The organism is Corynebacterium riegelii, from assembly GCF_001263755.1.
In the GTDB taxonomy this organism is placed as follows: domain Bacteria; phylum Actinomycetota; class Actinomycetes; order Mycobacteriales; family Mycobacteriaceae; genus Corynebacterium; species Corynebacterium riegelii.
Map to the genome: position 1 here is coordinate 1857603 of NZ_CP012342.1, position 57671 is coordinate 1915273.

Genomic DNA, 57671 nt, shown 5'->3' on the forward strand with positions numbered 1-57671 from the left:
ACCGCGGAGCAAAAGCCGCAAGGTATACAACCGGGATATGGCGCAGCTTGGTAGCGCGCTTCGTTCGGGACGAAGAGGTCGCAGGTTCAAATCCTGTTATCCCGACCACATCACCTCCAGGGTTCACGCCCTGGAGGTTTTCTCGTTCTGTGGGTTAGGCCGGCGTGCCCGGCTTGCCTGGCGCAAACATCGGATAGCGCCCGACGCTGAACCGTCTAGTCGTCGACTGCACCCGGTGCGTGTCTAGTCCGACATCTCCTGGTTACCGAAGATCGGATGTCTGGCGTGCGCCGCGGAGGGCATCGATCCTTAGATAGCGCGTGAGCTTCACAAACGCTGACCCCTGGCCTGCTTCGTTATGCACTATTTCCACTGGGTTAGAAATGGTTTCCGGGGCTGCCGGATCGGACAGCAGGTAGATGACATAGTTTTTGTCAGCGGTGTAACCATTTCCAAGTCCGTGTTTCATGAGCTTTCCGATTTTCCGTGAACGCTCGTCACCGGACTCCAGCTTTTTCGCATGTTCTTTTGACCACTCCTGCGGAATATAGCGTTCCTCAATGAGGGGGAGTTCACGTGCTATGTGGGCTTTAGGCTCGGAGCTCACATACGTTGAGACTGATGTGGAGTGTGGGTCCTCCTTGGGCAAATAAAAGCCGAGGTAGGTAACTTCACGTCCTATACGTACGGAGTCTTCGAGAATGATCCCGTGCTTTGAGCGGTAGCAGTCATATAAAGGGTAGCGGAAGCTACCCTTGCCAGATTTCACTACTGAACGGTTACGCGTAGACGCAACGATCAAGGTGTCGGGTTCGTTTGGAACGTTAGGACGCTTCTTAAGTACGTCCTCAACTCGTGAAAGTGAAGAGATCCATTCGACAGCTGCTGGATCAATCCACGCTATTAGTCTTTCGATCTTCTTCATTTCAATAGCGGGGTCGATCGTCAGCAGTGAATCCTGGTGCGAGCATCGGTTGCGTAGCTGACGCAGGTCCTCGAGGGCGAGTCCGACTATTTGGGAATCTCGCTGGCCTGGGAATGCACGGTGAAGGTGTGAATTCCAAAGCGCTGATTTCTGAAAATCGCTTGGATAGACAAGGTCAGTCCAAAAACCGAGGTTGAGCTGGGAAATAATATCGTTCTTGTCTGGAGCCTTTTGTGTTTTTCGGTCCGTGAGGCGCGCTGCCACAGAGGCGATATTGTCCATGTTCGGCCGATTCCAGGGAAAGGACATCGGGTGGACCTTCTCAAGCTCCCGCATCATCGCGTTTCGGATAAGGACTTCAACATGATGTACTACTTCGAACAGTGCCGCAGAAATCGCTGCGTTCCACTCGTAAAGATCCCAAGCCTTTTCCTTGAAGCCCCCAGCTTGTTTGAGATATGGCTGGAACCGAGCTTCTGAAATCCACGAGATATTTCTTGGCATGAATTCCCTCCCAATTGCATGTTTCATTACCCCTTAATGCCGCAAGATTATATACTGCCTTGCAGACCGGTGAATGACCTTGTCTTCGCCGGTGAGGGTCTCGTTGAAGCGTATTAGCGCTTACGGGGCCCTCTTCCGGTTCACGAGTAGAAGAGGCTCGGAGTTCTGTGGAGCCCCTTTCGGCTAGTAGCCGGGTGTAGGTAGCTACAAACGGGTTAAGCGACAAAATGTGTGCTTTTCTCGGCGTGTCGATTTAAGTGACAAAATGTGTGCTTTTCGGGGGTTGGAATGGGCCGGGCCCGGGGTGCTGTGCTGGGGTTATGAGCGTCCTGCCCAGCCGTGTCGGATGGCCCAGGAGGGGTTGAAGTCGGTGTCGATGCCGGTGTCGTAGACTTTCGGCCGGCCGTCGGGTGAGTTGGCTTGGTCGCGTTCACGCATGTGTGCCTGGCGGGCGTGTGCGTAGCCTTTGCGGCCGAAGTCTTGCTCGATTGCTAGCGCCAGCGGGTCATCGTGGTGTTGGGTGTGCAGGTAGAGCCACCAGTCCATGATGATTCGTTGATGTTCGTCAAATGCGCCGCGGTGGGCTCGGGCAAGGTGTTTCAGCTGTGCGTTTATGCCGCCTTCCAGGCTGTTTGTGGTGGTCTTCAGCTCGGTTGTGGTGCGGTGTGGTGGGTTGAGCCAGACGAAGAGGTGGCCTTGTTGGTAGAGACGCTCGAACCGGCGGTAGGCTCTGCGGGCTCTGGGGTGGGTGTACCACCATTGCTGGTTGTCGCGGATGCGTTTTGGGATCTCTTCTGGGGCGACTTGGTTGCGGTAGGTGCGGTCTTTGAGCCAGTCACCGTAGAGGTCATGGAAGCGGTTGAGGCGAAGTACCCAGGTAATTGCCTGGTCACGGGTGGTGATGTGGGTTAGCTGGTTGCCGAGGCGAAGGAGTGCTTTGTGCGCGGTGATTGTTGGTTGGCGTGTGGTGTCTTTGATGGTGTCGCGGCGTACGTGGACGAGGCAGCGTTGGATGGAGGCGTTTGGCCAGCATTGTTTGATGGCCTTGTTTGCGCCACCGGAGCCGTCTGTGGTCACGACTAGGGGTTCGGCGATCAGGTCGAAGAGTTTGGCGTAGTCGTAGGCGGTTTCTCGTGTGCACCAGTGCCAGGCAACGACGTGTTCGCTGGTTGCAGCGACAAGCAGGCATTTTTTGTGGAAGTAGGTGCCGTCAATAAACAGCTGGTCGTAGACGCGGTGTGGGTCTGGTTTGCACGGGACGATGATGAACCAGAAGTAGGTGAACCAGCGGATCAATGTGCGCCTGGAGACGTTGTGTGCAGCAGCCACAGCGTCGAGGGGACGCTGGCCGGTGATCCAGTCGATGAAGATGGCAAACCGGTACGCGCTGGTCTTAGCCGTGTTCGGGTTGGTGAAGGTGTGCCCGCAGTGTGTACAGCGCCATCGCTGTTTTCCGCTGGAGGTGGTGCCCATTTTCGTGGCGGTGTGCTCGCATGCCGGGCATAGGGGCCTGTTGTGTTTTCTCTTTCTGTGTTGAGTTGGCATGCAGCTGGTTTAACAGCCTGTGTCCCTAGCACATCCAACGCCTGAAGTGGTGGACCTTCCGGTCTATGGTCGGGAATCCCGATTCAACGAGCACTCTCCCGCCGTAGGCCCAGGCAGGACCGGGAATCCATATCCAAAAAGCACACATTTTGTCGCTTAACCCCTACAAACTTGGTAAGCGGGTGTAACTCGGCGGGCGGGGCAAGCGTTTATATAGGTGGACCCTGGATCGTCCGCGAAACGCAGAATCCACTACGCATTGAAGGAGCCACCCATGAAACTGCGTACCCTTGCCGCCGCGACCGCCTGCACGGTTGCCATGACCGCCCTCGCCGTTCCTGCAAACGCCGCCGAGATTGGAGAGCAGAAGGACGGGCGCTGCGCGGTGAAGTTCAGCAAGGAAGAGCTCAACTACGCTCGCGGCACGTTTGATCAGTCGAAGAAGATCGGCGGCTATGAGCGTGCGCGTGATGTGGTGAAGGTGGTTGAGGGGGTGTTCGCGGAGGCGTCGATACGCACTGAGCATGTGCAAGCTGTCTACGAGCAGGCGAAGCGTGACCTGGAAATCCTGAAACCCACAACTAGGGCAACCCAGGAGGACTTTGATCTCAACAACTTCACGGTGGAGCCTGTAAAAGGTAACGGTTTCCCGAAGATTCCCACCGTCTTCCCGCTAGAGAACACGGATGGGTTGACAAAGGAACAGATGGACAAGCTCAACGCGGCATGGGTAGCAACCCCGTCTGGCCAGCTTGAGAAGCGCGTGAATACTTGGAACGTTTCGGTCAAGCTTGCGGAGAATGCGTGCGAAAGTGGCATCAGCAAGATCATTGCGTTCCCGGAGGATCATGGCAACGCGGGTGGCGGAGTGCCGGGCGTGGATTTGTCCTCCATGAGCAGCCAGAGCGGCGAGAGCAACGTTGACGTCATCGCCGGCGTGGTGATCTCTGTGCTTGTAGCACTGGTTGGCCTGGTGGGAGCGTTGCCGAAGATGGGCATCCAGCTGTTGCGACCGGCTATTTGGTAGCAGTGTCGTGACTATCTGGTAGCACTTCAGTGAGTATCTGGTAGCAGCTCAGGGGGCTCGGGGTGATACTTCCGGTAGCCGCACCACTCGGGTGCGGCGCGTACTGGAAGGAGTCCGCTGATGACGGATTACCGTGCGGTGATGACGCTGCTGATTAGGAAGCGTTCTTACCGCCAGATTGAAGACCAGATCGGGTGCTCGCACCGCGCGATTTCCCGAGCGAACCAAGCGCTGCGAAGCCTTGGCCTGACCACTGCCCAGCAGGTCGCGGCGTTGACCGATGACGAGTTGGCCGAGATATTCGTTGACAAACGCACCAGTGGGCAAGGCGAATTCGTCCCGATTGACTTTGACGCGGTCGTCAAAGCACGCACAGGGCGTACGAAGCAAACACTGCAAGTATTGTGGGCTCGCTACACCACCACCCCAGCCCAGCCGGGTCAGCGTCATTACAGCTACGACCGGTTCCGCCAGCTGGTTGCCTCCCATGTCGATGCTGCCGGGCTTAGCGCGCGGATCACCCATGCACCAGGCCATACGATGCAGGTGGATTGGGCAGGTACCAAGATGTGCCTGTACGACCCTGCGGGCACACAGGGTGCGAAAGTCAGTATTTTCGTCGCTTCGTTGCCGTATTCAGGGATGTTGTTTGCGTGTGCGTGTGTTGACCAGCGTCAACAGTCCTGGCTTGATGCCCATCGTCAAGCGTTTGACTACTTCGGTGGAGTCTGTCAGGTTGTTGTCCCCGATAACGCGTCAACAGCATCAAACGCGATTAGTACTGCCGATAGGAATCGGAAGGTCAACGACACCTACCAGCAGTTCTTGGAGCACTACAACACAGCAGCACTTCCCACACGCGCGCGCCGGCCGAAGGATAAAGCAAATGTGGAAGCTGCGGTAAAGATCGTCACCCACAAAGTCATCCACACCCTTGAAGGCCACCAGTGTGTTGACGTAGACGAGCTCAACGAAAAGATTGTGGACTTAGTCGACGCGATCAACACCTCCGTGCCATTTCGCAGTCAACAGTCAAGCCGCAGGGATCTCTTTGAACAACACGAGCAGCATCTCCTTGCTGATCTGCCGCAAACCCCGTGGCAGCACACCGAGTGGAAGCGTGCGAAAGTAGCCCCAGATTTCCATATCACGGTTGCAACGGTGCGCTACTCCGTTCCGCATCAGCTTGTTGGCCGCACTGTCGATGTGCGCATCACCGGGCAAGTCTTGACCGTCTTTGATCAAGGCACGACCGTGGCAACCCACCAAGTTTCGCATAAGCGTGGGGCCTATGTCACTGACTATGAGCACATTCCATCTGGCATGGACTCCACTCGTGGGCTGTGGACAAGCGACTACTTTTATCGCGAAGCCCAAAAAACCGGCCCGGCAACACGCAAGGTCATCGAAGAACTCATCGCGGCGAAAGCCATCCCAGCCCAGGCGTACCAGTCCTGTAGAAACGTGCTGTCGATGGGCAAACACGGCAACAAACCAATCCTGGAAGAGGCATGCCAGCGCCTAACCGCCAACGACGGCAGCCGACGTGCGGTGTCTTATACCGCGGTTAAAAACATGATGGCCGCCATACGCAAAGAACACGCCACCCGGCCCCGCGGGTTAGACCAGGCCCCGCGCAGCACCACAACCAACCAGCCCACCGCCCCTGCAGTCACCGACCGGGATACCACCGGCGCGTTTCTCGGCGGTGCAGACCAGTTCAGCATGGACAACCTCGCTAAGAAAGGACACTAAAGCCCATGTCATCACCAACCCCACCAACAGATCGCTTCCTTGACGAGTCCGTCCTGCCCGACTTCACCGCGCTGCGGATGACTGCCTTCGGCAGAAGCGTCATCGAGATTGCCAACGATCCCGCATTCGACGCATGGACGTTTTCTCAAAAGGTGCTCTACGCACTCGATAAAGAAGTCGCGGCCAGGCGCGAACGACGCATCAACAAACTACTGAAAGCATCCCGATCGCCAAACCTTGATGCTTGCCTTGAAAACGTGGTCTGCACGCCTGACCGCAACATCAACCCCGAGCAAGTCAGCAGACTCGCTCACGGACAATGGTGCCACCTGGGCCAAAACATTGTCATCCTGGGCAAATCCTCAGTCGGCAAAACCTACCTCGCCCAAGCCTTAATCACAGCAGCATGCCGCAAGGACTACTCCGCACGCTTCTACCGCACCGACATGCTCTCCGCCGAACTAGCAGTCCTCCAACCCGATGACCCCGCACGGCTAAAGTTCATCCAGTACCTCCACGGCGTCGACGTCTTAGTCCTCGATGACTTCCTGACCACACCTGTAGATGCCGCAACCGCGCACCAACTTCTCAACATCCTCGCCGCGCGTGAAAGCAAAGTCTCAACGATTGTGACCTCACAATTCACCCCGCAAGAGTGGTACAAATCCATCCCTGATGCGGTGATCTCCGAGTCAATCCTCAACCGACTTGTCTCCGGTGCGGAGATCATCACACTCGAAGGACCAAACATGCGCCTCACCACCAACGCATAACCACCAACAACGCCTGAGTGGGGACACCGCTACCGGATACTCACTCAGGCGCTACCAGATACTCACCACACCGCTACCATTTCAATCTTCTGAACATCCAGCTTCCGTTCGAGCTAAAGCTGTAGGCCGGTTAGAAGCCGGTTAGAGAACTTCAGCACCTGCGAGGAAGTCAAACGCGTTGCGCTGTTCAACGTGGCCGGTATCCAGGGTGATGCGATCCCCGGTTAACAGCACGCAGCGCGCCCCCGTCGGCAAACCCTCAAATGAGGACAGTTTCCGTGCCAGCACCCGCTCATCCATGGCCGTGAGCGCGACCTGGACGTAGATGCTGGTGTCGCCTTTTCGCGCGAGGAAGTCGATCTTGCCGCCAGCGCCGATGCCGGTAAACACCTCGAATCGGCGACGCAGCAGCTCAAGGTAGACCTGGTTTTCCAGGTCATGTCCGGTATTGGAACCGCGACGACCTGTCAACGCGTCACGCAACCCGGCATCCACCCAGTAGTACTTCGGCGTGGTTTTCAACCATCCGCGTCCGCGCGTGTCGAAGCGGTGGCAGGGGTAGATCAGGTGGGCGTCGATAAGCAAATGCAAATACCTGTCAACCGTGTCCGTGCTGATACTGATCCCGCTGGATTTAAGTGTGTTGGCAATTTTGTTGGCGGACAGGGGTGATCCCGCGTTGTCGAGAACGAAGGCGGCGACGCGGAGGAACACTGCAGTGTCACGAATTTCGCCACGTAGGGCGATGTCGCGGGTAAAGATGGAATCAAAAAGATCGCGGTTAAGCTGGCGCACCAGATCCGGCGAGGGCTCAAGCACGCTGCGAGCAAAGCCGCCAGTGGTCATCCACCGCTGGTAGGAAACCTCAGCGGGTTCCGCTGCAGGGGTTTGTGTGAATTGGCGGAACTCCGCAAGCGAAAGCGGGAACACCTCCAAGGTGACGTAGCGCCCCGCCAGGTACGTCAGGCCTTCGCCAGCAAACATTGACGCGTTGGAGCCGGTGACGCATATTTCGAGCTTCTGCGCCGTGCGTAAAGAGTTGATCACCCGTGCCCACTGGTCCAACTCTTGAACCTCGTCCACGTGCAGGTACGTAATCGCATCCCGCTCGATCGCATCTAGGACGTAGCTATGAAACACGGTGGCGTCCCGGAGGTGGTCAAACGCCATGTCTTCAAAGTTGATGGTCAAGATCTGACTAGCGCTCATGCCCTTGGAAACAAGATGCTCGCGGTAGAGCTCCAACAGTGTTGATTTTCCGCTACGCCGCACGCCAGTGATTACTCGCACCAGGTCAACGCCTTGGACAGCAGTGAGCTCTGCAAGGTATTGAGGACGAGGAAAAGCACGCATGATTTACGAGTATAGTCGTAACATTTCTAAATTCAGCGCAGAGTTACGGTTACACTCGTAACTTTTCCAAGCCCTCACGCAACCAGAAAGGCGGCCCCTTTTTACAGGGACCGCCTTCACAGGTTCAGCGCTTAAAGCTCAAAGCTAGCGAATTACTCCTGGGAGGACCACTCCTTCGGACGCTTGCCCGGCTCAGAGGAACCACCCTTGAGGCCCCACACCGTCATACCCTGATCGAAACCTTCCTCAGTACAAGCCTGAGCAATCAAAGAGCCCAGCAGCGCAAGCGAGGCGATCACGCCGAGTGCGATACCCAACGGCTGCAACTGCTCGCCGTAGGCAGCGAACTGGCGGTTGACACCGTCAGCCTTCGCCTGCAGCTCACGCATCCACTCCGGATCTTGACGACGCTGACCGTGACCACCAACACCCCAATCATGCGTCGGCATCTTCTCCTGGAAGCGAGCGTTGATCTCAGCGGACGCAGCCTGAATCTGCGGACCAAATGCCTCATTGACGCCGTAGCCAATACCTGCCAGCAGACCGATCGGAAGCATCCACAGCAGCGGACTGTTCGTTGCAAAAGCGTTAGCAACACAACGCTCTGCCTTCTCAGACGAACCCTTCTTGTTGTCCGGGTCTGCCGGAGGCGTCGGCTCATCGGCCTTCTTCTTCGTACCGACCTTGATGATCAGCTTCTGCGGAGCCTTCTCTACAACGCTGCCGTCTTCACGGTGGATGCGCTCGCCAGGCTTACCCGGCTGCACAATCTCGTGCTTACCAGCTTCGAGCTCGGAGTCCTCTACAACCTCGTAGTCGTAGGAAATCTCCTCGGTCCAGCTGGTGCCTGCAGGCGGCTTGGTGCCAACACGCAGCACGCGCTCGACCGGCTTCTCCACCATCTCGGCGACAGGCTTGCCGTCGACAACCTTGATGGTGTAGCGGCCGTCCTTACCAGCAACGTCTTCGACTTCCTCGCCTGGCTTCAGGCTCGGGTCGTAAACGATCCTGGTGGTGTAGCGGACGTTGATATCGAGCTCACCTTCCGGCGTCGGCTGATCCGGGTTCTCCGGGTCAGTCGGGTCGGCCGGCTTGGTGCCGATGAGGATGACGTGATCCTGCTTCTCAACGAGCGTCTCTTCAGTGCCGTCGGAGTTGTGCTGAACCAGGCCGGGCTTGCCTTCCTGTTCAACCTTGTGCTCACCCGCCGGGATGGTGGGGTCAAGCTTGACCTTCACCTCGAACGGGATCCGTTCCTTCCACTCCTGACCAGCCGGCGGCTTGGTGCCAACACGGATGATCTTCTCGATTGGCTCCTTCACGACGTTCACCGAAGGCTGACCATTCTCGACGGTCACCTCGACCTTGCCGTTTGCACCTTCCTGGTCCACGATTTCCTGACCAGGCTCAAGCGTCTCGTCGTAGATGATCTTCGTGGTGTACGGAAGCTCGACTTCCTTCGGCTCGACCGGTGGGGTCGGTTCGTCGGTCGGCGGAGTCGGATTCGCAGGCTTCTTGGTACCGACGCGGATGATCGCCTTCTTCGGCTCCTTCGTGCGCTCGGTCTTCACCTCAGGCTCGCCGGATGGCTTGCCGTCGACAAGCTTCTGCGTGGAGGTGACGACCTCCTCGCCGAACTCGCCCTGCTCGATGACCTGCTTGCCTTCTTCAAGGTTCGGGTCTTCGACGATTTCGGTTTCGAACTCGACCAGGCGGGTGGTCTTGGAGACGACGCTGTCGTCCTCAAGGCCCGGGCCGAACTCGACGATTCGCGGAGTTGGCTCGGTGCGATCGGTGACCTCGGTCTTGGTGGCTTCACCGCTGGTACCTGTGAAGGTTGCGGTGTAGGTGGCTTCGCCGTCCTTGCCTTCCTGGACAACCCGAACCTCACCCGGAGCGAGCTCCGAGTTCGGACGCAGTTCCGTCGGGTACGGGATCGGCTCCTTCCACTCCACCTTGTCGGTAGCAGTTGCCTGCTTGGTGCCGACCTTGATCACCTTGGTGACCGGCTCGGTGGTGGTGGTTTCGTCGCCACGCGTTGCCTCGACGACCTTGCTGTTCACGATCTTCTGGGTGATCTTGGTGATCTTCTCACCAGGCTTGCCCTCGGTGACGATCTTGTACTCGCCGGCAGGGATCTCCGGGTCGTACTCAATCACGGTGTCGAACGGAATCGGCAGCTTCTCTTCCAGCTCGTACGTGCCATCGGTCATGGAACCGACACGGACGATCTTCTTCCTCGGCGCCTTGGTCTGCTCGACGGTGATGCTCGGCTCGCCGTCCGGCTTGCCGTCCTTGATCTTCTGGGTCGAGGTGATCAGCTCCTCGCCCTTCTCGCCTTCCTGCTCGACCTTGGTCTGGCCGACCGGCACCGTGTTGTCCACGATGAACTCGGTCTCGAAGTTGACCTCGCGGGTCGTCTTCGACGTCAGCGTCTGGTCAGGAGCGGTCGGACCGTATTCGATGATCTCGTTGACCGGGTGCTTGGTCTGCTTCTCCGTAGGGGTGACCGAAGAGTCGTCGCCCTTGGAGGTGAAGTTGGCCGTGTAGGTCTTCTCGCCCGGCTCGCCCTTCTGGACGATCTTGATCTCGCCCGGCTTCAGATCCTTGTTCGGACGGGTTTCAACCTCGAACGGAACTGGCGCCTTCCACTCGACCTTCTCAGAGGTCTCGGACGGCTTGGTGCCGACCTTGATCACCTGATCGACAGGCTGCTCGGTGATCTTCTCCTCAACGGTGGCCTCGCCATCCGGCTGGGAGTTGGTGACCTTCTGGGTCACCGTGGTGGTCTTCTTACCCGGCTTGCCTTCGGTGACAACCTCGGACTTGCCAGCAGGCATGTTCGGGTCGTACTCGATCTTCACACCAAACGGGACCTCAGACTCGACGGTCTTCTTGGTTTCACCGGTGGTCTTGGTACCGACGCGAATGATCTGCTTCGTCGGCTCCGCGGTGCGCTCAGTCTTCACGACCGGGTCACCCGAAGGTTTGCCGTCGACAAGCTTCTGCGTGGAGGTCACGGTGTCCTCGCCGAGCTTGCCTTCCTGATCCACCTTTTGCTCACCCGCAGCGAGCGTGTCGTCGAATACGACTTCGGTATCAAACGGCACTGGCTTCTTCACAGTGGTCACGAGCTCGCTCGGAGCAATGCCCGGGCCGTACTCGATGATGCGCGGCTTGGCTTCCTTGGTGGTCTCTTCCTCAGCGACCTGTGCCTCAGAGCCCTTGGCGGTGAACTTAGCGGTGTAGGTCTTCTCGCCGTTCTCGCCTTCCTGAACAACCCGGGTTTCACCAGGCTTCAGGTCCGGGTTCTCGCGAACCTCAGTCGGGTACGGGATCGGGAACTTCCAGGTCACGTCCTTGGCGCTCTCGGCCGGCTTGGTGCCGATGACGACGACCTCGTTGACCGGCGCCTTGGTCTGCTTCCAGGTGCCGTCCTTGTGCATCTTCGCTGCACCCGGCTCGCCCTTGGTTTCAACCTTGTACTCGCCGGCAGGGATGGTGTCGTCGTACTTGTACTCGACCTTGAACGGTTCCTCACGCGTCGGAAGGCCGAGGACATTGACGACAGCGTATGCAATATCCGTTGAACCGTCTTCGTAGGTCACGGTGACCGGAATCTTGACTTGCGTGCCCGGCTTTGCATCCGCAGGTGCGGTTGCAGTGATCTGGCCATTGTCGTCAATGCTGACATTCCAACCAGCCGGAACATCGCCCAGCTTGTAGGGGTTTTCCTTCGCGACGTTGACGTCCTCCGACTTTTGAAGATCAATTGGCAACGTTGCAGCTTCACCCGGGTAGACGGTTTCCACGGGGTATACCGGCTCAGCTTCCCAGTTGTTGGACAACTTCACCACGGTGGTGACTGGTACCAGCGGGGTGGAGCCATCCGGGGTCGTCACAGTGACGTTGATGGTCTTCTTGTCGCCCGGCTTGGAGTCTGCAGGCGGGGTGGAAGATACAACACCGGTGTTCGGGTCGACCTTGTACTTCCAGCCGTCAACTTCCTGCTCAAGGATCGGCTGATCATTCTCGTCCTTGCCGAAGGAGAACTTGGAACCCTTAGGTGCATCCTGTACCTGGTGGTTCACAGCCTGGTTCGGGCCAGTGGTTTCCACGGAGTAGGTCGGCGAGAAGTCGCTCTTCAAAACGACGACGGTGCCCTTGACCTCTTGCGGCTTGTCAGCGTTTTCGTAGTACGCGAGAACCGGGACGTTCAGTTTGTAGCCCTCAGGAGCGGTGCGTGGAATCGTCGTGGTGATCTCACCAGTGTTCTCATCAATCTTGACGGTCCACGTGCCGCTGTCATCCGTGTGGGTGTACTCGGTCTTGCCGTCCGGGAAGGTGTAACGGTTCGGGGCCTCGTCGGTCGTGTTACCGCTCAGGCCGCGCTCCGGAACCTCCGGCTTGAGTGAGACCTTTGCCGCCGGCTTATTGGTGACCGTGTCGTAGGTCGGGATCTTGATGTCGACGATCGCCTGGAACTGGGTCTCGATCTCATCCGTGGTCTGGTCCGGGTAGGTTGCCTTGACCTTCGGGGTGATGATCGTACCCGGTGCAACAGAGTCATCTGCCTTCGCAGTGACCTTGCCGGTCGCGTCAACGGTGACGGTCCAGCCAGCAGGAACAGTGGACTCGTCGATCTCGAACTTGGCCGGGTGAACCGGCTTGTGGCCCTTCATGATGGACTTGGTGCCCACTTGAGCGGTGAGGTCATCACCGATGTGGCCCTTAGTCAGGCTCGGGCGCACCAGGTCAGTGACCTGGGTGTTGTTCGGGTCAACAACCACGAGAAGCTCGAGCACATCCGTGGAACCATTCGAGTATTTCACCGTAATTGTCGGGCGTGCGAAAGTGCCCGGCTTCGGGTTCTCCGGAGCAGTGACAGTGACGTTGTAGTCATCGTCCATCTCGACGGTCCAGCCGTCGTAGACGTACTTCTCGTCCAGCTCGACCTTGGCCTCGAAGCCGCCGTCACCCTTCTTCTTGGCCAGCTCCTTGATTAGGTCCGGAACCTGGGTGAAGGTGACCTTCTGCGGCTCGGTAGCAATCGGACCGGTAGCGCTATCAACGCCCGAGATGATCGACGCATCCGTCTTGTCGTACTTCGGGGAGTGGTACTCGGTGTCGTCCAGGGAGAACGCCTTCGAGTCGATGACGTTCGCCTTGTTGTAGCGGGTCAGCGAGTTGGAGCTGTCGAAAGCTCCATCATGCTCGATAAACTCATTGTTGCCCTTAGCTGCAGCCTTGAGCTGGTCCACGCTACGCGGCTTTGCCAGAACGGAGAAGTTCACGTTCTTGTCAGTTGCAAGGTCGGTACCGCGGTACTCAGGCCAGGTGAAGAAGATCTCACTGGTCGTTTGGTCGATACGCAGGTTCTGCGTACCGCCGGACGCTGCCGGATCCGTGGTACCGATGAACTTGCCGTTGCCGTCGTAGGCCTCCACGACCATGCGGGACATGGAATCATCCGTGCCGCCGTTCGCAACTGCAGGAACGTTGATCTTGCCGACCTTGGTTTCATCACCAGGGACGATGACGTGCTTCTCGAAGTCCTCCCACGAAACCGTGATCGGGTTACATTCGATGTTCTCGCTCGGCCACGGGTTCACGATGGCCGTAAAGGATGAGCTGGTTCCCTGGGTGGCCCTCGGCGTTGGAGGATTGTCCTGCTTATAGTTACCCTGCCAGGCGTAACGGACCGGGTTCGCGGCAGTAGCCTCAGCGAACTGCTTGACTTTCGCATCGGTCAGTTCCGCGTTGAGGTTCAGGTTTCGCTGTTGCCTAGAGCCATCAATCTTGAGGAATTCGTCGGCCTTGTATGTGACCTTGCCGCCAAGGGTCTGGCCCGCGTCCATAGCGGGAATTTGACCTGTGTTGAGGTACCCACCCATAAGGCCTGAATTGGTAAAGCCCCAATCAGCGAACGTGCGGTCCTTCGAGTTATCAAAGGAGACGCTCAAGCCCCAGGCTTTCTTGTTGGGGCTGCTATCACTCGGCTCAGAGGTATACCAGCTGAAACCAGCCTGGCTGCCCTCCGGAGTGCTCTCCGAGACAACACACGAACCGGCCTTCACATCAGAGGCCTTCTGGGCGTCCTTCTCCACCACGCCGGACTTGTCGCGGATGCCGCCGCTGAGGGTGGCGGCTGCAGCGGACGGCGCAAGCGGGCCAGGGGCGACGACACTGAACGCGCGAGCGCCAATGCAACCACGGACGATGCCGCGATTCCCGTACGCGCCCGTTTCTGCGAACGCTGAATCGAACGAGACGAATCAGTCACAATTACTCCTTCATAGATCCGCGAAGCACCTGCGCACCGCTACAACAAGGAAAGCGACGTTAGCCGCTACCAGATCAGTCCAGCACGTAAACACTCAATGCGATTAGCTTTACGCATGCCCAATAGGGCAGACGCCTCAACTGTTCCACAGGTTATGGCCAAAAATCAACCGGAACAACAGTGAATAACAAGGTAAAACTTAGGAGTTTTGCCGCCATCCGAGACATTTGCAGTTTCAAGGATTTTTACCCAGCATGATTTGCCTGCGTATGGCGCTGCATATCGCACTACCTGTAAGTACGTATAAAATTCTCTATGACTGAGGCATCAGTCACATCGCGCGAATTACAAAGCGCGTGGACGGCGCACGCCAGCCAAGCCGACTGCCGCTACCATCATGCAAAGCAACGCCGCGGAAACGATCACACGGTAGTCCCCCGCGTTGCCGGCGGTAGTGACGGCGGCAGTGATCCAGTGCATGGGGAATACCTGGGAGACAGACTCCCACGCGCCTTCAAGCGGGGCGCTCGCCGCCTGACGCCACACCCAGCCCACCAGGCCGGTCTGCACCACGGCCAACACGCCTGCCAGCCCAAGCCCGGCGCGCACCCCAAACACACCGGCAAACACCTGCGTCAGGCCTGCCGAGGCAAGCACGCCAAGCGCCAACGCGCCGCCGATCCCGGCCAGCGCCACTGCGCCCAGGTTGGTGCCAACGATCCACGCCAGCGCCACACCCGCCGCGGCGACAAACACGGTGCCCAGTGCCAGGACCCACGTGCGGCCGCGCCCAATAGTCGCGGCGAACCACCCGGCGGCACCTAATGCCACACCACCGAACACGGCCAGCGCTGCCAGAAGCATTGCCGCGATCGGGGAGAACCCAACGCCAACAGCACCAGCGCCAGCATCCGCACCCGCCACGGCTGGCGGCAGGGACGCGCGCACGTCCCTCATCTTCGCGGAGGATTGTTGGGCAAGGGTGTTGATCTTCACCGTGCCGTCGACAAGCTGGGAAATGCCCCCGGCTGCTTCCTGCACCTGGCCTTCAAGCTCAGCAAGCCCCGAAGCCAAGGACGCGGCACCGTTGGTGGCTGTATATATACCGTCGTGGTACGCGTAGCCCGGTACGGCCAGCTGGTTGGCAAGGTCACGGGAGCCGTCACGAAGCTGGTTCATCTTCTCCACCGCATCCGCCGGGATCTCAGCCGTGGCCGCCTGGTGGCGAAGCTCCTGCAAGGACTCGCGCGAGGCCACCACCTCCGGGTCTTTGCTGTCCTTTGTGGCCTCCAAATTACGGTCAATCGCCGCGATCACCTGCCCCCGCACCGCCTCAAAGCCGGCGACCTGGGCCACAATCTCGCCGACGGAATCAGCCAACTGCGTCGCGCCCGCACCAAGCTGGCCAGTGCCCGCCTGCAACTGCACCATGCCGTTGGAGAGCTCCTGGGCGCCGCCGCGAGCCTGCGCAATGGCGTCTACAAGCAACCCCTTGCCCTCATCCAACTCCCCCACACCATCGACCAACTGGCCGGTGCCCGTGGTGAGCAGACTTAACTGGGACGCTGCATCAGACGCTGCCCTGCGCGTATCAGCAAGCGGGTCAGTGGTTTGAGCACTTTGGTCCGAGGGGTCTGCCTGGCTCACCCACGTGGACGCAGGCTGCATTGGCAGCAACACCGCCGCGAGAAAAACCAGCGCAACTATACCCAGACGCCACTTCATGGCACAGTATTTAACTAAAGCCACTGCCTATATATGTGGAGGCGCACCGTCGTGGCAGCAATTGCTACGCTGGTATTCGCGCTTTTTCCAGCCAGCCCCTACAACCTAGAAATATTCACCATGACTCTTCCACTCGTGCTAGCACTCGTGGCGGCTGCGGTGATCCTGTCTCCAATCTTGGTGCGCGTGATGGACCGCGCGGCCGGATACCCAATCGCCGCCCTACTGTTTGCGGCTGCGATTGCGCTGGGATCTCACTTAAGCGACGTCGCTGCGGGCACACCACTGACCTGGGGCTTTACGTGGGCCCGTGACATCTTCGGCCCGGGAACCGGCGTGGAGTTTGCCATGCGGGCAGACGGGTTGGGCATCTTCTTCGCCCTACTCGCCCTAGTCATTGGCGGTGTGGTGATGTGTTACTCAGCCGCCTACCTGCCCAAGAACGAGGGCAACACCAGCTTCTACACCATCATGACGGCCTTTACGCTGTCTGTGCTGTTGCTGGTGCTTGCAGATGATGTGGTGCTGCTGTTCATCGCCTGGGAGCTGGTCTCTATCGCGTCGTTCATGCTGATCGCGCGCTCCGGCTCCTCCGGCGAGGCAGGCTCCTACCGCACGCTGATCCTGACCTTCTTCGGCGGCCTGACCCTGCTTGCAGCACTTGCCATCGCCGCGGTCAACACCGGCACCACCTCCATGCAGGAGCTTTTGCTTGCAGACGTCTGGCGGGACAACCCCTCCCTCACCACCACAGTGGCGGTGCTTGTGGCTGCCTCCGCGTTTACTAAAGCGGCGCAGTTCCCTTTCCACTTCTGGCTTCCAGAAGCCATGGCGGCCGCCACTCCGGTGTCCGCATTCCTGCACGCAGCGGCTGTGGTGAAGGCTGGCGTCTACCTGCTGCTGCGTTTCTCCACCATCTTTGCGGACCAGCCAGCCTGGAACGTGATCTTGACGTCTGTTGGCCTGTTCACCGCACTGATGAGTGCAACGTTTGCAATTACCAAGACGGACCTCAAGCACCTCACGGCGTACTCCACGGTGAGCCACTTGGGCTGGATTGTGGCCGCCATTGGTATTGGTACTCCGCTTGCGCTGGCTGCGGCACTGACCCACACGCTGGCGCACGCGCTGTTCAAGTCATCGCTGTTCATGCTGATTGGTGTGGTGGACCATGAGGCCGGCTCACGTGACATGCGGCGTTTGGGCAAGTTGTACAACAAGATGCCGTTCACGTTTGCCTCCACCGTGGTGGCGGCTGCCTCTATGGCCGCTATCCCGCCACTGTTCGGCTTCATTTCTAAAGAATCCATCCTGGGCGCGTTTGAAGATTCCCCCTACGGCGCGCTCCTGCTCACCATCGGTGGCGTGGCTGCGCTGTTGACCTTTGTCTACTCCGCAAAGATTGTCTTCGGTGCGTTTGTGGACGGCCCGAAGGACATGTCCCACGTCCACGAAGCGCCGGTGCGCCTCTGGCTACCGGCCGCGCTGCCGGGCTTGATGTCTTTGGTCGTGCCGCTGCTGCTCACACAGGTGGACGGCCCGATCTCTGCGGCCGTGACCGCGATTACCGGCGAGGAATACCACTCCCACCTGGCCCTGTGGCACGGCGTAACCGCACCACTTCTGGTGTCCACTGCCGTGCTGGTTGCCGGCGTGCTCTTTGTCATCTTTGCCCGCAAGCGAGTCTTTGCCGCCGTAGAGAACAAGCAGCTGCTGCCCTTTAGCGGCAACGAGGTGCTCCACGGCGTCAATGAGGGCTCCACCTCCGCGGGCCGCGGCCTGGGGGCTGTGGCTGACGGCTTCAACCCGTCGCGCCACCTCTTCCCAGTGCTGTTCCTGGTGGTTGTCTTGGGCCTGAGCACCGCGCTGCTCACCAACGGCGTGGATGGCGTACCACTTGCACCTCGCGCCGAGGGCCTAGACGTGTGGTGGGACCTGATCCCGTTTGGCATCATCGCCCTGTCTGTTATCGGCATGATCACCACCCGCTCCCGCCTGGCCACCACCGTGCTGCTGGGCACCACGGGTGTGGGCATCACGCTGCAGATGCTGATGCTGGGCGCACCGGACGTGGCGCTGACCCAGCTGGTGGTGGAGTCCCTGACCGTTGTGGTGATGATGATTGTGCTGCGCTACCAGCCGCGCACCTTCCCGCCCACCCCACGCAGGCGCCAAGTCACCGCAACGGTGTTCGCGCTGCTCTCCGGCATTGTGGCCTTCTTGGGCGTGTACACGCTTCTGGGCCGCCACGACCGCTCCGAGCTGGGCATGTGGTACATCACCCAGGGCGGTGAGGTGACCGGCGCTGACAACATCGTGGCGGCCATCCTGGTTGAGTTCCGTGGATTTGATACGCTCGGCGAGCTTTCCGTGCTTGGCATGGCCGCCGTGGTTATCGCCGCGGTGACCCAATCTATGCCGCGCCACATGTTTGAGGCCGGCACTCGCCCGCGCCCATTTGGCCAGTCCCAGTTCAACTCCCTGCCAATGCGCAAGGCCGCCGCCATGGTGGCGCCGGTGCTCTTGGTCCTGTCCATTGTTATTTTCTTCCGCGGCCACAATGCCCCGGGCGGTGGTTTCGTTGCCGCGCTAGTGATGGCCACGGCATTTGCTATGAGCTACCTCTCCCGCGGCGCGGACGCGTACGTGGTGGGCCAGCGCACCCCGATCAAGCTTGCGGCTATTGGCATCATCGTTGCCATTTCCTCCGGCCTGCTGGGTCTTATTGAGGGCGGCTTCCTCTACGCCCTGCACGGTGAGATCGCCGGCCAGCACTTGAGCAGCTCGCTGATCTTTGACTTTGGTATTTACCTGGCCGTGCTCGGCATGGTCACCCAGGCGATCAACGCGCTCGGCGGCTACCTGCGGCCGGGTACTGAGGTGCGCAACCTGGACTACACGCGCGATGAGCCGGATAACCCGCTGCCTTCCATTCCGGAGCCGGAGCAGCCGGAGAACGCCGTCGCGTCTCACCCGAAGCCGCTCAACCCGGCAGACAACCCGCTACCCGTCTCAGCGAAGGAGCTTTAAACCATGGTTATGGCACTATCCATCGCAATGCTTGTTGCGGGAGCCGTTTACCTAGTCCTGCAGCGCGGCATGGTGCGCGTGGTCTTCGGCATGTCTTTGCTCGGCCACGCCGGCAACCTAACGCTGCTTGCCACCGGCGTTGGCGCTTGGCGTGGTGAGGCCTTCCCGTCCCGCACCCCCGTCGAGGACATCGCCGACCCACTGCCCCAGGCGTTTGTACTGACCGCCATTGTGATTGCAATGGCCACCACCACAATCCTGTTGATGATGGCATCACTCGGCCGTGATGATGACACGTCCGACAACCCCACCGGCAACGACGCAGCCTACGACAAGATGCGCCTGAGCCCCTCGGCACTGTCTACCGCCGGCCGCCGCGCGCGCCTGAACCCCAAGAAGCTTGAAGAGGTACACAACATGGATGTCTCGGAGGTGAACCGATGACCGCAGGAGCAGTCCTTCCCATCTTCGTTGCACTTCCACTCATCGTTTCAGCCATCACCGCGCTGAGCCCGAGCAAGAAGCTTAACGACGCACTGTCCATCCTCATCCCCGCCATCAACCTCGCCGGCGGCATCTGGCTCTACGCCTACACCTCCACGCATGGCACCATTGGCCACGTCATTGGCAAGTACCAAGGCGGCGTAGGTATCTCCTTCGGCGGCGACCAGTTCTCTGCCGTAATGCTGGTGGCAACCATGATCGTGGCGATCACCGCCAACTGGTTCGCCATCGCCGTGGGTGAAACCCAGGCACGCTACTTCACCTCCCTGACCCTTGTGCTGGTCACGGGTGTCACCGGCGCGCTTCTGACCGCAGATCTGTTCAACTTCTTCGTCATGATTGAGGTCATGCTTCTGCCGTCCTACGGCCTGATCGCCATGACCGGCACCCGCCACCGCCTGCTGTCTGCCCGCACCTTTGTATTGGTGAACCTGGCGGCCTCTACCCTGCTGCTGGTTGGCGTGGGCTACATCTACGGTGTCGCCGGCGCGGTGAACATCGGCGCGCTGCGCGGCGCCGCCGCCGGCAACGGCCCGATCACCGTGGCCACCGGCCTAGTCATCATCGCCGTTGCCGCCAAGGCGGGCGTGTTCCCCGTCCACACCTGGCTGCCGCGCACCTACCCGTCCACCTCCGCCGCCGTGATGGGCCTGTTCTCCGGCCTGCACACCAAGGTTGCGGTCTACATGCTGTTTCGCATCTGGGTTGTCATCTTCGACATGGACGAGCGCTGGAACACGCTGATCATCGTGATCATGGTGATCTCCATGCTGATCGGCGGCTTCGCCGGTCTTGCAGAAGACACCATGCGCCGCGTCCTGGCCTACCAAATGGTCAACGGCATGCCGTTCATCCTGGTCATGCTGGCCTTTACTGCCGGCGGCGGCGAAGCAGCCCGCTACGCCCTAGCCGCGGGCCTGCTCTACACCGTGCACCACATGATCACCGTCGGCGCACTCGTGCTCAACGTCGGCGCGATTGAAGAGACCTACGGCACCGGCACCATCTCCAAACTCGCCGGCATTGCACGCCGGGACCCACTGACGTCCGCCGTCTTCGTCGCCGGTGCGTTCTCCATCGTCGGTTTCCCGCCATTCTCCGGCATCTTTGGCAAGGTCACCATCATGCTGGCCGCAGCCCAGCCCGGGGATTGGCGCTCTTGGGTGGTCATCACCACCATCATCGTCGCCTCCTTCGGTGCGCTTTTGTCCATGATGCGCGTGTGGAAGGAAGTGTTCTGGGGACGCCCAATGCAAAACTACCCGGAGGCGTTGAATGTGAGGTGGCGGTTTATGTTGCCGTCGGCAAGCATGATGCTCCTCTCACTGGCTATGTTCATTGGAGCCGGCCAAATGTGGGATGCCTCCACCACCGCCGTAGACAGCCTGCTGAATGTGGACGCCTACTCCACCGCCGTACTTGGCACCGACCCAGTCGGCGTACCCAACGTGGCCGAACTGCAGGGAGGTAACTAAATGCGCTACATTGCTTACGCCCTCTGGATCATCAAAGAAATCATTGTTGCCGGCATCCAAACCAGCGCCGCAGCATTCAAACCGAAAACCGGGCTCAAACCCGTAGTGATCTACTACCCACTGCGCCTGACCACAGACTGGGAACTGTTCTGGTTCTCCACCTCAATCACCGTCACCCCCGGCACCATGTCGGTGGGACTGCGGCACAGCGCGCACCCCGGCGAGCCCGAAATCCTCATCGTGCAAGCCGCATTCGGTGAAGACCCCCTAGACATCATCGAAGGGCTGGCAGACATGGAAGAACACGTCAACCCAAACGTGAAATCTATCCCGTTTGATGCGCAATCTGTGGAATGGGAGCCCTACATCGACCACGGCGACACCACCCCAGAGCAAGACCTGCCGCCTGCAGAAAGGATGAGCTAGCATGCCTACCAGCACGTTTGAAGCCATCATCATGGCCTGCATCATCATCATCGCCATCTGCCTGCTGGTGGCACTCGGCGCACTGATCCTAAGCAAGGACGAACTGACCCGCGCCGTACTCTCAGACATGGTGTTCTACGCCATGGTGGCCATCTTCCTCGTCTGGACCCTGATTACAGAAACCATGATTGGCTACGACATCGCAGTACTGGCCGCCCTTGCCTGCGGCGTGGTGCCGACGATCTCCATGGCCCGCATCATCTCAAGGGGGCGCCGCTAATGGCTATCTATGAAATCATCGTTGCCGCACTTGTCATCGTGGCCACCGTCTTCATCATCGCCGCAACCCTGTTGCAGCTGCGCGCACCCGACGCCCTGACCCGCGCCAACCTGCTCGGCCCCCTGGTCACCATGGCGTTTCCCACCCTGGTTGTGGCCAAACTGGTCTACTCCTGGTCCACCACCGGCTTCAGCGCCTGGGAACTGGCACTTGCCATCATCGCTATCGCAGGCGTATGGATCATCGGCTCTGTAGGCACCTTTGTCATGGGGCGTGTGCTCTACGGCGTGACCGTCAGCGACAAGCGCGAAGCTGGTGCTGGTGTTCAAACCCCGGTTAACGGCAGTGAGCAGGCCTGAGTACGACTATGTGACCAACCTCGCCCTGCAAGCAGGACGAGGTGATCGCGCTGCCCTTGAGCAGTTCATCGCCGAGACACAAGACGACGTCTGGCGGCTTCTCACCAACCTGGCCGGCCGCGAATACGCCGACGACTTAACCCAGGAAACCTACCTGCGCGTGTTGAAAGCCTTGCCGCGGTTTGCAGGACGCTCCAGCGCACGCACCTGGCTTCTGTCCCTTGCCCGACGCACCTGGGTGGACTCCGTGCGACATGACATGGCACGCCCCCGCTCCGCCGACGGCGACTACTCCGACTACTCGGATGCCGCCGCCCTAGAACCCAGCCCCGACAACGCCACCACCTGGTCCGAAGTCATGGACGCCCGCGCCATGCTCGACGGCCTTGCGCCCGAGCGCAAAGAAGCCATCGTGCTCACCCAAATCCTTGGCTACACCTACGAAGAAGCAGCTAAAATTGCCGGCGTACGCGTCGGCACAATCCGCTCCCGCGTCGCCCGGGCACGCGCCGACCTCATCGCCGCCGGCGGCGCCGGCGCCGCGGATGACACACAGTAATTTCTGAGACGGTCTAAGATAAGAGCACTGTTTTGTTCAACTAAAAACCCGTTGGGAGCGGGCTCACATGCTCAGAACCGCAACAATTATTTCTTTTGCCTTCATTGGCACCCTGGTCGGCGCAGGCTTCGCCTCCGGCCAGGAAGCACTTTTGTACTTCGCTGCATTTGGCACCCAAGGCATCTGGGGCGCCGTCTTGTCATCCGCACTGATGATCATCGCCGGCGTGACCATCCTGCAACTCGGCTCCTATTTCCAGGCTGACGAGCACATGGAAGTCTTCGGCGGCATCTCCTCCAAGGTCATGTCCTGGGTGCTCGACATTGCCACCATTGTCACCCTGTTCTCCATCGGGTTTGTCATGTTCGCCGGTGCCGGCGCTAACCTCAACCAGCAATTTGGCATCCCCGTCTGGATCGGCGCGGTCATCATGCTGGTAGCCACCATCGGCGTGGGCATGCTCGATGTAGACAAAGTCACCGGCGCCATCGGCGCACTTACCCCAATCCTGTTGATCATGGTTATCTTCGGCTGTGGCTGGACCCTGGTCAACGCCAACCCAGACTGGGGCGCACTCAACTCCTACGTGGCGCAAAACGTAGACACCACCCTGCCTAACTGGTGGATCGGTGCGCTGAACTACACCGGCCTCAACGTCATCTGCGTTGCCTCCATGGCAACCGTGATTGGCGGCAACCAGCTGGACACCCGCGCAGCCGGCCTCGGCGGCCTCTTCGGCGGCATGGGCTACCTGATCATGCTGCTTCTTTTGTCCATCTCCCTGCTGGTGAAGATTGAGACCGTCTCCGGCGAAGACATGCCGCTGCTCTCCCTGATCAATGAGGTCCACCCAACGCTTGGCCTCATCATGGCCCTGGTCATCTTCGGCATGATCTTTGCCACCTCCCTGGGCATGTTCTTCGCCCTGGGCAAGCGTCTCTCCCGCGGCCGCGAAAACCGCTTCCGCCTCATCTTCATCTCCGCCTGCCTCATCGGCTTCGTCCTGTCGTTTGTGGGATTTAAGGAACTGGTCAGCGTTGTCTACCCGATCCTGGGCTACTTGGGCGTCCTGCTCATCGCCGTTGTCACCGTCGCGTGGCTGCGCGGCGCACCGAAGTTGCGCAAGGAAGGCGACCGACGCCGCCGCGCACTCGAACTGACGCGCCTGAAGATGGACCCGCGCGAGCGCTTTACCAAGAACGACCAGCGCGAGCTGGAGCACGTCACGTCCATGTCCGTGGTTGATGACGAGGAGCTGTCGGAAGCTCTGGAGGAGGAAGTGGCACAAGAGCTTCTTGACGACGACGACGTCGACTTCAGCCACGAAGACCGCGACTCCGACCCCGTTGTCTACGTCTCCTACACCGATCCGGTCACGCACGAAGAGTACGAGCGTGAGCCCGATGAGCCGTGGAACGACAAATCCATCGACGAACTGATCGCCGCCGACGCTGAGGAGGCTGCCGAGGCAGCAGCCGAAGAGGAGGAAGGCGGCCAGACCCGCCTGTAGGGCATAAACGCTAAATGCAGCTACCTACACCCGGCTACCAGTCCCTTTTATCGAAGGTAGCCGGGTGTAGGTAGCTGCAAACGTTTTACTGGGCGTCGGCGCTACTGGGCGTCGGCGCTACTGGGCGTCGGCGCGCTTCTTCGCCAGCGACTCGCGCACCTTAGCCTCCAGGTCCTTGTCTACGTTGCCCCAGTAGGCGTAGACGCGCTCCTCGACGTCCTTGTTCTTGATTGCCAACATCTTGTTGGTGATGTTGTGGACGAAGCGCTCCTTCTCACCATCATCGAACACGTCGCGGTAGAGCGTACGGGCCTGGCCGAAGTCATCATCCTCAGCATGCTTCACGTACGCCGCGCGCACCAGGTCGGTGCCGTGCGGGTCCGGGTTGACGTAGAGATTCTCCGCCTGGCCGTAATCGGTGAAGTTGGAGGAGGAATCCTCGCCATTGTCCAGGTAGCCAGCGCCCTTGCCGGTGCGGTTCGGCGAGTAGTTCGGCTCATTCTCCTCATTGAAGAAGTACGCCATGGAACCACGCTCCGCATACGTGTTCACATCGTTGATCGGGCGGTTGACCGGCAGATCCTTGTAGTTCGTGCCGATACGGTAGCGCTGCTGGTCAGCGTAGGCGAAGACGCGCGCCTGCAGCATACGGTCTGGCGAAAGACCCACACCCGGAACCAGGTTCGCCGGGTCAAGCGCCAACTGCTCAATCTGGGCGTGGAAGTTCTTCGGGTTGCGGTTCAGCACAAAGTAACCAACCGGGATCAGCGGGTAATCCTTCTGGGACCAGGTCTTGGTCAGGTCGAAGGGGTTGAAGCGGTAGTCCTTCGCCTCCTCGAAAGGCATGATCTGCACCTTGACGTCCCAAATCGGGTAGTCGCCCTGGGCAATCGCGTTGAAGAGGTCCGCGCGCTGGAAGTCCGGATCGGTACCGGCCTTCTCGGTAGCTTCCTCGTCGGTAAAGCACTCCCAGCCCTGGCGGGTCTTGAAGTGGTACTTCACCCACACCGGGGTGCCCTCTTCATTAATCCACTGGAAGGTGTGGGAACCGAAGCCGTCCTGGTGACGCGAGGTCTTCGGGGTGCCGCGATCACCCAACAGGTAGGTCACCTGGTGCGCGGTTTCCGGGGTGCGGGTCCAGAAATCCCACTGCATCTCATCATCACGCAAGCCCGAGTTCGGCTGACGCTTCTGAGAGTGAATAAAATCAGGGAACTTCATGCCGTCACGCAGGAAGAACGTCGGCGTGTTGTTGCCCACGATGTCGTAATTGCCGTCCTCGGTGTAAAAACGCAGCGCGAAGCCGTGGACGTCACGCCAGGTGTCCGGCGATCCGGCCTCACCAGCCACTGTGGAAAAACGAGCCGCCATCGGGGTAACAGTGCCCGGCTGGAACAGCTTCGCCTTCGTGTACTTGGACACGTCTTCCGTAATGTGCAGCTCGCCGAAGGCGCCGTGCCCCTTGGCGTGCGGGATACGCTCCGGGACGTTTTCCCTGTTGAAGTGGGCTAGCTTTTCAATCAGATGGATGTCATTGAGCACATTGGCTCCCTGACGTCCCTGGGTGATCGAAATGTTCTCCGACGCAACCGGCTGCCCACCCAGCTGGGTGGTCTGACCCTTGCCAGCGGGACGCTCGCCCCTTGCGACGATCTCTTCCGCCCTACTCTTCTCCGTCAATGCTTTTCTCCTCTACAGCGTTATCGAATACGTGTACCCATCAACCCTATAGATTTTCCAGAGCTGGTGCCGAAGTACAGAGCACACTTGGGGTCTGTTGGTAGAGGTTCGCATGAAAAAGCCCGCGGCAGGAATGAACTAGCCTTCGAAAATTGGACTGGTTTAATTCTAGGTGGTTAGGGTGCCTGCTTGGATTATCTCCGTGCGGGTGACGTTCTCGTTGTGGCGAGCATTGACCGGCTTGCCCGGTCGGTGGTGGATCTGCGGTGCATTGTTGATGCGGCCGTCGATTAAGGCGCGCAGGTTCGGTTTGTCAAAGAGTCGTTGGTGTTTGGAGCGGGGAGTGATCCGCGCTCTGATCTGATGCTTGGCATTCTTGGCTCGTTGGCGGAGTTCGAGCGGGAGATTATTCGAGAGCGTCAAGCAGAGGGGATCGCCGCGGCGAAAAGCGCGGCGGCTAGGTGTCCACCGATCAACGATCTACCGAGCACTAGCTGATTAGTCTTTTTGTCGCGCTCGCGATCTTCTTGGAGTGCCTGTTCAATGAAACCGAGCGTGATTTCCTCGGATGCATCTTTGATCGCTAGGGGCTCGTAGTCGGCGGCAACATGATCCCAGTGGATCTTTTCAAGTTTCGGCAGTGCGGCCCACAGCGCCATGCGGAGGTATGTTCCGCGGCTTCGCCCAGTGCGCTCCTGGCGCTGTATCTCGCCCATTTTTTAGCGTTGACCAGCTCGGTTGCTCCACCCTAGCGCTGTGCCCGTAGACAGCCACAGAGGATTTCTTGTACTCAAGCAGGCAAAGTCCGGCCACGTGCGTCGTAGAGACCGGAAAGACGAAGCAGTGAAACTGATCCGTGCCTAGGGATCCCAGCACCCGCTACGAAGGTCGCTCGCGCAGCGCCCTAACCAAGCAGATGCAACCCAAGCGTCTAGGGACGGAAGCTGATGCGGTACATGAGCGCCCAGGTGTTAGTGTCCGTGAGCTCGCACCAGTAGTGGTGATCCTCGTCTCCTTCAGCTCGAACGCTGCGCCAGTACTCGCATTCTTGCTTGCTGTTGTAGAGGCTATAAACCTCCCGCCAGGCAATGTACGGGGCTGCCCCGCCTGCATTTCCTTCATTGACCACAGTTCGGGAAGTGGCGGCTGAAGCTGGTTGCATTGACAGACCGGCTAGCGCTGCTCCGGCGATAATGGTCGCGGCAATGACTGTCTTAGTTTTCTTCTTAGTTTTCTTATCCATGTGCAAATAGTGGCACAAGTCTCAATGCTGTGCAATAGTTGACACACAACACAAGTCACTGCAACAGATTGGAAACCGCGTGAACACAGAGAATTTCCACTGGCTCCTGACGAAGACTCTAGAGGGTCCCCTGAAAGAAATGGATTCCCCGCGAATGAAGAATTGGGCCGAGTCTCAGCTTGCCGGGATTGAAGCGGGAAACGAATTTGATCCCATTCAGGCGATCTATTCTTTACTTCTTCCACTGGCGGCAATCGAGCAAGATAGCCGGAAACCAACTTCTGAATAGCGGCCTTTTTCATAAATCAAAAGCGTTAATGGCGACGCTTCGCCGTGCGATGTTGGGGCACGATAATTCGTCGTGTCGGCCCTGTTGGTAGGGGCTCGCATGAAAAGCCCGCGGCCGGAACCGCGGGCTAGACCATTGGCTAGACCAATAGTTAGACCAATAGCTAGACTAGGAGCTCGGCGATCTGGACCGTGTTCAGCGCCGCACCCTTACGCAGGTTGTCGCCGGAGACGACGAAGATCAGGCCGCGGTTGCCGTCCACAACCTGGTCCTGGCGGATGCGGCCCACAAGGGAGACGTCCTTGCCGGTGGCCTCAAGCGGCGTTGGCACCTCAACAACCTCCACGCCCGGCGCGCCCGAAAGCACCTCGGCTGCCTGCTCCGGCGTGATCGCCTCGGCGAACTCGGCGTGCACCACCATCGTGTGGCCGGTGAATACCGGGACGCGCACGCAGGTGCCTGACACCTTCAACTCTGGCAGGCCGAGGATCTTGCGCGATTCGTTGCGGAGTTTTTGTTCTTCGTCGGTTTCGTGGGTGCCGTCTTCAAGCAGGCTGCCCGCAAGCGGTAATGCGTTGTAGGCGATCGGTGCGACGTACGGGCCGAGGTTGGCGGGGCTGAGCAGCGAACCGTCGGAGGCGAGCTCGGTGTTGCGCACGCCGATTTCCGCGACCTGGTCCGCGAGCGCCTGGACGCCAGCGACACCGGAGCCGGAAACCGCCTGGTAGGAAGCCACGCGCAAGGAAATCAAGCCGGCAGTGTCGTGCAGCGCCTTGACCACTGGCATGATCGCCATCGTGGTGCAGTTCGGGTTGGCAATGATGCCCTTCGGCAGCGCCTTGGCGTCCGCCGGGTTGACCTCGGAGACGATCAGGGGCACCTCGTCATCCTTGCGCCATGCAGAGGAGTTGTCCACAACCTTCGCGCCGGCTGCGGCAAAAACCGGGGCCCACTCGCGCGAGGTGGAACCGCCTGCGGAGAACAGCGCGATGTCCACGTCCGCCACGGACTCTTCGGTGACCTTGGTCAGGTCTTCAACCTCAACGGGTGCGCCGCGGAACTGAAGCACCTTGCCCGCGGAACGCGGCGAGGCGAAGAAGCGGACGCGGTCGCATGGGAAGGAACGGTCCTCCAGGATGGAGCGCATTACCTGGCCTACCTGGCCGGTGGCGCCAACTACAGCAACGGTGGTCATAACGTGAAAACTCCTTAAACAGGCCGTTTTAGCGGCCGGTACCTGCGTAGACGATTGCGGCCTCGTCGCCGCCGAGCTCGAACTTGCTGTGGATGGCACGTGCGGCCTCTGCCAGCTCGTCCTGGTCCACCACTGCGGTGATGCGGATTTCAGAGGTGGTGATCATGTCAATGTTGATGCCGGAGTCACGCAGCGCCTCGGTGAAGTCTGCGGTAACGCCCGGGTGGGACTTCATGCCGGCGCCAACCAGGGAGACCTTGCCAATCTGGTCGTTGTAGGTGATGTCGTCCCAGCCTTCGGCTTCCTTCATAGCGCCGAGCATCTCCATGGCACGCGCACCGTCTGCCTTGGGCAGGGTGAAGGTGATGTCCGTTTTGTTGTTCTCAATGGAGGAGATGTTCTGCAGGACCATGTCAATGTTGATCTCTGCATCTGCCAGTGCGCGGAACACCTTGGCGGCTTCCCCTGGCGTGTCCTGGATGCCCAGGATGGTGATCTTTGCCTCCGCGTTGTCGGTGGCAACACCGGTCAATACTGCTTCTTCCACAGGGATATCCTCCAATGCTCCGGCGACGAGGGTGCCGGGGTCGTTGCTGTAAGAGGAACGTACTCGCATTGGTACGTTCCAGGCGCGCGCGTATTCAACGCTGCGCAGGACCAAAATCTTCGAGCCGGACGCGGCCAGTTCCAGCATTTCTTCGAAGCAGAGCTTGTCCAGCTTGCGGGCGTCCGGAACGATGCGTGGGTCTGCGGTGTAGACGCCGTCTACGTCGGAGTAGATCTCGCATTCGTCCGCACCCAGGGCTGCCGCGAGTGCTACTGCGGTGGTGTCGGAGCCGCCGCGGCCCAGGGTGGTCACGTCCTTGGTGTCGCGGTTAACACCCTGGAAGCCGGCGACGATGGCAATGTTGCCCTGGTCAATGGCTTCCTTGACGCGGCCCGGCGTGACCTCAATAATGCGGGCGTTGCCGTGGCGCTCAGTGGTGATCACGCCGGCTTGGGAGCCGGTGAAGGACTGCACGGCCTCACCTTGTGCGGCAACTGCCATGGCCACAAGGGAGTTGGAGATGCGTTCACCGGCGGTGAGCAGCATGTCCATCTCGCGTGCGGGTGGGGTTGGGTTGACCTGCGCTGCCAAGTCTAGAAGTTCATCGGTGGTGTCGCCCATTGCGGAGCAGACGACAACCACGTCGTTGCCCGCGCGTTTGGTAGCCACCACACGTTCCGCCACGGCGCGAATACGCTCGGCGCTTTCTAGCGACGATCCGCCGTATTTCTGAACGATCAGGGCCATCCGTACCTCCCACGGGTCCGCGTGCATTCCGACATACAAGAATAGCGTCTCAAATCCACAGCCGGAACACCCGCATTAATATCTTTCACCGTGCACAATATTTACCTGTCTGCAATCCTCGCGCTGATCTCAGCCGCGACGATGGCCGCAGGTACCGTGTGGCGCCACCGCATCATGCGCGCTGGCACCTCGCCGCTTCGCTCGATGCGCAGGCCAGCGTGGTGGGCCTCGATGGGGGTGGCGTTCCTTGCGTATGGCTTCCAAGCTGCGGCGTTAGCCTTCGGCTCCTTGCTGGTGGTCCAGCCTGTGCTCGCCCTGTCGCTCATGCTCACCCTGCTGTTTTCGGCGCATGAAGAGCACCGTCGCATGCACCCGGAGGAGGCGTGTTGGGGCGCGCTGTTGACCATGAGCGTGGCTGGGGTTGTGCTGCTTGGCCGTCCGCTTCCCGGCGCACGCGAGCCGCTCGCCTGGGAGTGGGCCATCGTGGTCAGCTCAGCGGTTGCGGTGGTTGCGGGGGCTTTTGCTTTTGCTTATCGACGCCCCACCGCAACCCAATCCCTCACCTACGGCATAACCTGTGGCGCTCTCTTTGGCTACCAAGCCCTGTTTTCCAAAGTGGCCGTGGATGACTTTGTCAGCGGCGGCATCATGGGCCTGCTCACCTCCTGGCAGCTGTGGGCGATGCTGCTGGCCGCCACGGCGGGCACGATCGTGCAGCAATACGCCTTCGCCGCAGGCAACCTGGGCACCTCGCTGCCGGCTGCGAAGGTGGTGGAGCCGATCGTGGCGTTTGCACTCGGTATCTTCCTCCTTGGGGAAACGTTTCGGGTTACTTCGGGGGCGGGGTGGGCGGCAACGGGGGCGTCGATAAGCATCATGCTCATAAGCGCGGCGATGCTCACGCGTGCCAGCGTGCGGTAATCCTGGTGACATTTGTCATGTTTGATTGGTGACAAACGCCTCTACCAGCAACAACCTGCCGCGGGCAGAGTTGGAGGCATGGAAAAAGCAATCGAAGTTACAGGGCTGAAGCGCCGCTACGGCGACTTCACCGCAGTTGATGGCATCAGCCTGCACGTTGCCCCCGGCGAGGTCTACGGGCTGCTGGGAACCAACGGCGCGGGCAAAACGTCCACCTTGGAAGTGATGGAGGGCCTGGCCGAACCTAGCGAAGGCACCGTGCGAGTGCTGGGGCACGATCCGGTCAGCGGCCGTGCCAGCGTGCGCCCGTACACCGGGATCATGCTGCAATCAGGCGGCCTGCCCCAAGCACTGACCGTTGAAGAGACAGTAACTATGTGGGCGGGCACGTGCTCCGCGCCGCTGCCCACTGATGAGGTGCTGCGCCGCGTCCAACTTGAGCACCGCAGCGACGTCAAGGTGGGATCGCTCTCCGGTGGCGAGCAGCGGCGCCTCGACCTCGCATGCGCCCTGGTGGGCAATCCGACCTTGGTGTTTCTTGATGAGCCCACAACCGGCCTGGACCCCGAATCCCGCCGGCATGTGTGGGGACTACTCAAAGAGCTCAACAACGCCGGGGTGACCATGGTGCTGACCACCCACTACCTGGAAGAAGCAGAGTTTCTTTGCCACCGCATCGCCATCATGCACCGCGGAAACATCGAGGTAGAAGGCACTCCTGCCCAACTGACGGAGACGGTGCCCTCTGAAATCTCGTTCGGGCTTGGGGGTGGCGTGCCTGCTTTGTCTGGGTTGCCTGATTTGCCGGGCACCGCCACGCACCTTGCCGACGGCCACGTATCCATCACCACCTCCCACCTGCAGCGCGACACGCTTTCAATCTTGCAGTGGGCGGACCAGCACTCGGTTGTATCGCTTTGGGTAGATGAGCCATTGCAGTAGGTAGACGGCAACCATGGGAACTCCGCAGAGCGTAGCGATTACGTAAATAATCCTGACGGTATTTGCAGAGGTTTCATATACTTCAGCTACCCCGGCACAGACCCCTGCTATGCATTTATCTTTTTGAGATCGATGCCATTTATTTTGTGGGAACATTATGCGCAACTGTACTCGAATGATGGTAATGCTACATTTCTCTGTGCTGTAGAGGTGAAGCGTGGTGTACCGTCGCCGTGGGGACAGATCAGCTGGAGCACTAAGAACGCTACGCAGGGCGTGGTTGGAGATGGCAACGGTAATGTGATTAATCAGGGGTGGATGTAAAATTTCACAAATGCAGTTACCTGCTCTGAGAAGCGATGGGGCCTCTCCATTAGAACCATCTCCGGTGGATTATGTTTTTATGCTGCTCACGTTAGCGGCTGTGGTGTTATTAGCTGTCAGCGTGATTGTATTTTTTAGGCAGCCTAACAAACGGTGGTCGGATGTTTGGATAGTGCTCTTTCTAGTGTTAATTCCTCTGATAGGACCGTTAATGTATCTGTCGCACGTACGTTCCCACAGGAAGGGCGACTAAAAAGCCCTAGACAACCGCTAAAAGGCCCAGCTACGTAAAGCTGGGCCTTTTAGCGGTTGCCTTTCTGCCGATATTTACTCAATGAGTCCTTCTCGTTGGGCTGCTTCTTTGATGGCACGGACGGTGGTGTCAGTGTTGCTGATTCGGCCGCCGTAGTGTTCGGCGAGACGCTCAACACATCTCACGTGGAAGACGCTGAGGCCCGCTGCTGAGGGACAACTTGATCATCAAGAATGTGGACGAATTAGCTAGACGGGTCACTGTCGGTCCTCCTGACTTCCTCAGCTGCATGAGCGTGACCAGGTACCGTGCAGGGGGTTGGCTCTCCTAACACATCTAGCGTGTCGAGTATTGTGAAAGCCAATGGGCGGGAGCTAGATTTCCACCACTTCCCAAAAGCTCTGCTATGGAGACACTCATGCTCGTAGCTGCAACTTCATTTTTGGGGTTAATGGATGAATTTTCAACCCATCGATGGTATAGATCAGCCACTCTTTGAGGAAGGACAATATCCTCTCCGAATTTTCCTGTTGCACTCTCGTTAAGCAATTTCCCATTGTCAAGGTCAATCAGTAGCACTTCTTGAGTGAGTGGATCGATGCTGCCCACTGAACTCTCCGGGCCTTTCTGGGTGCACACCCACAATGCGGTCGGACTAGCGTGATTAGACTGCGGGGCCGACGGCAAGCTAATGATGCATCGGACGATCCCTTCGCCGACCATATTCCGCCGTACGCGGGCGAGCTCTGGCTCATCACTGGAAAGGGTGTCTGCAGAGAGCACAACTGCAGCCGTGCCACCTGGAACTAAATGATGGAGAGCCAACTGCAACCACGCAAAATCTGCGGGGTCGGGGATTCCTGGCCCAAATTCCCAGCGTGAGTCCAGTAGGACATACTCAAGCCCATAGTCGATAAAAGAGGAAGGAGGATAGCAGACCGCAAAATCGCACTTCAGTCCCGGATGAAGCTCTCGTCGAAACCACCATCCCCCTAGCCCCAACCCGTCATTAAGGTAATTTCCGAACAGGTCGTCTAATGGCCCCTTTCCCAAATCGATAGTGGTGCCACGGATCAGAGCTTGCTCATGTGCTTGCTGCCACCGCTTAGGATTGTTTTCCTGGCCATAAAGCCGTAAGCGTTCTCCGTGCAGGCCTACGGTTTGCTGGTGCCCGTCAAGCTCTAGTAGCAGTTGTCCTGATCTAGCACATGGATCGTAAGCCGATCCTTGGCATGGACGAAGCAACTCCGCGATGAGGTTGCAGACATAAGCGGGTGGAGGGGGGCCTAAGAAGTCGGGCTGCAAGTATTGGGAAGACTTTTCGAGGAGGAATTGGTAGGCAGCTACAAAGGAGATTGTGGACTGGGGAGTCTCCCCGATCCTAGGATCGGATACAGCAGAGACTAAGTGGGCCACTAAGTCTGGAGAGGCCCAATCATTGTTATTTTTATCTTTTCTGGCAGTTTTAGCGCCTAGGACAGCGAGGTTCAGCGATCTAATCTTGCTGTCCTGCTCAACCGCCCTGTCATGGCTCAGTTTCTTCCATGCCAGCGGATCTGTACGCTCTAGGACGGCTCGGAGCGCGAGCAAAGTGAGGGCGCAATCTATCAGATCTGACCCTTCTCTTTCCTTCTCAAGTTCCTCTAGGGACCGCCACAGCGCGAACAGGATTTCCCGTCCTTCAATTGCCTGACCTTCTTCTCCCACCTGCAGCACCTCCTTTTAGCTAACCTTTTAGCTAACGAGTGGCTAACGAAGGCAGCACAGTGCAACCCTGCTGCCATCGACCAATCTATATCAGCACAGCTGACGTTTCGCTCCCGCATTGGAGCCAACTGCGACCTCAAGACGCTTTTAATTAGGGCAGATTGTTCCAATTTTGCTACCTACGTCCACGCCCGCTGTCTGAAGTTAGGACTTAGTTGACAACCCGTGCCTGGAGCAAAACCCTCTGGTGAGCCAAGCATCCGGTTAACGTTTCTGGCTAGTTGGGGGAGTCTTCTCCACCGCTTCGGAAAAATGGCCTCTTTTTCTTATTGGGGTCGGGTGTCGAGTAGTTCTGCTGGGTCGTAGTTTTCCGGCCACCCGTAGTCATACTCTGGGTCTGGGAAGGGTGGTTCGGAATAATCGGGTTCTTTTGGCAACGGCTCCGGAAGTACCGCCTTGATGAGGAAGTGAAGGCCGTATTCTTCCTCCAGTGTTTTGATTTGCGCGTCGGCTTGGTCCAGGTTGTGGTGGTGGTCAAAATCATCAAGGATTTTGTGGCCTTTGGCGTAAAACTGCGCCACAGTACTGCGACGAGCACACACTTGCTCAAGGTTGCTCTTCCATCGTGGGGCCGCCGCTTGAGTGTTGTAGTCAATCAAGCCATCCGGCATGCAGGTTTCATACGTGCCGTTGGAAAATAACCACAAGATTTCACCGGTATCAGGATCCGGGACGTAGAAGCCGCGCTTATCGGTTTTCAAATTGTGATGCTTCTGGCACAACGGAAACAAGTTACTCGGTGTGGTTTTGCCTCCCTGGTTAAACGCGATGCGGTGATCCAACTGGCATAACCGCGAAGGCATCGTACACCCCGGGAACACACAGTGGGTGTGACGGGCACAGACCACGCGTCGCATTGCTTCGGTTGGGGTGTAACTATCCGTGTGTGCCTGGAGTTCTTGTTCCATGTCGACTTCGGTGATTTTCGCTGATGCTAGGAGGTCATCGAGTGCCACGGTTGCCTCTGGGGTCAAGGCGCCTACCCCTGGGACGTAGGCTGGCCCACCAGCTTCACGACCTTTTGGTACGAACACGTGCAGGGTGGTTTTCGTTGGGGTGATATCCCCGGACAGTAGTTTCACCATCGCATCTGCCATCGATGTTTTGTGTTCACGAGCGGTAGCCAACACATGCTCGCGTACTACCTGTGCAGTTAACGGATTCGTCGCTAACGTCACCAACGTTTTCACAGTCCCGGACTGTGCAGACTGCTCAAACGAGACTGTGTCATCAGCAGCATGTGCTTGGGCGATACGCTGCTTGCGCCGCTTCGGGTTGTAGGCGCACGTTGGGTCAATCCGTTTAATCATTTCCCGGATACGCCGGGTAATCGTTGCGGTTTGTGGGGTGAGTTGCCCAGCTCGTGTTGGGGTGAACGTGAGCGTCAACATTGCATCAAATTGACCGTAGGCTTCCTCGGTGATGTCTGGGCCGAGTTCAGCAAGAACATTGTCAATGGCACGCAGGTGCTGCAGATCCATCACACGGGTCTCGGCTTGGAGTGCCCGTAGTTTCGGCAAATGTTGCAGGCGTGCGTGCGAGAAGATCGCTTGCTCTATTTCACCTTTGCCCCAGCCGGTTGCTTGCTTGATGGCGACTACTTCCAGATCGAAATCATCAATAGCAATGCTTGTCCCAGGTGTGGCGAAGTGACCGAAGACCTCCCAGTAGCCATCGCGGAAGCGTTGGCTGACTGCGCTTAGTGGATCTTCTGGTCGCTGTGTGCGGAAGTATGGTTCGCCCACGGTCTACCCCCAGTGTTGTGTTCCCTATGTTCCCGTTGTTTTATGCCCCTAATTATACCCGCCTAACTGTTCTATGTGCAAGGGCTAAACCAGCATGTATTCCACTATTTCCACACGTACATTCACCAGCCAGACTGGCGGTTGCATTCAGTATAGCGACCGATTCCACACGCCCTTTCCGTCGATAAGAAAATGCCAAACGGGCGTTCGAGCAGCATCGACGAACGACCCCACTGCGAATGTAAAACACACAACTGCGCGCGAAGTGGTGTAAGCTACGCCACATGTCGCAAAAGGCGCTTCTCCTTCTACGCCGCGGCGGGAATCAGGCCAGGTAACACGGCCGGCACCCCGTCGCGGAGTTTCTGTTTGCCGGCCGTGGACCCGCACGAAACGTAATTTAGGAGTACCCACATGAGCAACGAAATTTTTGCGCCTCGCGAAATCATCACCCCGAACGGCCCTCGTAATGAAGGCCAGCCAAGCTGGAACAAGCAGCGCGGCTCCCAGATGCCGGTAGACCGCTACCTGCCGTTTGCCAAAGAGGTTGAGGACATCACCCTGCCGGACCGCACGTGGCCGGACAAGAAGATCACGGTTGCGCCGCAGTGGTGCGCGGTGGACCTGCGCGATGGCAACCAGGCCCTGATTGACCCGATGAGCCCGGAGCGTAAGCGCCGCATGTTCAACCTGCTGGTTGAGATGGGCTTCAAGGAGATTGAGGTCGGCTTCCCGTCCGCATCCCAGACGGACTTTGACTTTGTGCGCGAGATCATTGAGAACAACATGATCCCGGATGACGTGACCATCCAGGTGCTGGTGCAGGCCCGTGAGCACCTGATTCGCCGCACGTTTGAGGCATGCTCTGGCGCGAAGAACGTGATTGTGCACTTCTACAACTCCACGTCCAAGCTGCAGCGTGAGGTGGTGTTCCGCAAGGATCGTGACTCCATTAAGAAGCTGGCCACGGATGCTGGTGAGCTGATTCGTGACATTGCAGATGACTACCCGGACACCAACTGGCGCTGGGAGTACTCGCCGGAGTCCTTCACCGGCACCGAGCTGGATTTTGCGCTGGAGGTGTGCGACGCGGTTGTAGAGACCATGGGCGCCACCCCGGAAAACCCGATCATTATTAACCTGCCGTCCACGGTGGAGATGATCTCCCCGAATGTGTACGCGGATTCTATTGAGTGGATGCATCGCAACTTTGCCAAGCGCGACAGCATCATCCTGTCCCTGCACCCGCACAATGACCGCGGCACCGGCGTCGCGGCGGCGGAGCTGGGCTACATGGCCGGCGCGGATCGTATTGAGGGCTGCCTGTTTGGCAACGGTGAGCGCACCGGCAACGTGGACCTGGTCACCTTGGGCCTGAACATGATGACCCAGGGCGTGGACCCGCAGATTGATTTCTCTGACATTGAGAAGATCCGTCAGACCGTGGAGTACTGCAACCAGCTGCGCGTTCCGGAGCGCCACCCCTACGGCGGTGAGCTGGTGTTCACGGCGTTCTCCGGCTCGCACCAGGACGCTATTAACAAGGGCCTGGACGCCCTGGCCCAGAAGGTGCACCCGGGCGCTTCCAGCACGGACGTCACGTGGGAGGAGCTGCGTGAGACCGTGTGGGAGGTCCCGTACCTGCCGGTGGATCCGAAGGACGTGGGCCGTACCTACGAGGCTGTGATCCGCGTGAACTCCCAGTCCGGCAAGGGCGGCGTGGCCTACATCATGAAGACGGACCACGGCATCAACATGCCGAAGGCGATGCAGCCGGAATTCTCCGCTGTGGTGCAAAACATCACGGATGCAGAAGGTGGCGAGGTTAACTCCAAGAACATGTGGGACATCTTCGCCAGCACGTACCTGGATCTGGATTCCCCGCTGGAGTTGGTGGACTATGAGGTCACCGGCGCGGCTAGCGATGAGGACGATTCCGCTATTCAGGCCAACGTTATATTCAACGGCGAGGCGCGTGAGATCAACGGCACCGGCAACGGTCCTATTGCGGCGTTTGCCAACGCCTTGGAGTCACTGGGCATTGATTTTGAGGTGCAGGATTACTCCCAACGCTCCCGCACGGCGGGCGATGATGCGGACGCAGCCTGCTACATTTACGCAGATATTGACGGTACTAACGCATGGGGTGTGGGTATTGCGGGCTCGACCACGCGCGCGTCTTTGAAGGCGATTGTGTCTGCGGCCAACCGCGGCCTGACCGAAGGCAAGACTGGTGGCGTGTAGTCCATCCTGCGGACACCCCGAAACGTTCATTGTGCGCATTTGTACATACGTGTAAGGTTGCGGTTATGAACAAGCAGTTGTCGGCATACGTGATTCCGGATCACGGCCTGGGTGCGGTGAGAAACGTCCCGGCCGTGGACGTGCTCACGCCTGCCGTCATGCGCCATCTGGGGGACAGCGCTGTGGCGGACTTGGGCGTGGCCTTGGTTCCTAACGGCACTGGCTTTGACATCACGTTCCAAGATGAAGTGCTTGGCACCATGAGTGGGCATGATGCGCAGGAGTTTTGGGAGCTTTCCTCCCTTGCCCACAGCGGCCTGACCCCGCACGCTACTGCACGTGCCACCGCGGGCGACCCGGTGCGGCTGGTTGTTCGCCTTCCACGCCCGGGTTTGATCTTGCCGGTGAATGAACCGCCGGCGCAGCCGTGGGCATTCCTGGCAGATGGCCATTCCATTGAGCTGGACTACCTCCCAGAGGCCGAGCAGGCCAAGGACTTGGAACGCAAGCAGATCCTGGTCACGCTTGGCTTTGATGATGCTGGTGAGGTTTCCGCATACATCGACGGTGTTGAGGTAGCGCAGCTGGATCCGGCGCAGGGTGCTGAGGTTGCGCCGACGCTGCGTTCCATGGAGCGCCGCGGCCTGGTCCCGGTGGCACGTGGCTACCACTCCCCGATCGGTGGGGCGCCAGTGCTCTCGCTGTCTATCGGCGCTGTAAACACCGGCGAGTTCCCGGCTATTAGCCCGATCCCGCCGCTGGAGGACACTCGCAAGGTCCGCCCGCTGCCGATGGCAGAGTCGGCTGCGCAGACGTCTGTGATTCCGGCCGTGTCTGCGGCTGAACACTACAGTGCGGATGATGACGCTGTAAGTGCCGTGACTGACGTCGATGCACCTGCAGTGGCTGCAGCTGGGGCCTCTTCCGCAGGCACCCCGTCCCGCGCACGCAAGCGCACCTTGCACGCCGTTGGCATGATCGCCGCGGCTGGTGCCCTGGCCCTGACCATTGGCGGCTTGAGCGCGTTGACCTCGTCATTTATGCAGGAGCGCGACTCCGCTGTTGCCAACTACGGGCATGCAGAGACCTCCGAAGTCACCTCCGAGGCGGAAAGCAGCACGGCAAGCAGCACAGCAACCTCCAGCGAGAAGCCGTCCACCAGTTCGCAGGAAGTCAAGCCTGTGACTTCCTCGTCGCAAGTTGTTGAGGCACCGGCTCCGGCTCCTGTTGAGGCTCCGGCGCCCGCACCAGCCCCGGTCCAGGCCCCAGTTCAGGCCCCGGCACCAGCTCCGGTCCAGGCACCTGCTCCGGCACCAGCGCCCGCTCCGGCTCCGGCACCAGCACCTGCCCCTGTGGAGGAAGCGCCTGCACCAGCACCTGCGCCTGAGGTTGCTCCGCCAAACGAGCACCCGCATGAGCAGAACTTTGGGCCGTTCAAGGTCCGAAGCAATGTGCCGTTGGATCAGCCGTTGTATAGGGTTGCGCCGTAGCGTCGGCAAGCAAAAGCTCCCTGCTACGCTGCAAGAATGACTTACCCCTACGTCGCGCTGTCCGTGCGGGCGAATGGGATCCATCCCTCCAACGCGCGGCTGCTCACCATTGACGCGGTCACGTTTGATGCCGCCGGGCGCATCGGCGAGGAATTCCACCAGGTGCTCAACCCGGGCACGGATCCGGGCCCGCGCCACACCCACGGCCTTGAGGTGGGCGATTTCGCGCAGGCACCCCGTTTTGCCAGGCAGTTGCGCACGTTGGACAAGCTTATCGACGCGAAAACGTTAGTCCTCTACGACTCCCCCCTTGACTGGGGCATGATCGTCTCTGAGGCGAAACGGGCGATGAACGCTGCGGCGCGCGCGAACCGCTCCCGGCGCGGGCGTGGCAACAAGCACCGCCAACGCGTGGGGCACGTGCCAAAGCCGGAAGCGATTGTGGATGTGCTGGCTACTGTGCGCAGGCAGGGCCACATTCCTGTGGACGCACGGTTGGAGCACGTCGCGGAACTCATCGGCGTGGTGCCGGTGTCTGGCGATGCGCGTGTGCGCACCCTGATCGCCATGTTCCTGGCGCTGAAAGAGGCCGGCGAGGTGGTCTCGCTGAACCCGGCTGACCTTGCCGGCGACCGTTTTGGCCTGCAGCGCTCGCAGGTGCGGGTGGATGCGGCGAAGGCCGGTAACTCCTCGCGCGCCGCCGGGCACACGCAGACGGCGAACGCCAGGAACGCGGAGCGTGTGGTGTACACGCCTGCGGAAGGATTGCAGCGCGGCATGGAGTTTGTGGTCACGGATGATGTGACCGTGAACCCAGATGTGCTGATCGCCGCGGGTGTGGACGCTGGGCTGAAGTATGCCGAGAAGCTGACCCGTCAGACGTCTGTGGTGGTGTCCGAGGCGTTGGCGAAGGGCGTTGAGCTGCGCGGCAAGGCCATGCACGCGTTCCGGAAAGACGTGCCAATTTTGACTGCCAGCGAGTTCGAAGCCGCCGTGCAGACAATGGCGGACAACAGTGTGGGTGCGGGAGAGTAACCTATCCTGCATGACTGACAACAAGCGCTCTACACAAGGACGCTTTGCCCGCCTGCGATCCTCGTTGGCGCTGGGTGCTGCGCGTTTGGCCACCACGGCATCGAAGGCCACCGGCCGCGGCGCTGGCGGCATGATCGGCGGCCTGGTTGCGGGTGCCATTGACCCGAACATTATGGACACGGTTGCCGCTGGCCGCCCAGCGGTGCTGGTGACGGGGACCAACGGCAAGTCCACAACCACCAACATGCTGGCAAGCGCGTTGCGTTCTAAGTACACGGTGGCCACCAATGATGGCGGCGACAATATGGACGCTGGCATTATCTCCGCGCTTCTGGCCGGCAAGGACGCCTCCCACATTGTGCTGGAGGTTGATGAGCTGCACGTGCCGCACGTGGCCAAGCGCCTCAAACCGGAGGCGATCGTGCTGTTGAATTTGACGCGTGACCAGCTGGATCGCGTGGGCGAGATTACCAAGATTGAGCGCGCGCTTCGCGCCGCCGTAGAAGAAAACCCGCAGGCCACGATTGTGGCGAACTGCGATGACGTACTGATTACCTCCATTGCCTTTGATCACCCGAACGTGGTGTGGGTGGCCGCTGGCGCCGGCTGGACCGGTGATTCCGTGACCAACCCACGCTCCGGCGGGCACATCGTGCGCACGGAGGACGACTGGTTTGCGGTCGAGCCGCTTGAAGACGGCCGCGAGTTCCGCCGCCCCACCCCCTCCTACAGCGTGGACGCGGATGGCCTGCACACGCCGGAGCGCACCGTGGGGTTGTCGCTGCAGCTGCCGGGGCGCGCGAACCGCGGCAACGCCGCCCAGGCCGTGGCGTGTGCCGTGGAGGCCTTCGGCGTTTCTGTGGAGGACGCCGTTGCCGCTGCTGAGGGCGTGAACAACGTCGCCGGCCGCTACACCACCGCCCACCTTGGTGAGCACGAGGTGCACTTCCTGCTGGCCAAGAACCCTGCCGGCTGGCAGGAGGCGCTGACCATGCTGGATACGGACGCCGCGGGCATTGTCATCGCGGTGAACTCCCAGCAGGGCGACGGTGAGGACGTCTCCTGGCTTTGGGACATCACCTTTGACAACTTCGACCGCATCCCCGTCAAGGCGTCCGGTGAGCGGGCGACGGATCTGGCGGTGCGCCTGCTCTACGGCGGCGTGGACAATGAGCTGATCCATGACCCGGTTGAGGCGATCCGCGCGTGTCCCCCGGGCCGCGTTGAGGTGCTGGCAAACTACACTGCGCTGCTGAATTTGCGCCGCGCACTTGCAAAAGAGGAGGACTACCGTGCCTAACCTGACAATTGGCCTTGTACTCCCTGACGTGCTGGGCACCTATGGTGACGACGGCAATGCGTTTGTCCTGCGCGAACGCGCCTGCCGCCGCGGCATCAACGCGGAGATCCGCCGCATCATGCTCAGCGATGAGGTGCCTGCGGATTGTGACGTCTATACGCTCGGCGGCGGCGAGGATTCCGCACAAATCATCGCGGCTGCGCGCCTTGCCGCCTCCCCGGGCTTGCAGGCTGCAGCTGCTGGCGGCCGGCCCATCTTCGCGGTGTGCGCCGGCATGCAGATCCTCGGCCACACCTTCCATGCAGGTGGCAGTGAGTGCCAGGGGCTTTCACTTATCGACGTCTCAACGCACCCCTCCCCCACCCGCTCCATCGGCGAACTCGCCTCGGTGCCAACGCGCGCCGGTGTCACCCGCGCACTTACGGAGCCGCTGACCGGGTTTGAAAACCACCTCGGCGCAACCACGCTCGGCGCGGATGCCTCCGCGTTGGGCAAGGTCACCCGCGGTGTGGGTAATGGTGGTGATGCTTCTGGTTCTGACTCTGGTGACACTGTGGAGGGCGTGGTGCAGGGCAGCATCATCGCGACCTACATGCACGGCCCCGCACTGGCTCGTAACCCGCAGCTTGCAGACTTGCTGCTTGCCCAAGCATTGGGCGTGGAGCTTGCTGAGCTGGAGCCGCTGGAAATCCCCGTGATCGATCGCTTGCGGATGGAGCGCCTCGGCGCGAAGTAGCGCTGGCTTGGCTTGGTTTGGGTTGGTCTGGCTAGAGCTTCAGGCGGCCGGTGAGCGCGCGGGAGAGCGTGAGTTCGTCCACGAACTCCAAGTCCCCGCCCAGCGGCATGCCGGAGGCCAGGCGCGACACGGTCAGATCCGGGAAGTCCTTCAGAAGGCGCGCGATGTAGCTGGACGTGGCCTCGCCTTCCGTGTCTGGGTCGGTGGCCAGGATAACTTCGGTGATCTCAGGCGCGTCCGCGCCATCAAGGTCTGGGAGCACCCCGCCGATGCGCTGCAGCAGCGGCGCAATGGCCAGGTCCTTCGGACCAACATTTGCCAAAGGATCCAGCGCGCCGCCCAGCACGTGGTAGCGGCCGGAGTACTCGCCGGTGCGCTCGATGACCTGGATGTCTTTGGCGTCCTCAACCACGCAGACCGTGGATGTATCCCTGCTGGAGTCGGCGCAGATGCGGCACACTTCTTGGCGTGAGACGTTGTTGCAGATGCGGCAGAACATCACGCCGTCGCGAACCGCGGCTAGTGCTGCGCGTAGCCGGTCAATGTCTTCCGGCTCAGTTTTGAGCAGGTGGAAGGCGATACGCTGCGCCGATTTCGGGCCCACACCCGGCAGCCGCGAAAACTCATCAATGAGATCCTGCAGCGGTCCTTCAAACATATGACTCCTCGATCCTGAAAAAACGCCCGGCCGAAGCCAGGCGTTCAACTATGGGAAAAGCGTGAGCTAGATGATGCCGCCGAACGGCACCTCGCCCGGGCCTGCCGGCTGCGCACCGAACGGGCCGCCCTGGCCCTGCGGAGCCTGGCCCTGAACCTGGGTCAGCGGACCAATCTTGTCCTGCGCCAGCTGGCCAGCCTTGTTGTGAGCGTCACGGTAAGCGGCGAGGATGAGGTCCTGCAGGGTCTCAACATCGTCAGCGTCCACAGCCTCCGGCTTGATGGACAGGTCCTTGATCTCTGCACCACCGGTCATGGTGATGGTGACAAGGCCGCCACCTGCGGTGCCTTCAACCTCAGCGGCGAGCAGTTCTTCCTGCGCGCGCTGCAGCGCTGCCTGTACCTCGGCGGCCTGGCGGATCAGTTCCTGCATGTCTGCGGGCATATTCGGCTGGGTCATGGGTTCCACCCTTTCTGTAGTCAATAATTCGGCAACCAGTCTACAGACCGCTTACAAAGGGCGTGCCCCTAGCTCGCTGGCCAGCAGTTCCATCGCGATCGCGGTTGCGTCTCTGCGATCAATCGTGCCTTCCTCATCACGCGCCTGGTCCTGCATGTCACGCTCTTCGTCTTCCTGCGTGTACTCCTCCGAAGAAGCCACAGGGGCAGCATCGGGTGCAGCATCGGGAGCAGGAGGTGGTGGCGTGTTGTCGTCCCAGGGGTCGTAGGGCGGCTCGTCATCGGCTGGGGGTTCTGGCGGTGGCGGGATTTCGTCGCGCTCGCGTTTTGCCCGAGCGGCGGCTTGAGCACTTGCTGCCTGGACGGCGGCGCGCCAATCATCCTTCGCAGGAGCCGGTGGCTTCGGTGATGGCGCAGGGGCAGGGTCGTCGGGTTCGTCAGCCTCTGCTTCCTGCGCGCTTTCCCGGTTCGGGTTCCACACCTGCTTGCGCTCCACAGGTTTGAGGTTGGCTGCGGCCGGATCCGTACCGACGACGCAACGCACCCCCACCTTCGCATCCAACTTCTCCGAAAGCACAGCGGCGATGTCGGCGTTGTTGTTATCAGCGTTGATGCGCTCTGCAAGCGCGCCCGTGTGGTGGCCAAGGACCAACGTGCCGCCATCCATGCCAAGTGGGCGCGCCTCAGTCAGCATGATCTCCGCAACCTTGTTGCGGCCACCAACTGCTTGGCGAAGCTGCGTCCAATCCGCCTCAATCCTGACAAACAGCGCATCGGTGTCTGCCTGGGCGGCAGGTGCTGGGGCCGGTGTGGGTTCAGGCGTTGGCTCTGGCTGTGGCGCCTCCACTGGTGCAGGCTTCTGCGGCGCTGGGGTGGAGGTGCTGCGCACATTGCGGTTCACGGCGGCGGCAGCAGCAGCGGCCGCAGCGGCAGCGCTTCCCCCACCAGACTGCGCCGGACCAGACTGCGCCGGACCAGAAGGACCAGAAGGAGCAGGAGAAGCAACACTGGGCTGCAGCGTCAGCAGGTGCGCCATCATGATCTCAAGCAGCAGGCGCGGGGCGGTCGCGCCGCGGATGTCCACGATGCGGTCGTTGACCTCGGAAGCGAGCTGCGCCAACTGTTGGGAGGAAAACTTCTCCGCTTGGGCGCGCAGGATGTCGGCGCGGTCCACCGGGGCGTCTACAAGCGACTGCCCAAAAGCATCCGGCACGGTGCGGATCACCAGCAGGTCACGGAAGCGGTCCAGCAAATCCAGGGCGAAGCGGCGTGGCTCGTGGCCGGACTCCATCACCGCGTCGATGGTGTGGAAAACGGTGGAGGCGTCGTGGGCAGCAAGGGCGTCCACGGTGGCGTCGATAAGCGAAAGATCCGTGACACCCAACAGCGGCAAGGCAAGCTCATAGGTCAGACCGTTCGGGCCGGCGCCGGCGAGCAGCTGATCCAGGATGGACAGCGTGTCACGCGGCGAACCGCCACCCGCGCGGATAACCAGCGGGTAGACGTTCTCATCCACCACAACACCCTCTTCGGCCACCACGCGCTCAAGCAACTGCCGCATCGCAGCCGGCGCGAGCAGGCGGAACGGGTAATTGTGCGTACGGGAACGGATGGTGGGCAGGATTTTCTCCGGCTCCGTGGTGGCGAAGATGAAGATGAGGTGCTCTGGCGGCTCCTCCACAATCTTCAGCAACGCGTTGTTGCCGGCCGCGGAAACCATGTGCGCCTCATCAATGATGAACACGCGGTAGCGCGACTCAGCCGGCGCAAACAGCGCACGTTCGCGCAGGTCACGCATGTCCTCGACGCCGCCGTGCGACGCCGCGTCCAACTCCATCACATCCAAGTTGCCGGAGCCGCCCGGGGCCAGCGCCACACACGACGGACACTCACCACACGGCGTGGACGTCGGCCCATGCACACAGTTCAGCGAACGCGCAAGGATGCGCGCGGACGACGTCTTGCCGCAACCACGCGGACCAGAGAACAAGTACGCGTGCGCGATACGCCCGTTATCCAACGCGGTGGACAGCGGTCGGGTCACCTGCTCTTGGCCGATGACCTCACCAAACGTCGCGGGACGATATTTCCTGTACAGAGCCACGTTCAGCAGTCTACTGAAGGGCCCCTACACCCTCGAGACACGCAAGAAGCACGCAGGTAGCCACGCCATCCATGGCGGTTTCAACCTCTTCAAGCGGCGGCAACGACGGTGCGAGACGGATGTTGCGGTCCTCCGGATCCTGCCCGTGCGGGAATGCGGAACCAGCCTTGGTCAGCGTGATGCCCGCTTCCTTCGCCAGCTCCCACACGCGCGTTGCGGACCCGCCGAGCACGTCCATAGAGATGAAGTAGCCGCCCTCCGGCTCGGTCCACTGCGCCACGCCGTACTCACCCAGGCGCTCGTGCAGAATGCGGATGACGGCCGCGAACTTCGGCTCCAGCGAACCGGCTAGCGACTTCATCTGGTTGTATACGCCCTGCTCATCCCCAAAGAAGCGCGCGTGCGCGAGCTGGTTGATCTTGTTGGGGCCAATGCCGCGTATCGACGCATGCTTCCCCCACCACTCCAAATTCCCCTCCGACGACGCGAAGAAGGCCACACCCGCACCCGCGAACGTGATCTTGGAGGTGGAAGACATGTACCAGAAGCGGTTCGGGTTGCCCTTCTCCGCCGCAATCTCAATGACGTTCGGGTTCTCCGGGAAGTTACCCGTCAGCGTGTGGATGGCATACGCGTTGTCCCACACAATGCGGAAATCCTTCGCTGCCGTCTCCATGCTGGCCAGGCGATCAATGGTCTCACGCGAGTAGATCGCGCCCGTGGGGTTGCCGTAAATAGGCACCGACCACATGCCCTTGACCTGCGGATCCTTCACCAGCTCTTCCACCACGTCCATGTCCGGACCCTCCGGCGTCATGGGCACGGTGACCAGCTCAAAGCCGAAGTGCTCCGTGATGGCGAAGTGACGGTCATAGCCCGGGGTTGGGCACAGCCACTTCACGTGCTCCTCATCCTTCCAGGGACGCTCCGAATCGTTCGTGCCCCAGATGTACGCGAAGGAGATGAGGTCAAACATGATGTTTAGCGACGAGGAATCTGCCGCCACAATGTTCGCCACGTCCACGCCCAGCACGTTGCCCCACAGCTGGCGGATCTCCTCAATACCCTGCAGCCCGCCATAGTTGCGCAGGTCAACGCCCTTGGCGTCCTTGTAGTTGCCCTCCCCCGGCAAGGACAGCAGCGCGTTGGAAAGATCCAGCTGCTCACTCGACGGCTTACCGCGCGTCAAGTCCAAGCTGAGGTTGCGCGCTTTCAGGTCTTCATAACGCTGGCGCACGTCCTGCGCGAGCGCTTCAAGTTCCTGCTGATTGAAGTTGGCAAAAGCGGTGCTTGTGGTGCCGTCTTGGGTAGTCATGCACTACATCGTACAAAACGCCCCCACGCACAAAAAGGGGATCCCACGCACCTGCCAGAGCTCGCTGACCCTTGCTGCGTTCCCGCCCTGGGGGAGTTCACAAGATAACACCGCGTGGGATCCTAAGGTGACACTGTAGCCGGGAAGCCGTAAAAGACACAACCTGCACGTGCTGCCTGCGGTTTTGGTTCAGGCGGGGGTGTGGACTAACATGGCCAAAGACGCATTCGGAAGTTACTTTTTCGAGTGTCGCTGGAGGATTCGACTAGCGGCCTATGTCACACGCCTGGAACGCGTGCGGGTTTCACGACCCTCGTGGGTTCAAATCCCACATCCTCCGCCAAACACCGGCGCCTCGGTTTGATGGGGCGCCGGTTTTTTCGTTTGCGTTAGTGCCTGGCTGCAGCCATGAGAAGTTGCTTACGGCTTACGTTTACAGCGAGCTTCCTCTTCGATGGCGGCCAAGGGCAAATCTTGCCCGTTTTCCAGCCCCGTGAGTTGTGAACTCATCTTTGGCGCATTCATATCGTTTAGCGGATATTCCAGCGTTTCCCTCAAGAGCCACTGATTGTTCCCGGTATCCACGTTTCTCCCACACAAGGTGCAGGAGACCTCCCCTGCGGGGACGCCAACATTGGCAAGGTGCGCTTGAGTCCCGCCGACCCGGCCAGGCCCCGTTTTGCTTGCGCTAAAGGTGAAATATGCAGCGCGTTTCGAACACTTGTGTGCTATTTCCCCCGTAAGCCAATGGGGTATGTGAGATCGGTCGATATACTGAATGCAACCGCCAGCCTGTGTTGTGAATGTGTATGCGGAAATAGTGTAATAAATGCTGGTTTAGCCCTTGCGCATAGAACAGGTAGACGGGTATAATTAGGGGTACAAAACAACGGGAACATAGGGAACACAACACTGGGGGTAGACCGTGGGCGAACCATACTTCCGCACACAGCGACCAGAAGATCCACTAAGCACGTTTAGTCAAGGCATTCGCGATATTTACTGGAATGCCTTCGGTCACTTCGCCACACCCGGGGCAAGTGTTGATGACGTCGACCTGGAAGTAGTGGCCATGAGGGAAGCAACCGGCTGGACTAAAGGCTCGGTTGAGCAAGCGATCTTTTCCCATGCACGTCTACAGCACTTACCGAAACTACGAGCACTCCAGGCCAAGACGCGTGTGATGGATCTGCAGCATTTACGTGCCATCGATACGGTGCTTGCCGAGCTTGGCCCACAGATTACTGATGAGGCGTATGCCGATTTTGATGAGATGTTGACTACTACGTTTACCCCAACACGGCCTGGGCAGCACACCCCACAAACCACCACGATTACTCGTCGTATCCGGGAGATGATCAAACGCATTGACCCAACCTGCGCCTACCAACCAAAGCGGCGCATGCAACGCAAAACACAGGCACACGCGGCTGATGATGCGGTGATCTTTGAGGTGTCTGCACAGTCCGGCACGGTCAAAACACTGGTTACGTTGGCTACCAACCCGTTGACGGCACAGGTCGTACGCGAGCACGTGTTGGCTACTGCACGGGAGCATAAAACCTCCATGGCCGATGCGATGGTGAAACTACTTTCCGGGGAGATCACCCCAACCAAGACCACGCTGCATGTGTTTGTGCCGAAAGACCGCGCGCCTGGTGGGCCAGCCTATGTACCAGGAGTAGGTGCCTTGACCCCAGAAGCTACCGCGGCGCTCGATGACCTGCTGGCGTCAGCGAAGGTCACCGAAGTGGATATGGAGGCGGAACTTCAAGCACATACGGATAGCTACACCCCAACCGAAGCAATGCGACGCGTCGTGTGTGCTCGTCACACGCATTGTGTGTTCCCGGGATGCACGGTGCCGTCATTGAGGTGTCAGTTGGATCACCGGATCCCGTTTGGCCAGGGTGGCAAAACCACACCGGGAAACCTGTACCCGTTGTGTCAGAAGCACCACAACTTGAAAACCGATAAGCGTGGGTTCTACGTGCCGGATCCGGATACGGGTGAAATCTTGTGGCTTTTTGCCAACGGCACCTATGAAACCTGCACGCCGGATAGCCTGATTGCACACAACACCCAAGCGCAGGCCCCACGGTGGAAGAGCAACCTTGAGCAAGTGTGCCAGCGTCGCAGCCGAGTGGCGCAGTTCTACGCCAAGGGCCACAAAATACTGGATGATTTTGATAACCACCACAACCTTGAACAGGCCGATGCCCAGATCGCAGCCTTGGAGGAAGAATACAGCCTTCACTTCCCGATCAAGGCGGTGTTGCCGGAGCCGTTGCCAAAAGAACCCGATTTTTCCGAACCACCCTTCCCGGATCCAGAAGATGCCTACGGATGGGTGGAAGACTACGACCCAGAAGAACTCGTCGATACCCGACCCGAGTAAGAGAAGCCAGGTGGCCAGGCACCAACACAAAAACAGCCCGTTTTTCCGAAGGAGGCCTCGGCGTGGTTCCTGACTTGGGACAAATGAGGGCCGAAATGAGCGCCGAACTTTCACCAACCACAAGCCCAAGCCCAAATCCACAGGCCACAATGTCGAAGGGATCTTCAACGACCAACCGCGACCCAAGCCAGGCTAGATATCTATTGCAGCATTCTTTTTCTTGAAGGACAATCTCCGATTAAACAGCTTGTTTTCCTAGCGGAAGGAACTCCTGCCGTGTCAGACTTCTCAGCACAGCTTCAAGCGCTCCGATCGATGATCGAGTCCGGAGAGCATATTTCCGAAGACACTGATGGCCTCATCCAACTAGCTACACCAGGTGTCGTCCTTCCCTACTCCAACGGCACTCCGACCGAACATGGTTCGTACTTCGGTGGCAGGCCGTACCTTCCGGAAGGTGCGGCATGGCCCATCGCAAAGAGCGGTCAGCCACTGCTCCACATCATTCAGCTGAATTTTGCGGATATTGTCGGTCATGTGCGTGCGGAGGGGGCGTCGACAAGCGAAGCAACTCTCGACGGATTGATTCCGGAATCAGGAATTTTTCAACTCTTTGTCGGCGCTGATCCCCTCAGCGGCGGATTTACTTCAGATTCGCCTGGCGACGGCATGGAGATTCGCTATATCCCTGAGCCTGCGGAAGGCTTTGGCAACCACAGCTTCCCTGGACCGCATACCGCGGAGCCTGCTGACTTCGATGAAGAGCACGAGGATTTTTGTTCCCCGTTTAGCAAGGATCTTGGGGAGGTTATGAACTCTCCGATTTCCTTGTCTAGTGCAGTGGCAATGATCCCTCCCACTGACCAAGCAGTGTACGAGGCGTTGGAGTCCGAAAAGGACGACGACTTTCTTGATAACGATGAGTACTTTGACGAGCTAGTTGAGTTGCGAGCCGCAGCCAGCAACCAAAGCAACATTATGCTTGGCGGTTTCCCCGCTTTCGCCCAAGACCCTTTTCAGCCTGATGGGTACGTTCACTTCCTGGAAATTGATTCCACATATCTGGAAGAAGAAGAGCTTCCCTTCGAAGCGATGTGGGGTGATTTAGGTGTGGCCCACGTATTTCTGCACCCGGACGCATTGAAGAAAATGCAGGCCGGCGAGGCCGTGGTGTACCGCTCCGAAAACACCGGCACGGCCGATGGGGCTGTTTTCTACTGGGACTGTGGCTAGTTTCCCCCTACCCATCCCCCACAAAATCAACTAGAATCCCAAAGCATGGTTAACGAGAAACTCAAAGAAGCAATGACCCAGCAGGTCACCGAGGAATACCGCGCGGCTTACATCTACCGCTACCTGGCAAACGAGATGGACGCCCTGTCCTTCCCGGGCCTGTGCTCTTGGTTTGCCGCCCAGGCCCAGGAGGAGTGTGACCACGCGCAGAAGTTCGCGCAGCACCTCATTGACCGTGGTGAGCGCGTGAAGCCACACGACATCACGATCGACGCACCCGAGATCAGCACCCCGCTCGACGCCTTCCGCGCAGCACTTGCGCACGAGAAGAAGGTCTCCGAGCAGATCCGCGAAATCACGCGCATTGCTGATGAGGTGGGCGACCTCGGTTCACGCGCTCTGCTGAACTGGTTCCTGGAGGAGCAGATTCAGGAAGAGTCCACGGTGGGCGAGATTGTGGATCAGCTTGAGCTTGTTGGCACCGACGGTTCGGGCCTTCTGCGTATCGACGCTGCGCTGTCCAACCGCAGCACCAACGAGTAGGCCACCGAGTAGGCCACCACATAAACAACTGCAGGTAAACGCCCGTTGAATTTGGGGCGAAACCTGTACAAACACCGCCTCTAGCGGTGGCGATTTAGACGCGTGTCATTGACCATGTTGGCGTGACACGCGTTTCTCGTCGTTCGTTTTTCCGCCGCGCCGCAGCCGTCGGTGCGGTGGGTGCGGGACTTGCAACGCAGGCGTTTGCGCAAAGCATGCAGCCGGCGCCGTCGCGGATGCCGCTGACACAAGAAGAGCTGGCACCCCTGCCGTTTGTTCACGGTGTTGCCTCCGGCGACCCGCTGCCAGATGCCGTGGTTATCTGGACGCGCGTAACCCCTGATGAGTACGCCTGGCCGGGCTCCGGAAGAGGATCGCCAACCCCGCTGCGCTGGGAGGTGGCGCAGGATCAGGAGTTCACGCGGATCGTTCGGGAAGGTCACGTGGTGGCTCAGGTTGGGAGGGATCATGGGGTGCACGTGGACGTCGATAAGCTTGAGCCCTCAAGCGTCTACTACTACCGCTTTGTGGTCACGGCCGGGCCGCACGAGGGGGCGACATCGCCGGTCGGGCGGACCAAAACCGCACCAGAAGGGCCGGTTGAGCTGCAGCGATGGGCCGTGGCATCGTGCGCGAACTATGAGGCCGGGTTCTTCGCCGCCTACCGCGACATGGCCGAACGCGCGTGGGACAACGAGCTGGACCTCACCGTGTTCTTGGGCGACTACATCTACGAATACGCACAAGGCGAATACTCCGGCTGGGGACCTGTGCGCCTGCACGAACCGGCGCACGAAACGCTGACACTTGCGGACTACCGCGCACGCTACGGTCACTACCGTACCGACCGGGACCTGCAGGCCGCGCACGCCGCGATGCCGTGGATTGTGGTGTGGGACGACCACGAAGTGGCCAACAACTTCTGGGCCGAAGGCGCCGATAACCATCAGGTGGATGAGGGGGATTTTCTGGAGCGCCGTGACGCTGCCATCCGCGCCTACTACGAATGGATGCCGGTTCGCACTACTGAGCCGTCGGCGGAAGGCCACATCTACCGCTCCTTTAGGTTCGGGGACCTGGTGGAACTGACCGTTATGGACCTGCGCACCTACCGTGATGTGGAGTTTTGGAAAGGCGGCCGCCGCCAGCCTGGGGACGCCCGCAGCATGCTCGGCGCTGAACAGTACAACTGGCTCATAGACACCCTCCACGAGTCCGATACAACGTGGAACGCGCTGGGCAACTCCGTGATGTTCTCACCCATGCGCCTCGGCGCGGTGATGCAAAGCCCGAAGACACGCCCGGTGGCAGCGGCGTTGTCGTCCAATATCCTCACCGCCACGGCACCTGCCTACGAGCACTTGCCGCTCAATGGCGACCAGTGGGACGGCTTCGACTTTGAACGCCGCCGCGTAATCAACACCCTTGGGCGGCTAGGAAAAAACCCGATTTTTTTGACTGGGGACATCCACTCCGAATGGGCCCACACCATCTCGTATGAAGGCGAGCAGATCGGCTGCGAAGTTGTGTGCGCCTCTATCACCGCGCCGAACGTGGCCGAGTCGCTGAAGGTGCCCGGTAGCAGCACGCTTATCAACGCCGCCACCCGCTATATCCGCGCCGCCAACCCGAGCCTGCACCACGTTGCCATGGCCACGCACGGCTACTGCGCCGTGACGATCACCCCCGACGCCGTCCACACGAACTGGCGGCGTGTGGACGACATCCTCAACTCCCACTCTGCCGTCTCCCCGGGCACGTCGTTAACCTGGCGCAGGGGCTCGGGTTTTACCCCTGTGCCCGACTAGATTCCGGAGCGTCCTTCTTTGCGGAGCCGATGGAGGTGACGGCCTCACCCGGCTCGTGGGAGCACCAGTCATACAGCAGGCCCGCGGTTGCAAGTGCCCCAAGGAGACCCAGTGCGATCGTCCCAAGCTCGCGCAGGTTCGGGTCATTCATGAATGCGCCGAACTGCTCACCAATTGCACCGAACTGGTTGTAGTTGTTGGTGGAGTTATCCCAACCGTTGTTGCCAAGACCGAAGTCAAAGTTCACGTCCGAATTGAACTGGCGTGCCAGCGAGTTCAGCTGGTTGTTCACCTCAGTCATGTACGGCGCAGCCAGGTTGCCAGCAACGGCGCCCAGAATGCCGATTGGCAGCAGGTAGAACAGCGGAGAGGTGATGGCGTTTTCGAAGCACTTATTCACCGCGTCGCTGGAACCCTTGCCGTTGTTCGGATCCGTGTTAGGCACGGTTACCTGCACGTCAACGTTGGTGTTGTTCGGGCCCGGGACAGCCACCGTGTAGTCACCCGGCTTGGTGCCGCCAGGAACGTGAACGATGATGTTGTCGCCGTCCTTGGTGTAGGTCCAGCCTTCGGGGACCTTCACGTCACCGTTACCACCCGGGGTCACAATGACCACGTTGTTGCCGTCATTCTTCGGCAGCTCCGGAACCTCAACGGTGATTTCCTTGCTTTCCTTCGACCCGTCCGGGTTGGTGATGGTCACCGGGATGGTGATCTTGGTGCCCGGCTGCACACCATTCGGGATGTTGATGGTGATCTGGCCGTTACCTGGGGTAACAGCAGGCGGCGTGCTGCCGTCCGGCACCTCGGGGGTCTTGTCCTTGTCAATCTCAACCGTTGCGTCCGGACCCTTCGGCACAACAATCACGATGGTGGTGTTGTTGTTCGGGTTCGGGTTGCTCGGCGTATCCGGCTGCTTCGGATCCTTCACAATGACCTTGCCCGGCACTGTTTCGGTCTTACCGGACTTCGGGTCCTTGACGTTGATGAGAATCGTCTTCTCGTCTCCATCCTTGGCGGTGTCCGGAATGGTCACCGTGATCGTGCCGGTGTTCGGGTCAACCTGCGGATCCCACTCGCCCAGGTCCTGCTCCGGGGTGATGGTGAACGTGGAGCCATCCACAACCTTGCCCGTGTGCTCCAGCTCAACCTTGGCACCCGGCTTGTCAGTAACCTCGCCGTAGCCCGGCTGGTTCAGCACAGTGACCTTCGCGGGCACTTGCTTATCGACGCTCCCGTCCGGGTACTCCACGTCCACCAGAATCGTCTTCTGATCACCCGGGTTCGCGGAGCCCGGGATGGTCACCGTGATGGTGCCGGTATTCGGGTCAACCTTCGGCGCCCAATCGCCCAGGTCCTGGCCCGGGGTGATGGTGAACGTGGAGCCTTCCGGCAGGTCCTTATTGTTCTGCTCCAGAGTGACCTCGGTGTTGACCTTGCCGTAGGTCTCGCCGTAGCCCGGGGTGTGCAGGTTATTCGCGTCATCCTGCACCTTCACCACGGTGGTGATGGTGTCACTCGAGCCATCGGTGTAGGTGACCTTCACGTTGAAGGTGGCCTCATCGCCGTGCTTCGCACCCTTCGGTGCCGTGACCTTCAGCGTGCCGTCCTTTGCCGGCTGCGCTGTCCAACCCTGCGGCGGGTTAACAACGGTGTAGGTCGCGCCAACGGCGTGGCCGCGCACGTTGCCCGGCTGGGTCTTCAGCGCAACATCGACGGATGCACCCGGCTTCACCGTGCTCGGGGAGTTGTAGGCCGGGGCAAACTTCTGCACTGGGACGGAGCCAACAAACAGGGCAGAATCCTGGTTAACTTGGCCGCTTCCATCAACAACGCGGAGCACCTGGGCCGTGTTGTAGGACTCATGCGCCGAATCCTTGGTAGCTTCGCGCGGCTGAGCAAGCAGCTCTACGTCAACCTTGGCGGCCTTCTTGTTGTCATCAGCGCCGGTTGCGCCCTTGGGAAGGGTGACAAAGACCTTGCCCGAGGCATCCACAAGCACCTTGGCGCCCTCGATCTTCTTACCAGCGATGGAGACGTTGCCGGTCAAGCGTGCGTAGTCAGACGCAGCACCGTTGGAAACGGTGATGCCGGTGTGTATTCCTTACCGTCCGCAATAATCGGCTGGGACTTCTTCTCAGATGGCGTGAGCGGCAAACAATCATCCGACTCAATCGGCCACGGCGCGACATTGACCACAGCCTCCGGGCTTACGCGAGACCGCTCGTGCGCCCTGATCGTTGGCGAGGTGATCTTCCAGGCCCACGTCTGCGCCCCCGTCGAGGCAGGGTCCACACCAAGCGTCCCGTGAGCGATCTGCTTCTGCCCCTGGGCCAGGGAGAACTGATCAGGCTTCACCGGAGACAAATCGGTGATGTCCAAGACCGCATTTTCGCCGCTATCGAGCGGGCCGGCATCGTAGCTGCCCTTACTGCGCATTTCTACGGAATAGTTGTGCGCCGCAGACTGCAGGGCCTCATTCTCCACGGTGATATTCGCCTTCGCGGATTCAAAAATGCGCTCACCCTCAGGGTCCAGGGTGATCCACGGAGTGAACTGGGTGTTGCCAGCGTCCAGACCAACGCCAACCGTCACGCCGCTCTGAGACTGCGCAAAGGCACGTCCTGGCGACACCGTAGTGGTGTTGATAGACAGCACCACGGTGCATTGCCCCTGCTCCGGGTTCGATACCCGCCCCGGAGGGCTGACGAACTCCGCCGGTAGTGCGTGCGCCTGCGGCGCTACAACGGCCGACGCCCCAAGGGCCAGTGCCACCACCCCAGCCGCTGTTTTCTTTGCGATTCCTTACGGTTTCATAAACATCCTTGCATGCATCTCACGGGAAGGTCAGAAGTACCTGAGTTTTTACAGATTATTTCACTATCCGGAAATTTCCAGCCGATTGCAAGCTTTTTCGGGAATTAATTTCAGCGCCACACCCACGGCGCCCGCGGCAGCCGCGACGGATCGAAGCTTCCAAGCAGGTCAGAAGGGTCCGCACCGATTGATTCTGCAAGCATGTGGAGCACCCCTTGCACCCCGCTTGCTTGCGCCATCTCGCGCAACGTCACCGCACCGTCCCGCTTAGCCAAGCGTTTATTCTCAGCATTGACCACCAGCGGCACGTGCACATACTCAGGTTCCTCATATCCCAATAAGGAAGCTACATAAGCCTGGGCAGGTGCGGAAAACAGCAAGTCATCACCACGCACGACTTGGTCGACGCCCTGGAAGCCGTCATCCACAACCACCGCAAGGTTGTACGCCCAGTCCCCCGCCTGTGCCTGATCGAAGCGACCACCGCGGCGCAAAATCACGTCATCCACCGGGCCCGTGAACTCCCCGTGGTAGAAGTCGCGTACGGTCCACTCGCGAACGTCTGCACGCAGGCGGATTGCGGGGAGGCGGCCTTCGGAGGAGAGCGTTAGGCGTCGAAAAGCACGAAGCTCCTCCGGAAGATCCCTGCAGGTGCCGGGGTACATGCCGGGCTGGGCATGCGGCGCGGACGCGGCCTCCCGGATGTCGCGGCGCGTGCAATAACACTCATAGGTGGGCAGCGCGGCCAGCGCCTGCGCATAGGCGTCACCCCGATCGTGCTGGTACAGCACCGGCTCATCCCACTCAATCCCAAGCGCGGCGAGGTCCTCTAGCTGGCGCTTCGCGGACTCCGCACTGGAACGCTCCGAATCAATATCCTCCACCCGCATGTAAAAATTGCGGCCAGACTGGCGCGCGAACAACCACGCCAACACCGCCGTGCGCAGGTTGCCAAAATGTAAATCCCCACTCGGGCTTGGCGCATACCTGCCGGCTGGACCTTGGAACATGGCGTTGTACCCCTAGACTTAGCGTTCCTGAATCGGCGTGAATGTCAAACGTAAATCCAATGCGGCAACAATCTTGAGTAGCGTCTCGACGGTTGGATTGCCAACCCCATTTTCAATACGGCTAAGTTCAGCCTGCTGGATACCAGCAGCATCAGCTACAGACTGCTGCGTGGCACCACAATCATGTCGCGCTGACGCCAGAGCAGCACCCACCGCCTTGCGCTCCGCAAGCTCCGCAGTAAAAGCGCGTGCTGCTGAACCACGAATCACTTCAGCTGCCGGTGATGCTGAATCCCGATATGGCCGAACAAAGTCCTCAAATTTTGTAGTTCTCATTTTTTATCCCACTTCCTCCAGATCGCGCATCTTGAGCAATGTTATGTGTTTTATCACATACGAGCAAGTGCGTGTTAGGTTCTTCTCCAGCGTCCAGCGCAGCCCTTGCCGCGCGGATCTCTTTTTGCTCCTGCTTTCGGCTTGGATTGCGCAGCTTGTTATACCCTCCAAGCAGCAAGACAACTTTCCTACCGTAGAACGTGCAATAGACACGGATGAGCACCCGTTTCTTTCGCCACCCTTGAGGGATTTCGTCGCCTAGATCTGGCGGCCCATACTCCTGCAGGATCGTTCCCAAATCGCGTCTTATTCGCAATTCGTAGAGACCTTTTCCTAAGCTTTTGCCCCACTCAGTAGCACAGATCTCAATCCCCAGCGAAGCCAGAACGTGCTCAATCGTTGCGTCCCTCCCACGTGACTCACATGAGCAGATACTTACCCCAAAAGTCCGTCTCAGATCTTACTGAGAACATTCATACTACGAGGTTGCGTGAGCGGGC

General features: G+C 59.7%; 44 protein-coding genes, 2 tRNA genes, 1 other RNA gene and 1 pseudogene. 26 read left to right on the forward strand and 22 right to left on the reverse strand.

Annotated elements, in window-relative coordinates; translation table 11 throughout:
• The first annotated feature begins 31 nt into the window (after positions 1-31).
• Positions 32-108: transfer RNA gene (locus AK829_RS09055), tRNA-Pro, on the forward strand.
• A 154-nt stretch (positions 109-262) separates the two neighbouring features.
• On the opposite strand, the gene AK829_RS09060 is transcribed toward AK829_RS09055, so the two are convergent.
• Both AK829_RS09060 and AK829_RS09065 read right to left on the reverse strand, forming a co-directional pair.
• A complete protein-coding gene (locus AK829_RS09060; RefSeq protein WP_052205554.1) occupies positions 263-1456 on the reverse strand; it encodes a hypothetical protein in 1194 nt (397 codons plus the stop codon).
• 291 nt (positions 1457-1747) lie between these two features.
• A complete protein-coding gene (locus tag AK829_RS09065) occupies positions 1748-2974 on the reverse strand; it encodes an IS1249 family transposase (protein WP_083439811.1) in 1227 nt (408 codons plus the stop codon).
• Positions 2975-3248: 274 nt separating this feature from the next.
• Here AK829_RS09065 and AK829_RS09070 point away from each other — a divergent pair, with 274 nt between their 5' ends.
• From AK829_RS09070 to AK829_RS09080, 3 genes are all read left to right on the forward strand, one after another.
• Positions 3249-4001 carry a hypothetical protein gene (locus AK829_RS09070; RefSeq protein ID WP_052205555.1) on the forward strand — a complete coding sequence of 251 codons (753 nt, stop codon included), beginning with the start codon at positions 3249-3251 and terminating at the stop codon, positions 3999-4001.
• Between the two features lie 120 nt (positions 4002-4121).
• The gene (istA, locus tag AK829_RS09075) at positions 4122-5756 is read left to right on the forward strand and encodes an IS21 family transposase (RefSeq protein WP_052205556.1); all 1635 of its coding nucleotides are present in this window, start codon (positions 4122-4124) and stop codon (positions 5754-5756) included.
• Between the two features lie 5 nt (positions 5757-5761).
• Complete coding sequence (locus AK829_RS09080; protein WP_052205557.1) at positions 5762-6529, forward strand: ATP-binding protein; 768 nt, start codon at positions 5762-5764, stop codon at positions 6527-6529.
• Positions 6530-6670: 141 nt separating this feature from the next.
• Here the strand turns inward: AK829_RS09080 and AK829_RS09085 are convergent, their stop codons facing one another.
• The 3 genes from AK829_RS09085 to AK829_RS09095 all read right to left on the reverse strand — a co-directional run bounded on the left by AK829_RS09085 (position 6671) and on the right by AK829_RS09095 (position 15890).
• The gene (locus AK829_RS09085) at positions 6671-7882 is read right to left on the reverse strand and encodes an ATP-binding protein (RefSeq protein ID WP_083439812.1); all 1212 of its coding nucleotides are present in this window, start codon (positions 7880-7882) and stop codon (positions 6671-6673) included.
• A 152-nt stretch (positions 7883-8034) separates the two neighbouring features.
• The gene (locus AK829_RS09090) at positions 8035-13992 is read right to left on the reverse strand and encodes a G5 domain-containing protein (RefSeq protein WP_083439813.1); all 5958 of its coding nucleotides are present in this window, start codon (positions 13990-13992) and stop codon (positions 8035-8037) included.
• 518 nt (positions 13993-14510) lie between these two features.
• Positions 14511-15890 carry a hypothetical protein gene (locus tag AK829_RS09095; RefSeq protein WP_052205559.1) on the reverse strand — a complete coding sequence of 460 codons (1380 nt, stop codon included), beginning with the start codon at positions 15888-15890 and terminating at the stop codon, positions 14511-14513.
• Positions 15891-16010: 120 nt separating this feature from the next.
• Here AK829_RS09095 and AK829_RS09100 point away from each other — a divergent pair, with 120 nt between their 5' ends.
• The 8 genes from AK829_RS09100 to AK829_RS09135 all read left to right on the forward strand — a co-directional run bounded on the left by AK829_RS09100 (position 16011) and on the right by AK829_RS09135 (position 24033).
• Complete coding sequence (locus AK829_RS09100) at positions 16011-18920, forward strand: DUF4040 family protein (protein WP_052206486.1); 2910 nt, start codon at positions 16011-16013, stop codon at positions 18918-18920.
• 3 nt (positions 18921-18923) lie between these two features.
• Positions 18924-19364 (forward strand): cation:proton antiporter subunit C, encoded by a 441-nt coding sequence (locus AK829_RS09105; RefSeq protein ID WP_052205560.1) that lies wholly within the window; start codon positions 18924-18926, stop codon positions 19362-19364.
• Entirely contained in the window at positions 19361-20899 is a 1539-nt protein-coding gene (locus tag AK829_RS09110) for a monovalent cation/H+ antiporter subunit D family protein (RefSeq protein ID WP_052205561.1), read from the forward strand. The genes AK829_RS09105 and AK829_RS09110 overlap by 4 nt, the downstream gene beginning before the upstream one ends.
• The gene (locus tag AK829_RS09115; protein WP_052205562.1) at positions 20900-21325 is read left to right on the forward strand and encodes a monovalent cation/H+ antiporter subunit E; all 426 of its coding nucleotides are present in this window, start codon (positions 20900-20902) and stop codon (positions 21323-21325) included. It abuts the gene before it with no gap.
• A 1-nt stretch (position 21326) separates the two neighbouring features.
• Positions 21327-21605 (forward strand): cation:proton antiporter, encoded by a 279-nt coding sequence (locus AK829_RS09120; RefSeq protein WP_052205563.1) that lies wholly within the window; start codon positions 21327-21329, stop codon positions 21603-21605.
• Positions 21605-21964: a Na+/H+ antiporter subunit G gene (locus AK829_RS09125; RefSeq protein ID WP_052205564.1), complete on the forward strand. Its 360-nt coding sequence runs from the start codon at positions 21605-21607 to the stop codon at positions 21962-21964. The genes AK829_RS09120 and AK829_RS09125 overlap by 1 nt, the downstream gene beginning before the upstream one ends.
• Entirely contained in the window at positions 21951-22523 is a 573-nt protein-coding gene (locus AK829_RS09130; RefSeq protein WP_052205565.1) for an RNA polymerase sigma factor, read from the forward strand. The genes AK829_RS09125 and AK829_RS09130 overlap by 14 nt, the downstream gene beginning before the upstream one ends.
• Positions 22524-22590: 67 nt before the next feature.
• Positions 22591-24033, forward strand: coding sequence for a YkvI family membrane protein (locus AK829_RS09135; protein ID WP_052205566.1), 1443 nt, complete (start codon positions 22591-22593; stop codon positions 24031-24033).
• 117 nt (positions 24034-24150) lie between these two features.
• Here AK829_RS09135 and AK829_RS09140 read toward each other — a convergent pair whose 3' ends face one another.
• Positions 24151-25686: a catalase gene (locus tag AK829_RS09140; RefSeq protein WP_232305815.1), complete on the reverse strand. Its 1536-nt coding sequence runs from the start codon at positions 25684-25686 to the stop codon at positions 24151-24153.
• Between the two features lie 249 nt (positions 25687-25935).
• Between AK829_RS09140 and AK829_RS12265 the strand changes: the two are divergent.
• Positions 25936-26211, forward strand: a pseudogene (locus AK829_RS12265) (recombinase family protein).
• Here the strand turns inward: AK829_RS12265 and AK829_RS09145 are convergent.
• Both AK829_RS09145 and AK829_RS09150 read right to left on the reverse strand, forming a co-directional pair.
• Positions 26133-26372: a hypothetical protein gene (locus AK829_RS09145; RefSeq protein ID WP_052205568.1), complete on the reverse strand. Its 240-nt coding sequence runs from the start codon at positions 26370-26372 to the stop codon at positions 26133-26135. The pseudogene AK829_RS12265 and the gene AK829_RS09145 overlap by 79 nt on opposite strands.
• Positions 26373-26644: 272 nt before the next feature.
• Positions 26645-26956: a hypothetical protein gene (locus tag AK829_RS09150; RefSeq protein WP_052205569.1), complete on the reverse strand. Its 312-nt coding sequence runs from the start codon at positions 26954-26956 to the stop codon at positions 26645-26647.
• 154 nt (positions 26957-27110) lie between these two features.
• On the opposite strand from AK829_RS09150, the gene AK829_RS12865 reads away from it, so the two are divergent.
• Positions 27111-27245, forward strand: coding sequence for a hypothetical protein (locus AK829_RS12865; protein ID WP_269745045.1), 135 nt, complete (start codon positions 27111-27113; stop codon positions 27243-27245).
• Positions 27246-27408: 163 nt separating this feature from the next.
• Here the strand turns inward: AK829_RS12865 and AK829_RS09160 are convergent, their stop codons facing one another.
• On the reverse strand, positions 27409-28440 hold the full coding sequence (locus tag AK829_RS09160; RefSeq protein ID WP_052205571.1) for an aspartate-semialdehyde dehydrogenase: 1032 nt from the start codon (positions 28438-28440) through the stop codon (positions 27409-27411).
• 28 nt (positions 28441-28468) lie between these two features.
• Complete coding sequence (locus AK829_RS09165) at positions 28469-29734, reverse strand: aspartate kinase (protein WP_052206487.1); 1266 nt, start codon at positions 29732-29734, stop codon at positions 28469-28471.
• A 90-nt stretch (positions 29735-29824) separates the two neighbouring features.
• On the opposite strand from AK829_RS09165, the gene AK829_RS09170 reads away from it, so the two are divergent.
• Positions 29825-30655: a DMT family transporter gene (locus tag AK829_RS09170; RefSeq protein ID WP_052205572.1), complete on the forward strand. Its 831-nt coding sequence runs from the start codon at positions 29825-29827 to the stop codon at positions 30653-30655.
• A gap of 78 nt (positions 30656-30733) precedes the next feature.
• Positions 30734-31597 carry an ABC transporter ATP-binding protein gene (locus tag AK829_RS09175; RefSeq protein WP_052205573.1) on the forward strand — a complete coding sequence of 288 codons (864 nt, stop codon included), beginning with the start codon at positions 30734-30736 and terminating at the stop codon, positions 31595-31597.
• On the opposite strand, the gene AK829_RS12270 is transcribed toward AK829_RS09175, so the two are convergent.
• From AK829_RS12270 to AK829_RS09185, 3 genes are all read right to left on the reverse strand, one after another.
• Complete coding sequence (locus AK829_RS12270) at positions 31532-31753, reverse strand: PspC domain-containing protein (RefSeq protein ID WP_083278895.1); 222 nt, start codon at positions 31751-31753, stop codon at positions 31532-31534. The two genes, AK829_RS09175 and AK829_RS12270, sit on opposite strands and share 66 nt — an antisense overlap.
• A 757-nt stretch (positions 31754-32510) precedes the next feature.
• On the reverse strand, positions 32511-33881 hold the full coding sequence (locus tag AK829_RS09180; RefSeq protein WP_052205574.1) for an N-6 DNA methylase: 1371 nt from the start codon (positions 33879-33881) through the stop codon (positions 32511-32513).
• A gap of 326 nt (positions 33882-34207) precedes the next feature.
• A complete protein-coding gene (locus AK829_RS09185; protein WP_052205575.1) occupies positions 34208-35686 on the reverse strand; it encodes an HNH endonuclease signature motif containing protein in 1479 nt (492 codons plus the stop codon).
• A 414-nt stretch (positions 35687-36100) separates the two neighbouring features.
• On the opposite strand from AK829_RS09185, the gene leuA reads away from it, so the two are divergent.
• The 5 genes from leuA to AK829_RS09210 all read left to right on the forward strand — a co-directional run bounded on the left by leuA (position 36101) and on the right by AK829_RS09210 (position 42491).
• Positions 36101-37930 carry a 2-isopropylmalate synthase gene (gene leuA / locus AK829_RS09190; protein ID WP_052205576.1) on the forward strand — a complete coding sequence of 610 codons (1830 nt, stop codon included), beginning with the start codon at positions 36101-36103 and terminating at the stop codon, positions 37928-37930.
• Between the two features lie 65 nt (positions 37931-37995).
• On the forward strand, positions 37996-39420 hold the full coding sequence (locus AK829_RS09195) for a hypothetical protein (RefSeq protein WP_052205577.1): 1425 nt from the start codon (positions 37996-37998) through the stop codon (positions 39418-39420).
• Positions 39421-39456: 36 nt separating this feature from the next.
• Complete coding sequence (locus AK829_RS09200) at positions 39457-40455, forward strand: DNA polymerase III subunit epsilon (RefSeq protein WP_052205578.1); 999 nt, start codon at positions 39457-39459, stop codon at positions 40453-40455.
• 10 nt (positions 40456-40465) lie between these two features.
• Positions 40466-41755, forward strand: a complete 1290-nt coding sequence (locus tag AK829_RS09205; RefSeq protein WP_052205579.1) for a Mur ligase family protein — start codon at positions 40466-40468, stop codon at positions 41753-41755.
• Entirely contained in the window at positions 41748-42491 is a 744-nt protein-coding gene (locus tag AK829_RS09210) for a type 1 glutamine amidotransferase (protein ID WP_052205580.1), read from the forward strand. Before AK829_RS09205 ends, AK829_RS09210 begins: the two co-directional genes overlap by 8 nt.
• A 31-nt stretch (positions 42492-42522) precedes the next feature.
• On the opposite strand, the gene recR is transcribed toward AK829_RS09210, so the two are convergent.
• The 5 genes from recR to ffs form a co-directional block, all read right to left on the reverse strand.
• A complete protein-coding gene (gene recR, locus AK829_RS09215; protein WP_052205581.1) occupies positions 42523-43149 on the reverse strand; it encodes a recombination mediator RecR in 627 nt (208 codons plus the stop codon).
• A 66-nt stretch (positions 43150-43215) separates the two neighbouring features.
• Positions 43216-43608, reverse strand: coding sequence for a YbaB/EbfC family nucleoid-associated protein (locus AK829_RS09220; protein WP_052205582.1), 393 nt, complete (start codon positions 43606-43608; stop codon positions 43216-43218).
• A 51-nt stretch (positions 43609-43659) separates the two neighbouring features.
• Entirely contained in the window at positions 43660-45711 is a 2052-nt protein-coding gene (locus tag AK829_RS09225; protein WP_052205583.1) for a DNA polymerase III subunit gamma and tau, read from the reverse strand.
• Positions 45712-45721: 10 nt separating this feature from the next.
• Positions 45722-47026: an aminotransferase class I/II-fold pyridoxal phosphate-dependent enzyme gene (locus AK829_RS09230; RefSeq protein WP_052205584.1), complete on the reverse strand. Its 1305-nt coding sequence runs from the start codon at positions 47024-47026 to the stop codon at positions 45722-45724.
• 31 nt (positions 47027-47057) lie between these two features.
• Positions 47058-47153, reverse strand: an RNA gene (gene ffs / locus AK829_RS12275) — signal recognition particle sRNA small type.
• A gap of 127 nt (positions 47154-47280) precedes the next feature.
• On the opposite strand from ffs, the gene AK829_RS09235 reads away from it, so the two are divergent.
• The 5 genes from AK829_RS09235 (at position 47281) to AK829_RS09255 (ending at position 53008) form a co-directional block, all read left to right on the forward strand.
• Positions 47281-47369: transfer RNA gene (locus AK829_RS09235), tRNA-Ser, on the forward strand.
• A 582-nt stretch (positions 47370-47951) separates the two neighbouring features.
• Positions 47952-49424 (forward strand): HNH endonuclease signature motif containing protein, encoded by a 1473-nt coding sequence (locus AK829_RS09240; protein WP_157045339.1) that lies wholly within the window; start codon positions 47952-47954, stop codon positions 49422-49424.
• Between the two features lie 276 nt (positions 49425-49700).
• Positions 49701-50657 (forward strand): DUF1963 domain-containing protein, encoded by a 957-nt coding sequence (locus tag AK829_RS09245; RefSeq protein ID WP_052205586.1) that lies wholly within the window; start codon positions 49701-49703, stop codon positions 50655-50657.
• Positions 50658-50702: 45 nt separating this feature from the next.
• Positions 50703-51200, forward strand: coding sequence for a ferritin (locus tag AK829_RS09250; RefSeq protein WP_052205587.1), 498 nt, complete (start codon positions 50703-50705; stop codon positions 51198-51200).
• A 122-nt stretch (positions 51201-51322) separates the two neighbouring features.
• Complete coding sequence (locus tag AK829_RS09255; RefSeq protein WP_052205588.1) at positions 51323-53008, forward strand: alkaline phosphatase D family protein; 1686 nt, start codon at positions 51323-51325, stop codon at positions 53006-53008.
• Here the strand turns inward: AK829_RS09255 and AK829_RS09260 are convergent.
• The 4 genes from AK829_RS09260 to AK829_RS09275 form a co-directional block, all read right to left on the reverse strand.
• Positions 52989-55058, reverse strand: a complete 2070-nt coding sequence (locus AK829_RS09260; protein WP_052205589.1) for a YPDG domain-containing protein — start codon at positions 55056-55058, stop codon at positions 52989-52991. The genes AK829_RS09255 and AK829_RS09260 overlap by 20 nt on opposite strands.
• Positions 55055-55783 (reverse strand): hypothetical protein, encoded by a 729-nt coding sequence (locus tag AK829_RS09265; RefSeq protein WP_157045340.1) that lies wholly within the window; start codon positions 55781-55783, stop codon positions 55055-55057. Before AK829_RS09265 ends, AK829_RS09260 begins: the two co-directional genes overlap by 4 nt.
• Before the next feature lie 152 nt (positions 55784-55935).
• Positions 55936-56835: a tRNA glutamyl-Q(34) synthetase GluQRS gene (gene gluQRS, locus AK829_RS09270; RefSeq protein ID WP_052205591.1), complete on the reverse strand. Its 900-nt coding sequence runs from the start codon at positions 56833-56835 to the stop codon at positions 55936-55938.
• 18 nt (positions 56836-56853) lie between these two features.
• Complete coding sequence (locus tag AK829_RS09275; RefSeq protein ID WP_083278976.1) at positions 56854-57171, reverse strand: helix-turn-helix domain-containing protein; 318 nt, start codon at positions 57169-57171, stop codon at positions 56854-56856.
• Positions 57172-57671: the final 500 nt, after the last annotated feature.

What these genes read in the sequence shown, in the direction of transcription:
- AK829_RS09165 (WP_052206487.1), bottom strand. Translation starts at nt 29,734, where the DNA reads ATGGCCCTGATCGTTCAGAAATACGGCGGATCGTCGCTAGAAAGCGCC.
- AK829_RS09060 (WP_052205554.1), bottom strand. Translation starts at nt 1,456, where the DNA reads ATGAAACATGCAATTGGGAGGGAATTCATGCCAAGAAATATCTCGTGG.
- AK829_RS09175 (WP_052205573.1), top strand. Translation starts at nt 30,734, where the DNA reads ATGGAAAAAGCAATCGAAGTTACAGGGCTGAAGCGCCGCTACGGCGAC.
- AK829_RS09065 (WP_083439811.1), bottom strand. Translation starts at nt 2,974, where the DNA reads ATGCCAACTCAACACAGAAAGAGAAAACACAACAGGCCCCTATGCCCG.
- AK829_RS09150 (WP_052205569.1), bottom strand. Translation starts at nt 26,956, where the DNA reads ATGGATAAGAAAACTAAGAAGAAAACTAAGACAGTCATTGCCGCGACC.
- AK829_RS09085 (WP_083439812.1), bottom strand. Translation starts at nt 7,882, where the DNA reads ATGCGTGCTTTTCCTCGTCCTCAATACCTTGCAGAGCTCACTGCTGTC.
- AK829_RS09105 (WP_052205560.1), top strand. Translation starts at nt 18,924, where the DNA reads ATGGTTATGGCACTATCCATCGCAATGCTTGTTGCGGGAGCCGTTTAC.
- recR (WP_052205581.1), bottom strand. Translation starts at nt 43,149, where the DNA reads ATGTTTGAAGGACCGCTGCAGGATCTCATTGATGAGTTTTCGCGGCTG.
- AK829_RS09080 (WP_052205557.1), top strand. Translation starts at nt 5,762, where the DNA reads ATGTCATCACCAACCCCACCAACAGATCGCTTCCTTGACGAGTCCGTC.
- AK829_RS09095 (WP_052205559.1), bottom strand. Translation starts at nt 15,890, where the DNA reads ATGAAGTGGCGTCTGGGTATAGTTGCGCTGGTTTTTCTCGCGGCGGTG.
- AK829_RS09135 (WP_052205566.1), top strand. Translation starts at nt 22,591, where the DNA reads ATGCTCAGAACCGCAACAATTATTTCTTTTGCCTTCATTGGCACCCTG.
- AK829_RS09205 (WP_052205579.1), top strand. Translation starts at nt 40,466, where the DNA reads ATGACTGACAACAAGCGCTCTACACAAGGACGCTTTGCCCGCCTGCGA.
- AK829_RS09200 (WP_052205578.1), top strand. Translation starts at nt 39,457, where the DNA reads ATGACTTACCCCTACGTCGCGCTGTCCGTGCGGGCGAATGGGATCCAT.
- AK829_RS09120 (WP_052205563.1), top strand. Translation starts at nt 21,327, where the DNA reads ATGCCTACCAGCACGTTTGAAGCCATCATCATGGCCTGCATCATCATC.
- AK829_RS09195 (WP_052205577.1), top strand. Translation starts at nt 37,996, where the DNA reads ATGAACAAGCAGTTGTCGGCATACGTGATTCCGGATCACGGCCTGGGT.
- AK829_RS09115 (WP_052205562.1), top strand. Translation starts at nt 20,900, where the DNA reads ATGCGCTACATTGCTTACGCCCTCTGGATCATCAAAGAAATCATTGTT.
- AK829_RS09230 (WP_052205584.1), bottom strand. Translation starts at nt 47,026, where the DNA reads ATGACTACCCAAGACGGCACCACAAGCACCGCTTTTGCCAACTTCAAT.
- AK829_RS12865 (WP_269745045.1), top strand. Translation starts at nt 27,111, where the DNA reads ATGAAGAATTGGGCCGAGTCTCAGCTTGCCGGGATTGAAGCGGGAAAC.
- gluQRS (WP_052205591.1), bottom strand. Translation starts at nt 56,835, where the DNA reads ATGTTCCAAGGTCCAGCCGGCAGGTATGCGCCAAGCCCGAGTGGGGAT.
- AK829_RS09100 (WP_052206486.1), top strand. Translation starts at nt 16,011, where the DNA reads ATGACTCTTCCACTCGTGCTAGCACTCGTGGCGGCTGCGGTGATCCTG.
- AK829_RS12270 (WP_083278895.1), bottom strand. Translation starts at nt 31,753, where the DNA reads ATGTTCCCACAAAATAAATGGCATCGATCTCAAAAAGATAAATGCATA.
- istA (WP_052205556.1), top strand. Translation starts at nt 4,122, where the DNA reads ATGACGGATTACCGTGCGGTGATGACGCTGCTGATTAGGAAGCGTTCT.
- AK829_RS09145 (WP_052205568.1), bottom strand. Translation starts at nt 26,372, where the DNA reads ATGGCGCTGTGGGCCGCACTGCCGAAACTTGAAAAGATCCACTGGGAT.
- AK829_RS09220 (WP_052205582.1), bottom strand. Translation starts at nt 43,608, where the DNA reads ATGACCCAGCCGAATATGCCCGCAGACATGCAGGAACTGATCCGCCAG.
- AK829_RS09125 (WP_052205564.1), top strand. Translation starts at nt 21,605, where the DNA reads ATGGCTATCTATGAAATCATCGTTGCCGCACTTGTCATCGTGGCCACC.
- leuA (WP_052205576.1), top strand. Translation starts at nt 36,101, where the DNA reads ATGAGCAACGAAATTTTTGCGCCTCGCGAAATCATCACCCCGAACGGC.
- AK829_RS09070 (WP_052205555.1), top strand. Translation starts at nt 3,249, where the DNA reads ATGAAACTGCGTACCCTTGCCGCCGCGACCGCCTGCACGGTTGCCATG.
- AK829_RS09110 (WP_052205561.1), top strand. Translation starts at nt 19,361, where the DNA reads ATGACCGCAGGAGCAGTCCTTCCCATCTTCGTTGCACTTCCACTCATC.
- AK829_RS09250 (WP_052205587.1), top strand. Translation starts at nt 50,703, where the DNA reads ATGGTTAACGAGAAACTCAAAGAAGCAATGACCCAGCAGGTCACCGAG.
- AK829_RS09275 (WP_083278976.1), bottom strand. Translation starts at nt 57,171, where the DNA reads ATGAGAACTACAAAATTTGAGGACTTTGTTCGGCCATATCGGGATTCA.
- AK829_RS09160 (WP_052205571.1), bottom strand. Translation starts at nt 28,440, where the DNA reads ATGACCACCGTTGCTGTAGTTGGCGCCACCGGCCAGGTAGGCCAGGTA.